Below are 47,061 nucleotides of genomic sequence, written 5' to 3'. Positions count from 1 at the left end.
ACTATCTCTAGCGAGGTAGTCTTTTCTGTGTTCCTTATAAGCTATAAATGGAAGCTGTTGGGGCTGGGTTCCACCCGTTCGATCCACACTGCAGGAGTATGCGTTACGGGACGCCGTGTGGCGAAAGGCTCCCTTCGCACGAAGTCTTTCTTTGGAGTATGGTGGCTCGGCGATACTAATCCTTCAGCGCAATAGTATGCGTGAAGGGTTTATGCGCTTTCGGCGATAGTGTCCACCGGACACTATCGTGCCTTTCGTATCGTCAGGTAAATAAGCAAAAAGACTATCTCTGATGAGGTAGTCTTTTCTATGGTCTTCGTTGCTGATCAACTTTCAATCAAGACCATAAACTGGGGAATGATGTCTCGCTAAAGAGTCAGGCTTTTCTAGTTGATATTATGAAAAAATTTAGATTTTAAATACAAGATAAATGTCATAATAATGGCATTTATTTTTGTTACATTTTAATTACCACATTATTCAATTTATTGACAAAGGAAAATGTAAAGGAAGATTTGTATGTCTGAGATTGAAAAATCAACTTACATCAGGGAGCATTTTAATACATCATTTAGACATTTCATTAACCTACGGATTGAGGATCATTGGTACACCCTTATTTTTAAAACGTGGATAAGCACGAAGGAGGAGTAATCATGCTTGAAATTCAGGGAGCATCTCTAGTATCAGAAGGAGATGAAAGGGTTGAAATTCTGAAAAACATAAATCTAAAATTCTATGATAAAAAAATTTATGTTGTCACAGGTCCAAATGGCGGGGGTAAATCCTCACTGGCCAAAATCATTATGGGTGTCTTTAACACTACCTCAGGTAAAATTCTGCTTGATGATCAAGACATTACAAAAATGAATATTACAGAAAGAGCTCGTCTGGGTATTGGGTATGCTTTTCAGAGTCCACCTCGCTTTAAAGGCATAAAAGTTAAGGAACTTCTAAAAATGGCTGCCTCATTTAATCCTGAAAAAGAAAACATTTGTAATCTACTATATAACGTCGGATTATGTGCTCAGGATTATCTGAACAGGGATGTGGATGCCAGTCTCTCAGGGGGAGAAATGAAAAGGATTGAAATTGCGACCGTACTTGCCCGAAATCTAAAGATTGCAGTTTTTGACGAGCCAGAAGCAGGAATTGATTTATGGAGTTTTCAAAAGCTCGCGGAAACATTTAAAACCATTCACATGAAATATGATACAACAATCATTATCATTTCCCACCAAGAGCGTATTATGGAACTCGCAGATGAAATAATTTTAATGTCTAATGGGATGATCAGTGCGCAATCTGAAAGGGATATAATTCTTGCCGGAATTTTGAATAACGGTTCTTGTATGTGTAGCACTAAATGTGAGAAAGGAGTTGGTCAAAATGCTGGATGCGCTGGATAAACTGATGCTCGAAAAAGTGGCTGATCTCCATGAAATACCTCAGGGGGCTTTTAATATCCGGAAAAACGGTGAAGGGGTACAGCGAAATACAACTGCTAATATCGATATCGTGACCAAAAAGGATAAGTCAGGGATTGATGTGATCGTCAAGCCCTATACTAAAGGAGAAAGTGTTCATATTCCTGTTATTGTAACTCAAGACAATATCACAGATGTTGTCTATAATACGTTTGAAATTGGTGAGTACTCGGACGTTTTGGTCGTTGCCGGATGCGGAATCCATAATTCAGGAAACCACACATCACAGCACGATGGAATACATAACTTTTTTGTTAGAAAAGGGGCGAAACTCAAGTACGTAGAAAAACACTATGGACAGGGTGAAGGACAAGGGCAGCGGGTTTTGAATCCAAAGACCATTATTGATGCCGAGGCAGGTTCCGTTGTCGAACTCGAACTTATTCAAATAAAGGGGATTGACCGCACAAAAAGGGATACTGAAATCAGACTTTTAGATAACGCAAAGCTTGTGGTCACTGAACGGCTCTTAACTTATATGGATCAAGAAGCGGAATCCAGTATTACTGTTGAATTATTAGGAGCAGATTCTTCAGCCCAAATTATTTCACGGTCTGTTGCTCAGGACAATTCCAAGCAAGAATTTTATTTTGATTTAGTTGGACGAAATAAAAGTCGTGGTCATATCCAATGCGATGCCATTATCATGCATAATGCCCAGGTTCATTCAACACCGAAAATTTCTGCCTATCATAGTGAAGCACAACTTGTGCACGAAGCGGCCATTGGCCGAATCGAATCCGAACAATTAATTAAATTAATGTCAATTGGGTTCTCGGAGAAGGAAGCAGAGGATACCATTCTCAATGGTTTTCTTAAATAATGCCGTTTCTCCATGCCAGCATTAAAGATCACCAACCCCAAATTTGCTTGAATTAGTATTCCATATTAAGGAGCAGGTTAAAGTTGGCGTAGTGCTCAAAAATATTATTAATTTATTACTGACATCGGTGTATAACATCTGGAAATAGACTTGGTTACTAATGGCGATGTAGTGAAGGTCTTAGTGGGGAAAACGAGTGAATATGGACCAATACTTAAGAGATTAGCAGAAAAACAAGTTGTAGGAATAATGATTATGGGGAGGGGTTTATGTTGAAAAAAATATTGGTGGCCACAGATGCTTCAGAGTATTCACGACGAGCGTTGAAAACTGCATTAGAGTTTGCTCATGAATTTAATGCTCAAGTTGAGCTTCTGTTCGTTATGCCCGGGCCGGTAGTGTATGACTCTAGTGTTTATGCTTATAGAGTTTCGTCGGAACAAATTGAACAACAAGGTGAGTTTGTATTAAAAGCTACACTTGAAGGAATCGATATTAGTGATGTCACCTTGATTAAGAAAAAACTACAGGGAAAACCAGCGAGCATTATCTTAAAAGAAGTTGAAAATGAGCATATTGACTTGGTCGTGATGGGGAGCCATGGCTATGGAGCGATTGCTGGTTCCTTATTAGGTAGTGTTAGTCAGCATGTCCTCCACAGAGCAAAATGTCCTGTGTTAATAGTAAAGTGAAAAGTGAACTCTGCTAGTCAATGTTGCATAATTTTAGAAAGGATGGGGTTATTATATGGCTAAGTGTGAAAATTGTGGAGTAGAGGTTTTAACAGAGGATTTGTATCAACCATGCAGTTCAGAAAAATAGTCCTCCATGGTGAGGCGCAAGCCCTTGGAGAAAGAGGTTATCACTAGGTAAACATGTAAGAGACTATCTCTAATGAGGTAGCCTCTTTGCGTTACGAAAGAAAGATGATATAAGTAAACGAAAATGCCCCATCGGTTTCCGCGTTTACTTTCCAATAGATAATTGGTTACAATCTTTGTTACGGTTATCGTTTATATTACAATTGGTAGCATAGAACTCAAGTTTATAATCAATTATTTTAAGGTTTTCTTTCAAATTATCCATCTGTTTAAGAACCTCTTTACGATGGTCAAGAAACATTTGCCGTCGGATTTCTATGGTATCATCCCCTTGCAGACACCATCCAATATATTGCTTGATTTGTTTAATCGGCATGCCCGTGTTTTTCAGACAACAAATAAGTTTCAGCCAATCTAGATCACTGTCTGAGAATTCTCTATTTCCTGTTTTGCTTCGATCTACAAATGGCAATAGACCTTCTTTGTCATAATATCGTATTGTGTGAGCTGTAAGATCAAATTTTTTAGCAACTTGGCTAATAGTATATCCCATATAAAAACTCCTCTATATTGGAAAATTTAAAATAAAAAAATGGCATACAAATTAGAATAAAAAAACTTTGTTCTAAAAAGAACTTGACTTAGAGCTAACTTTAAATGGTAACATAAGTATAAGCGTCTTAATTCTGAATTTCAAGTATTTAAATAAAATGGAAGGAACTATTGATTATGCTTTAGCTAATTGGTATTACCCAACATAGTTCAAGAAAAACAATGAGATAAATAGGTATAGAATAAATGTGAATTATTTTACTAATTATGGAGAAGGGGCTTGAGGATCAGATTGAAACAAATCAAAGTTCAAACTAACGATTTTAAATTAAGTAAATTTTTAGTCTTAGTAATGGCGGTAGCTAGTGGTGTCACTGTTGCTAATTTGTATTATATTCAGCCATTACTTGTAGATATAGCTGACACTTTTCATGTGACTCAAGTTAGTGTGGGCTTTGTAGCAATGCTTACGCAGATCGGATATGCTCTTGGAATGCTTTTTATATTGCCTTTGGCGGATATTAAGGAAAAAAGATTTTTGATTATCACGATGTTGATTTGTTCAGCATGTGCGCTAATGCTCGTATTTTTTTCTGGTAGTATAACAGTGATTTCAATCGCATCGTTTGTTGTAGGTTTCACTTCTGTGGTGCCTCAACTAATCGTTCCTTTCGCAGCGCAGCTGGCCAATCCAAAAGAGCGAGGGAAGATTATTGGGACTGTTATGAGTGGTTTGCTGATAGGCATATTGGTGTCACGTACTTTCAGTGGTTTTGTGGGTGAATATTGGGGATGGCGAATGGTGTATTTGATTGCAGCGGCTTTGATGATCGTATTGGCCATATTCTTAAGCAGAATACTGCCTTTATGCCCTCCCACGTCAAGTATAAAATACAAAGAATTGTTTAAATCTATGGTGAACTTAACAAAAAGCCTTCCTGTATTAAGAGAAGCATCCCTTAACGGAGCACTGATGTTTGCAGCATTCAGTGCATTTTGGACAACACTTGTATTTTTACTGGAGAGCTCGCACTATAACATGGGGTCAGATGCTGCTGGTTTGTTTGGATTGGTTGGTGTCACAGGAGCCACGGCTGCCCCTTTTGTCGGCAGGATAGCCGACGAACGCAGCCCAAGATTTACAATCGGAATAGCTATGATTTCGGTAATACTTTCTTATCTTTGTTTTTTTGTTTTCGGGTTTAAATTGTGGGGGTTGATTATCGGTGTTATTTTGCTTGATTTTGGTGTTCAGTCATGTCAGATTTCCAATCAGGCTAGAGTACACGCCCTAAACAATGAAGCACGTAATAGAATCAATACGGTCTACATGGTTTCGTATTTTATCGGAGGAGCTCTTGGCTCTTATCTGGGCTCATTCTCCTATGCCCATTTCAAATGGTATGGAGTTTGCGTTTTGGGACTCTTGACCCAATTGATAGCTGTTGTCATACATAGGAGTTATAAAGCAAAAACTTTGACATCTAAATAAACATATTCGACAAGTGTCCAGGAACCTGAGATTAGGTGTCTCATGTGAAAGTAAAGTTAAAGAAAAAAATAGGCTCAGCAGGCATAAACCAGCTAAGCCTATTTTTATTTTTTTGCTTAGTTGAATGATGATATTTATTAACACTTCAAATAGAATTCAAGGGAAATGAAGAAGATACCTCAATGCATAATTAACAAAACTGAGTGTGGGCGCATTAAATTGTAATCAACTCATATTCTTTGTTGCCCAGCCCCATCTTTACTGCATGGTCGATACACACTTTCCAGTCGGTATTGGGGCCGATATCGGTAAAGTGATCATGATGTGTACGAGCGCTTTTCTCAAGAAGACTGCCTGCCATGACTGGCTGACGGTTTACCGCATCTGCGCAGGCAACATCCAGGGCAACCGGATCAAAAGACGCAAACATACCGACGTTCGGAACAATGGGCACATCGTTTTCTGCATGACAGTCGCAGAAAGGAGATACATCAATTACCAAACTAATGTGGAAGTGAGGGCGTTCATGCAATACCGCCCAAGTGTATTCGGCCATTTTTTTATTTAAGATGTCATTAGACTCATCCCAGGCGGCCAAAGTAGCACTCGTTGGGCAAACGCCGATACAGCGTCCACAGCCGACACATTTACTGTGATCTATGGAAGCCTTGCTCGCAGTGATGGTAATGGCACTATGAGCACAGATTTTAGTGCACATGGCGCAACCGATACATTGTTCTTGAGAAACACGGGGTTTTCCACTGCTGTGCATCTCCATCTTACCTGCGCGTGAACCACAACCCATACCAATATTTTTTATTGCACCGCCAAAACCAGTTAGTTCATGCCCCTTGAAATGATTCAGAGAAATTAATACATCTGCATCCATAATCGCATGACCGATTTTTGCTTCCTTGACATATTCACCGCCCTCGACAGGAACTAAAACCTCATCAGTTCCCTTCAGACCATCGCCAATTAGAACATGACAACCGGTGGAAAAGGGAGAGTAGCCGTTGACATAAGCAGAATCAAGATGATCAAGTGCGTTTTTTCTGCCACCGACATATAACGTATTGCAATCTGTTAAAAACGGTTTGCCACCCAGTTCTTTCACAATATCCACCACTGTTTTGGCAAAATTGGGGCGTAAATAAGCCAAATTGCCTGGCTCGCCAAAGTGAACTTTTATTGAGGTGTATTTTTTGCCAAAATCAATTTGACCAATCCCTGCTGTTTTGATCAGACGGCTCAGCTTTTTCTGCAGATTTTCCTTCGTGGTCGTGTGCATGTCTGTAAAATATACCTTTGATTTTTCCATGCTTAAATAACCTCCAAAATTTTTGAATTCTAATACGGAGTTTGATCACCCAAATGTTAGTTTAATTAACTCTTTTTAATTAGCATAAACCCTAAAGCGCACTTTAAGTCAAGTGAAAAATTAATTTATAATTAAATAAATTCCAATTAGTATTAAAGAAGATATTTTGGGCATCTCCATTTCTTGTGACCAATGTCTCTAATGCAATTGAATAATCGGTATCACCATCATGCATACTAATACAGGTGAGATTACATAAAGGAGGGTAAATAATGCCTGTACCAAATCAGTCGCTTACACCGTATGAACTAGTAGAACTTCATGAACTTCTTAGCATGGAAGTAATGGAGATGAAAAAACTTAGATCAAGTAGCACGACACTCCCAGAAGGCAGTCAACTAGCCAGTTATATTGATGATGTCGTAAAGACTAAAGAACAACACATTGGCGAACTCAAACAATTTATTAGCAGTGGAGTGCTGCAATAGGAGGTGTATTTATGGGATGGTTAGAGGACCTATTTGGAACTGAAACCACTGATACCACAGAAATGACGGAGAAAGATGTAGCCTTGGATATGCTAAAAGATTCGAAGTTTGTACTGAACACTATAGCTATGGCAGTTACAGAAACGACCGATTCTAAACTTAGAGAAATTCTGAAGAAGCAACTTAATGAGGTTGTACAGAACCATTTTCGTTTAGTTGACCTTTCGGTGCAAAATAATTGGTACTTACCGCGTTTGTCTCCAATTGAACAGGTAAAAAGTGACTATGAAGAGGCCCAAACTTTGACTGAGTAGTTTTAACAAAGCATGCACTTGTGTAAGGAGGGATTCTGTTTTGGAAAACTCGAATGAACTAACTGATCATGAAAAGCTGAAATTGCATGAAATATTGTGTAATGAGACGCTCGGTGTGAAAAAGATCGAGTCGGTCACTAGTATGGTTAAGGACCAGGAACTTGCATCCTTTATCCAAAGTACTCTAGCGACTCGACGTCAGAAATTGCAGGAAATGCAACAAGTTAGCGGAAGTAGTACTCTTCAATAAAAGGAGGCTCTCTTATGCCAGAAACCACAAGTTCCTTAAACGATCAGGATATTGTTAATGACATGTTGAAGGACTCTAAGTTTTCTATCCATTCGATCACTGTTGCACTTGGCGAGAGCACGTCATCTCAATATAGAGAGAAGCTTGTTAGCTTAATGAATAGTTGCATCGATGAACATTTTAAGCTAAGCGACTTTGCCATTCAGAAAAATTGGTACCAGCCCAATCTTCCACTGGATCAGCAATTGCAACAGGTTTCAAATCCCACTCCAGTTTAATATGAAAGACTACTTGCATGTTCCACTTAATAGCCTCTCCATCACGGAGGGGCTTTCGATTTCTAAGAAGATTGTAGTTAGATGAAATTATGTTTTTGAAGTTGGTTGATCTGAACTGGTAACAGATAACTCAATTAGGACATATATTGTCATTAGGCATTAACAATATATTCCATCAAGATAGGAGCTCTCTAGCTAATAAATAGAAACGCTAGCCTATGGGCTGCTTAGGACTTGCATGGGGTCGGAAATATTCCCATAAACTGGAGCACAGCAGTTTATTCGGGAGAATCCGAGATTGTATCGCCACCAAATTCCCAATCTATTCTCGTTATCTTAATCTTACTTCTTGGATTTATGGCACCTGTAATTTTGAGGTGCCATTTTCTCAAGGCTTTTACAAGAAAAAGTAACATGACAGAGGTAAAGAGATTACCCTATCAAGGTAGTCTCTTTTGTTTATTTTAAGCGAGTTGGTTTTTTTGGCATTTCATTTTGTGTAGAATCAGACAAGGATTTTCCGGATTTGTGGCGAATCTATGTATGTTGAAACAAATGAAAAGAGTAATTGAGGAGTTTAACGATAAATGAAAAATATTCGCCTTATACATAGTAAAGTCATCGTCAGTATCATAGGAGTCTTGCTTTTTACTGCTTCAGCGGTCCCGGCACGCGCGGATAACCTGCAACAACAGTTACAACAATCACAACAAAAAGTCAATCAATTAAAAGGCACATTGAATGCCCAAAAGAACAAAGTGTCTACGGCAACGACTCAAGTATTGACACTAAAGCAATCCGTTCAGGCGTTGAATAATAGCATAGCGCGAGATCAAGTATTATTGACAGATGAACAACATCATCTTCAAGAGTTAGAAGATCAACAACAGAAGCTCGAGGTTAAGCGCCAGGAACATATTGAAGCCTTAGGGAAGTTTTTAAAAAGTAACTATGAGGATGGTGCGTCAACATATCTAGCCGTTTTGCTTGACGCTACAAGTTTACCTGATTTTATAGAACGAGCGGACAAAATTCAGATGATTGTAGGTACCTATGGTAAGCTTCAAAAGGAAATTATAGCCCTAAACGAAACCATGAACAGCCAAAAAGAAAGTATAAACCAAAAGAAGGCGACTATTCAAGTTGCGTTACAGGACAAAGAGCAAACTCAGCAAGCCGTTCAACAAGCTCTTGACAAACAAAAAACTGTTCTTGCGCAATTAAGCGCTAATGAAAAAGCAACCTTGAATGCTTCTTTGTCTGCCCAAGCAAACGTAAGCAGAATTCAGAAATTGATAGAACAGGAAGCGCTGGAAGCCGCTTATGCTAGAAATAGCTCTAATTCAGGGGATTCCAGTCAAGCTGGGTCTGGAGGGGGAGTAGCAGGTACTGTTAAAGTGTCAGGTGGAGCGAAACAAATTCTTAGTTTTGCGGCTAAGTTTCTCGGCACACCTTATGTTTGGGGAGGTACGAGCCCATCGCCTGGATTTGATTGTTCGGGATATGTCCAATATGTATATCGGCAGGCCGGTATATCGTTGAATCGAACATCAGAGCAACAGTTTAACAATGGAGTTTCCGTTTCAAGGTCGGAATTACGTCCAGGGGATTTAGTGTTTTTTCACACATACTCTTCAGGCGCTTCCCATGTTGGTATCTATGTGGGGAATAATACGATGATTAATTCGTCCAATGGCGGCGTATCATACGATGACATGACAAATTCCTATTGGAAGGCCAGGTATTTAGGAGCTCGGCGTGTTGTCGCTCCCTAACTAGTGAATCAAAAAGAAGGCGTCCTTCTAAAGATGAAGAACGCCTTCTTTTTGGTTACTCCGTAATGTTTTGGGGAATCTCTAAACATGCTCTAAAGTTGAATTAATTTTCTGCCGTTTTATGATATAATCAAATAATTAATTTTGATGAATTTCGACATTGATGCGGAGCATAGATGTTTTGTCTTGTCGATGAGGGGGATGGGCTTTGAAAGTACTTGCCATTAATCCGGGTTCAACGTCGACGAAAGTCGCGGCCTATGAGAATGAAACTTGTCTTTGGAAGCAAGGGATAGATCACCCAGCCAGTGAAATCAATGCCTTTGTTCGCGTGGGGGATCAATCTGAATATCGAATTGAACTGATTTTAAAAGTTTTGGAGGAAAAAGGGACTTTGCTTGACAACTTTGATGCTGTAGTTGGACGGGGTGGTATGCTCAAGCCATTAGTCGGAGGAACTTACGTGGTTGATGATGCTCTTGTTAAGGTCTTATATGATGCGCCAGGGGGGGAACATGCTTCCAACTTAGGAGGAATCATTGCGTTTCACTTGGGGCAGAGAATCAAAGTTCCTGTCTATATAGTGGACCCTGTTTCAGTTGATGAGATGGAGCCGGTAGCTTGGCTTTCCGGACTTCCTGAGCTACCTCGTTTAAGCTTCTCTCACGCCTTAAATATGAAGGCAGTTGCCCGTAAAGTGGCCCGTGAGATGGGAAAATCGTATCAGGATGTAAACTTGATTGTCGCCCACTTAGGCGGGGGGATTTCTGTGGCCCCTCACCGCAAAGGAAAAATGATTGATGTGAATAACGCGAATAATGAAGGCCCTTATTCGCTAGAACGGAGTGGCACATTACCAGCTTATCAACTTGTTAAACTTTGCTATTCTGGTAAGTATTCTGAGAAAGAACTACTCGCTAAAATCACTAAAGAAGGTGGACTGTTCGCTTATCTCGGATTAAAGGATGGACGAGTTGCTGAACAACGGATGAATGAAGGGGACCAGGACGCTAAGCTTGTCTTAGAGGGCTTGTGCTATCAAGTGGCCAAAGAAATTGGCGCGATGGCCACCGTGTTGGCGGGAGACGTAGATCGGATTATTTTAACAGGTGGTCTCGCTCACTCTGAATTTATAACCCGCGAGATCATTCAACGTGTTTCCTTTATTTCCTCAGTAGTGGTAGTCCCAGGAGAAGAAGAGATGGAGGCCTTGGCTCTGGGTGCGTTAAGGGTTCTGCAGGGCGAAGAAGTAGCGTTGAGGTACTAGGTTATAGCAGGGTTAAAAAATGGGGTGTAAAAAGAATAATGCGATTTAGCGGATTTGAGTCGTTACTTGACAGGGCAAAGAGCAAGGGCCGGGCAAAGGTTGCCGTGGCTGTGGCTGCAGATAAAGAAGTGTTGGAGGCCATTAAGATAGCAGAAAAGGAAGGGCTCATTACTCCTATTCTCGTCGGCGATGGTGAACAGATTAAGCGATTAGCTCATGAGATTGGGTTAAGTTTAAAAAAAGCTGAATTGATTGATGAATCCCTCCCTGAAGTAGCTGCTCATAAGGCTGTTGATGCTGTGGTTAATGGACAAGCCCATTTTTTAATGAAAGGTCAAATAAATAGCTCTGATTTTTTGAGAGCTGTATTGCGGCCCGTCCGAGGATTGCGGACAGGGCGCTTACTCAGTCACTTCGCTGCATTTCAAGTTCCCGGGTTTTCCCGTTTGCTCTTCGTGACCGATGGAGGGATGAATATTGCGCCGAACTTGGCGCAGAAAAAAGAAATTCTGGATAACGGTTTATTATACCTGAAGGGTATTGGGATGGATTTGGTGAATGTAATAGTTTTAGCCGCGAATGAAGTGGCGAACGCGAAAATGCCAGCGACGATGGATGCCCAGGCCTTAGCAGAGATGAGTCGAGCAGGTGAATTCCCGGGTGCAATCGTGGAGGGGCCGTTGGCTCTCGATGGAGCTGTGAGTGCGGCTGCGTTGAAGCACAAGGGGATCGCCAGTCAGATCAATGGGGATGTCGACCTATTACTAGTTCCCACTATTGAAGTCGGAAATGTATTGGGAAAATCTATGGTTTACTTTGCTGGAGCAACGATGGCAGGAATTGTGCTAGGGGCGCAGGTTCCAATTGTCATGACATCAAGAAATGATACCCCAAGGAGCAAATTCATGGCCTTAAGCATGGCTGCTCTGAGTCGAGGATCATGAGTATGCTGAGATCAACTTTGCTAGAGCGTCGAGTGCTGGTTTTGGTAGGAGGGTATGGCGCCGGAAAAACTCAATTATCCATTAGTTTGGCTTTAAAGTGGGCAAGGGACGGCCATCGTGTGGCGTTGGTGGATCTTGACCTCATTAATCCCTATTTCCGGTTGCGGGAAATAACAAAGCCTTTAGAAGACGAAGGGATTGAAGTGATTCGCCCAGAGGGTGATTTGGCCTTCGCAGAGAACCCATCCCTACCGCCACAAATTGACGGCGCTTTACGGGATACTACAAGGCGCGTGGTACTCGATGTTGGAGGAAATGAAACCGGCGCAACGATAGTAGGGAGATATCATACTCTACTTAAAGCGGCAGATGTAGCGGTTTTCCAAGTTGTGAATATTTTCCGTCCGTTCAGTAACACGATTGAAGAGATCGAGAGCCTAAGAATGGATATAGAAAGAAAATCTCACCTTAAAGTTCAGGGTTGGATCAATAATTCGAATCTAATCGATTGGACGACCCTTGAAGATTGGCAATCGGCAAAAAAATTAATGCAAACCCTTATTGAGCAGAGTAAAATACCTATAGTTGCTTGTGGCGTTAACCCGCTATGGGCTGAAAAAGTTGGACTTGCGTGGGAGCCGGATTGGATCCCAGTTGAGCGGTATCTAAACTTGGGTTGGAAGAGCTCGGTTAAAGGCCAGTGAACCAAGCATGAGGACAGTACTTCCACTTAGCTGAGTGGAGTCTCTTACGTGGATAGCAAAGAGGAGGGGAAAAGGAATGAAAAGTTATGTCAAGATTAACACGGAACGTTGCAAAAGCTGCGGGCTCTGTGTGCACGCTTGCCCGAAAAAGATCTTAAGTATCGGGGAAGTGGCAAATAGCAAAGGTTATTATGCTGCTGAAGTGAAAGACCAAAGTGAATGCATTGGATGTGCCTTTTGCGCTTTGATCTGTCCGGATTTGGCCTTAGAAGTATATCGTGAGGAGAAAGGAGAGTGAGTCTGGAATGGCACTGTTAATGAAGGGAAATGAAGCGATCGCTGAAGCAGCGATTCAAGCCGGATGTCGTTTGTTTTATGGATACCCGATTACTCCGTCAACGGAAATTCCGGAGTATATGGCCAAGAAGATGAAGGCGGTAGGCGGAACCTATCTCCAAGCGGAGAGCGAAGTCGCTGCCATTTATATGGTCTATGGGGCGGGAGCAGTGGGAGAAAGGGTCATGACAGGGACGTCCAGTCCAGGATTTAGTTTGATGCAAGAAGGATTATCGTTTCTTTTTGCTGCAGAGATTCCGTGTGTGATCATTGATGTTATGCGAGGTGGTCCGGGACTGGGAGGGTTAGGTCCTACGCAAGCAGACTATTTCCAATTGACGAAAGGTGGTGGCCATGGAGATTACCATGCCATAGTTCTCGCCCCATCCTCTGTTCAAGAAATGGTCGATTTAACCAAAGAGGCATTCGATTTAGCGGATTATTATCGTAATTTGGTTATTATTGCAGTGGACGGGATCTTGGGGCAAATGATGGAGCCTGTGGAGTTCCCACCGTATGAGGGACGGAAGCTAGAACCGAAAACCTGGGCAGCTAGTGGAGCAGAAGGCCGTTCTAAGAATAACGTAATTAGCTATTACCTTACTCCAGAGATTGGAGAAAAAGAAAATAGTCGTTGGGGCGCAAAGATGTTGCGAATCAAAGAATCCGAACAGCGCTTTGTGGAGTACAGAATGGATGATGCTGAATACGCCTTTGTCGCCTTCGGAACTTGTGCAAGGATTACGGAAACCGTTGTCGATATGCTCCGTGAAGAAGGTATAAACGTCGGGCTATATCGTCCCATAACGCTTTGGCCATTTCCCGAAAAAGGTTTATCAGCACGGATAAATCAGATAAAGGGCTGGATGAGTATCGAACTGAGTGCCGGACAAATGGTGGATGATGTTAAGCTTGTTGTCAACGGCAAAGCCCCTGTTGGCTTTTATGGCCGTCAAGGCGGGATGACGCCGGAGCCAGAAGAAGTGGTTGCTGCCTTTAAAGCGCAGTTGTTAGGAGGGGTGCAGGGATGAAATCAATTTTTACTAAAACGACAGGGCTAAGTGATCGTCCTTTTCATTATTGTCCAGGTTGTACACATGGGATTATTCATCGTTTGATCGGTGAACTTCTGGAAGAAATGAACTTAATTGAAAACACGATTGGGGTTGCGCCAGTGGGGTGTTCAGGGTTTTGTGAAAACTACTTTATGTGTGATATGATCGGTGCCGCACACGGGCGCGCAGTTGCAGTAGCGACTGGCGCGAAACGAGCACGGCCGGACCGTTTTGTTTTTACTTATCAGGGTGATGGGGACGGAGCCTCGATTGGCCTTGCGGAAACTATGTCGGCTGCGGCCCGCGGAGAAAGAATCACGTCAATCTTTGTCAATAACTGCATTTATGGTATGACTGGAGGTCAAATGGCACCAACCTCTCTTGTAGGGCAAAAGACTTCGACATCACCCTATGGCCGAGATGCTATGACAATGGGTTATCCACTGGATCTGCCTAAAGTCTTGACTCAAATTGAAGGCGCGGTCTATGTGGCCTCCGTTTCAGTCGATACTCCGCAAGCGATTAAGGAAGCCAAGAAAGCTCTTAGAAAAGCGTTCCAAGTCCAACGGGACGGCTTAGGCTATTCTTTTGTTAGCATCCTCTCGACTTGTCCGACGAATTGGGGAGTTACCCCGGTCGAAGCCTTGGAATGGTTGCAAACTAAGATGAAACCGAACTTTACTCTTGGAGAACTGAAAGTTCCGGCAACCGAAGGGGGGAGCGAAGCATGAATTCAGCGCTCACAAAGTATAAATTTGCTGGGTTTGGCGGCCAAGGCGTTTTGTTTATCGGGAAAGTGATGGCTCAAGCTGGGATGCTTAGCAAACAACAGGTGACCTGGTTCCCGGCCTATGGTCCAGAAATGCGGGGGGGAACGGCCAACTGTTCCGTGGTTATTTCGACAAAACGGATTGGTTCGCCCACAGTAGGAAAACCGGATATTGCCATCGTAATGAATGAGGCTTCTTATCACAAGTTTGTTGACAGTGTGGTTCCAGGCGGAACGCTGTATGTTAATTCTTCCATGGTTCCGGAACTGCGGAGTAGAGAGGATATCCGGTTTGTACGTGTTCCGGTTAACGAAATCGCCCATGAAATAGGTGAGGCCAAAGTGGCCAATATTGTCATGCTTGGTGCTATGCAGGCAATCACCCCGTCGGTAGCGGATGATATGCTGGAAAAAGCCCTTATGGAGTTGGCTGGTAAGAAGCCAGAACTCGCAGAATTAAATGCTAGAGCCCTTAATGCAGGTAAAGAATTCGCTAAGAATTTATGATAATCACCAAACGCCTCGTCACTCCTATCAGGAAAATGAGACGTTTTTTGTCGCTCACAGCGCCATAACTATGCCAAATCGCTATTTTGCTAATTCATAAATTCATTACCATTTTTCTCTTTTATAATTATACCTGAGTCAGGTGTCTCACCTGCAAAATCTATGTTTTCTCGAGTTTCAGTGGCGGAATTAAACCATTTAACTATGTTTATAAGCTCTTCTTGATTTGCATCACGACCACCATTTTCCAGCCCATAATGTCATGCTAGATATATCTTCAACTGATACCTTTTATTTAAGAAGAAAAAGCTCGTGAACTTCATGTAATGTGAAGTTCACGAGCTTTTAGATGCTGCCTACGTTTCAGCATCTTCTGAAGTTTCAGGGCTGACTCTGTCGTTTAAACGCCCTGCATGTCGGACCGCCTCCCGAAGTAAAAACTCAATGTGTGCATTTACACTGCGAAATTCATCGGCAGCCCAACGTTCTAAGGAAGCGTAAAGTTTGGGATCAAGCCGTAAGGGGTACTGCTTTTTTGCCATATATCCACATCCATTGTAGAGCTACTCTTGTGCTCAGACTAAAGTTAGATTTGAATAATTTATATTTTAATAGACTGTTCCAGTATTAACTACAGGTTGAATAGCACGTTCAGAAACAATAGATACTAGGAGATTATTAACCATAGCCGCTTTGCGCTCTTCATCAAGCGTAACGACACCATCTTTTTCGATTCGTTCGATTGCCATTTGAACCATGCCTACAGCACCTTCTACAATGATTTGGCGGGCAGAAAGGATGGCAGAAGCCTGTTGCCGTTGAAGCATGGCGCCTGCAATTTCGGTAGCATAGGCTAAATGGGTAAGACGGGCTTCGGTTACTTGGACACCAGCGAGAATGAGGCGTTGCTGAAGTTCGTTCATTAATTCAGAAGATACTTCTTCAGGATTACCTCGCAGGGAAAACCCATTTCCTTCGAAATTATCATAGGCGTAACGAGTTGCTACGTGTCGTAAAGCTGTTTCACTTTGAATTTCCACGAATTGCTCATATTTTTCGACATCGAAAATTGCCTTAGCGGTATCAACCACATGAAAAACGACAACAGCAGCTATCTCGACCGGGTTACCTTCAATGTCGTTGACCTTGAGAGTTTTACTGTTGAAATTTCGTACTCGTAAGGAAATTCCTTTACGAACTGCTAACGGGAAACATAGCCATAGTCCTGGTTCGCGGATCGTTCCAAGATAATTCCCGAAAAAGACCAGTGCATAGGCCTTATTCGGTTGAACCACTAAAATACCGGTTCCAAGGACAATAGCCAGAATAATTAGAGGGATACCTACCATATTTTCCTGTACAACTAAGGCTATTCCGCCAACAAAGAGAGCGAGCATCAGGATCAGGGCGAGGTAACCATTAACAGCCCAAGCTTTCTTTTCGATCATTTCGAAGCATCTCCTTTAGATTTATTTCTTTACTTCAATGTCTAGGCATTGATGTAAAGGTTATGGGAGTCCAATTAGCTTTGATATTAATATGATATCACTTTAGTATTAAGGTGTAAAGCGAATGACTAGAACTAGATGAGTACAAACGGGTGAAAAAGGTCATTTTAATATTGAACACTATCTAGATCAAAACATAGAAAGGAGTATGCGCTATGACTCAAGCAAAGAGTCCTCAACCTACTTTTCCTGCCCAGCATCAAGATCAACAACCGGGATTTGAATCCTTGATGAATCCAAAACCTATATCCGAAGATGCAGCCTATTCGGCAAGCGCTAAGTTGATAGGGAAAGTTGCTATTATTACTGGAGGAGACAGCGGAATCGGTCGGGCTGTATCGATTGCCTTTGCCAAAGAAGGGGCCGATGTTGTGATTGCCTATTTGAATGAACATAATGATGCTTTGGAAACAAAAGCACGTGTGGAGCAATTAGGGCACCGTTGTTTGGTTCTAGCAGGGGATGTTGGAGATGAAGCTTTCTGTCTGGATGTAGTGGGGCAGACACTTCAGAATTTCGGAAAAATTGATATTGTCGTTAACAACGCCGGCGAACAACACCCGCAGAATAGTTTGCTTGATGTGACGACTGCCCAGCTTGAAAGGACTTTTCGCACCAACATTTTTAGTTACTTCTTTTTAACTAAAGCTTCGTTACCGCATCTTAAGTCAGGGAGTGTAATTATCAATACAACATCGATCACGGCGTATGAGGGGCATGATCAACTGATTGATTATTCAGCAACTAAAGGTGCTGTCGTTTCCTTTACTCGTTCATTGTCTGAATCTCTATGCAAATTGGGGATTCGTGTCAATGGAGTTGCTCCGGGCCCAATTTGGACACCCTTAATACCGGCATCTTTTCAAGCGGATCAAGTGGCAACCTTCGGTAGTACGACACCTATGAAACGAGCGGGTCAACCCAAAGAGTTAGCGCCAACTTATGTGTTTTTAGCTTCCGAAGATTCCTCTTATATGTCGGGACAGATCCTTCATGTCAACGGGGGAACTATTGTTAATGGGTAGGGTACGAGATGAAGTGCTCTTTTCCTCTGGCGGGGACGTTTTGAGAGGGTAATAAGTACAACGTTGAAGGCAGGGCAGAATCAACCTACAATTGTCCTGCCTCTTTTGAGGTTTAGTTTATGAATTAGTTAAGTTGCAAATATTTTGGGAAATTTTTCACATAGTAACTTATACTAAACTATGGTATATTCTAACAGTCTATTTTACTGTTTATTGTGATTCATCTCACATTACATTAATAAGCTATTCTTTATAATTGAGAAGACGGGGTACTAAAAGTTAGATTGAGAAGTTGAAAAGAGGGATAACTATGTTTGCAAGACTGAGAAAGCATGCTTCAATAAGACATGTTGTTCAAATTCTCTTCGCTATCGCAGTTGCTTATATCGGAATAACATTTGTTCTTTTCGTCGACCAGGTTTTGAATAACTCACTGCCAAGTTTAAGCCGACCTGCAGGCGTAGAGGCCTTTTTGCCGATCAGTGCCCTAGTCGGGCTGAAAGCTTGGATAGCGACTGGTGTATTCGACCCGATCCATCCCGCCGGCTTAATGATTTTCCTAGCAGCAATCGCGGTTTCCTTGTTGTTTAAAAGGGCTTTCTGTTCTTGGATTTGCCCGATCGGGACGCTGTCCGAAGGTTTGGCTATGATTGGAAGGATGATATTTGGGCGAAATTTTAGGGTTCCTAAAGTGTTGGATTATTTCCTCCGCTCACTGAAATATATTATTTTATTCTTTTTCGTGATGGTAATCTTCTTTGGGATGAGTGGAGCTGAAGCTACGGCTTTCTTGCAAACGCCTTACAATATGGTTTCAGATGTTAAAATGCTTAAATTTGTTCAACACATAGGCACATTTGGGATGACTGTCATTGGTCTGCTTGTAATGCTTTCGATAATCTACGAGAATTTTTGGTGCCGCTACCTGTGTCCTTATGGTGGGCTTCTGGGGCTCTTCAGCATCCTTAGCCCGTTTAAGGTCACTCGTAACCTAACTACTTGTATTGGGTGTGGAAAATGCACGAAGAGTTGCCCGAACCACATCCAAGTAGAACAGGCGGATCGTGTCTGGTCTCCAGAGTGCACGGGTTGTTTAAATTGTATTCAGCAATGTCCAGTTAAAGAAACGTTGGAGTTTAAGGCAGCGAAGGGAAAGCGATCACTTTCTCCCAAAATCCTCGCCTGCTGTCTGCTTGTAATGTGGGCAGTGTGGATAATTATAGCGAAATCCACAGGACATTGGGAGACACATATGACGATGGAGATGTACAGGGGACTAATTCCTATGGTAGATCAAATTGGGCAATAGGAGGAGGAAATGTCTTCGCATCCTGCGCCGGCAGGTTCCCTTTAGGGATCACGGCTTCGGCGATACTCTTCACTGGAGACTATCGTACTGGAGACTATCGTGTTCGCACACACTGCATTGCTATTCGCTTGACGCAATTCCGTTAATGTGCTCTCTTAGCAAAGAAACTTCCTCTAGCATGATAAGATGACGCTTGGTGATGAAAAAAGATACACCTCATAGGAACGTTTTTCGTTTCTGTGGTGGGTGTATCTTTCTTTGAGTTATTCTGCTACTGGAAGGCTGCGGTAAGTGGCTCTTTCTCCAAATCTTCACCTATAAAGCTAATGATTCCTGTCGTGACACCTGAAGATTCAATTATAGAATAATGTCCATCGACATAATGGAATTCAAGATAGCCACTATCCGATTTAACAAATCCTTTGCCTCTTAATATAGTGCCATAATCTCCATTTTTACACTTTTGGAGGATGCTTTCCAAGTGCTCTATACTGAGGATTCTGGAGGTTCGTAGTCCTATTGACTCAAAATCGTGACTCAGCGAGTGGGCAATGTCATTGCTTGTTATTACTGTTTTTTTGTCTATCAGACCTAAAAGTTCCTGATTAGACAGCTCAGTCCAGTTCTTGGTTAGGATTGTTGCCGTTTCATTTAACACGTGCAACTCTAATTCAATTTGGGAAATTTCTTCAGCCAAGAGAAACTGCGTTTTACTAACAACTAAGGATGATGCGTTACAAATCTGACTTTTAAAGAAGGCAGAGTAACTATGAAGGTGGCTGGAAAAATTCTGGGCATCAACAACTGTCGTCACGGAGTTAACATAACACTCAGAGGAAATTTCAGGATCCTTAAAGAGATCGAATATCTCACCTATTACAAATATGCCAGACGGTTCAAAGATTATTCTGTCGATCTTTTGCTTGAGAATTTCTTTTAAGGTGAAGATAAAATCTCCTTTAAGTTTACAACAAACACATCCGTTAGAGATTTCATAAATCTCAAAGCCTTCAATTTCTAAGACTTCACGATCGACACTGACATCGCCAAATTCGTTTTCTATTAACACGACTTTTTCACGACTATCGAGAGAATTGAGGATCTTCCGAATTAATGTTGTTTTGCCTGATCCTAAAAAGCCAGAAATTATATCGAATTTTACCATAAGATCTACCTCCTATGATTAGCGGGAGAAATTTGTCCCTTAAATTAGCTTATCATAACTGGTCGGCTTAACCATGGATTATTCTGTAGTAATTTGGATTTTTCTTATCCCTGTTTGCTTAATTAACCCTAACAATGAGGTTTGTCATGTAATCAGATCACTATTCAGTATGCCAGAAAATCAGGCTTCTGAGCTAAATCTTGCATGGTATCGATTACTCTTTGTTGAACAACTAGGTAGGATTTATCAATTTAAAACAAGATCGTCCATAGCAAAGAAAGGTGCCAAGGAACTAGAATAAAGACAACAGAAAAAACAAAGTATTTCGAACATTTGCGAAATTGGTGAAAGCTAATGAGCCAAGGAAAGGATGTGAGGCAGCCTTTCAATTGTATTCGTACCGATGAGAGTTTTACAGGATGTCTAGATTATATGATGCAAAACATGTCAATAGCTAACAATTTCAATTAAAAATAAAACAAATTAGGAGGCAACAAAATGTTTGATTTTTCAGGATTAAGTAATGCTGTTATCGCAGGAGACGAAGAGGTTGTTCTTGATTTAGCGCAAAAAGCTCTAGATGCAAAAGTTGATCCTCTTTCAGTTATTAATGATGGACTTATTGCAGGGATGAATGTCGTGGGTGCTCGTTTTAAAGTTAACGACATGTATGTGCCGGAAGTTTTGATGTCCGCTGCGGCCATGAAAGCTGGCGTGGCTCTCGTAAAGCCGTTGTTAACCAGTGGTGAGACAGCAAATAAGGGAACCGTTATCATTGGAACGGTTACTGGCGATTTACATGATATTGGGAAAAGCTTAGTTGGAATGATGTTAGAATGCTCTGGTTATGCAGTAGTTGACTTGGGCGTGGATGTTTCAGGGGATGATTTTGTAGCTGCAGTTAAGGCCAATAAGGCAGGAATAGTAGCTCTTTCCTGCATGTTGACGACAACTATGTTGCAAATGAAAACAACAATTGAAACATTAGTTGCTCAAGGCGTACGTAATGATGTTAAAGTCATTATTGGTGGCGCTCCAATAACTCAAGAGTTCTCGGACAACATTGGTTCCGATGGTTATGCGACAGATGCTGCCGGTGCAGTTGATCTGGTTACGAAGTTATTAAACTAAATATTAAGAAACATTAGGAGGGAATATTGTGGCTGTAAAGTATACTGAGTTAGCTTACACTAATGTCGATGAATTCGTTTACGGGAGTGCCAAGAAACCTGTCGTATGTGCTAATGGGATGGTTATCGGTGGAGGAACAGTCTATCCGGAACTGAACTGCACTCTGCCAATGATGTTAATCACTGAAGAAACTATGCCAAAGGTATTGGCACAGTATGAAGAAATGCTTCACGGCGTCTGCTCTATGGGAGTTGAATTAAAAGTTCCTGGAATGTTAGTTGAAATTGAACTTTTGCCTCCTTGTACCTTTAATCCTCAATGGGGCATTGATGTTACAAAAGTTGTTAAAGGTGTAATGAAGGAATATGAGCAAAAATTTGGCTTAAAGAGCTTGTTAAGAATGACACCTGTCGATGTCCGTGAAGGTAAGACTCTTAAACATATGTACAAAGGCGCAGAGTGGGACCAAGTTATCGATACGATGAAGGGTTGCGCTGCTAACGGAGCAGACTTCTTATCGATCGAGTCCATTGGAGGAAAACACCTGCACGATGAATCAGTCATGAATATTGACCTGCCTAAGGCTGTGTTCTCTTTAGGGATCGTTGGCTGCCGTGACATGAAAATTCTGTGGGATGAAATTGTAAAAATTGCCGCTGATAATAATATTTTACCTGCTGGAGATACTGCTTGCGGTTTTGCTAATACATCGATGGTCATGGGTCATAAGAACTTTATCCCTAAAGTGTTTGCTGCTATTGACAGAGTTATGTGTGCCGTCAGAACTATGGTAGCGGTCGAATCTGGTGCTGTTGGACCAGATAAAGATTGCGGTTATGAGGGAGTTTATCTCAAAGCTATTACAGGAACACCAATTTCCATGGAAGGAAGAGTTGCTGCTTGTGCTCATTCCAGTGCGGTAGGTAACGTATCCTTAGCCTTGGCAGATTGCTGGAGTAATGAATCCGTAGAAAATGTAAGGCTGTTAGGTAATATGGCTCCTACGGTATCCATGGAGCAGCTTGCCTATGACTGCCGTCAAATGAACGTTGCTACGGAAAAAGGCTTTGCCCTTCAAATGAGAGATATCCTGGTAGAATCCGATAATAAATATGATCCTACAGCCTATATCATGACCCCTGCCGTTGTCCTGAAAATTGCTGGTGAAATTGTTAAAGGTAAAACTCACTTTGAACGGACAAAAATTGCCGCGGGCGCTACGATTACTGAATTGCGAGCTGCAGCTCAAGCTGGTCTCTTAGAGCTTGGTCCTAAAGAAATTAAATATCTTGACATTTTCGAAAAGCAACTTAAAGGTATTCCAGATGATGAAGCTAAGTTTACAGCTGATATGATTAAAGCGAATCCAAAACATGATCTTGGAATGTACGATATTTCATAGATTTCTGAAAGCAGATTACTTTTTTCAATAAAATCTTAGGGCGCTCAAATTTCCTGTGGGGTAGACACTATTGGTACCTGGCGGGGATTTGAGTGCTTTATTGCATTATTTTTTATCATTATTATTTTTACATAATTCTAAATTTTTCGACTTGAAACTGCAATTAACAGCTTCATTATGTTATAATGTATATATAACTCCTTTGTAAAGGCCTAGTGCATCACAAGGGATTATTGTATTAAATTGAAGTGATTTGTGAGATTGCGACTTATTTACAAGATGCCATTACTTGAATTTATATATACAGAGGTGTCAAGAGGTTTACTTTCTTTGGTATTATAAAAGTGTGAAGCTGACTTCGGAGGTGGGAATGTGAATCAGGCAAACATCACTCCTGAAAAGGAATCACAATGGTTAGAGAAACTAGTAGGGCGGAATCTTCTGGAAAAAATGCTATGTTCTTTTTCAAAATCTACTGGATTAAAGGCGATACTTGTTGATACTCAGGGAAATACGCTTGTTTCTACGGACCATGAGATTAAGGACTGCAGTTTCTGTCGCAAGATCAGGGCTGATAGTTCTGGAATACGAAAATGTCAGAGGTCATACGCTCGAGCGTGTACTGAAGCAGCTAAATATGGTGAGCCTTATATTTTCAGGTGCCATGCAGGCTTGATAATGTGGGCAGCACCGATTGTTTTAAATGAATATGTATTTTCTATTATCTGTGGACAAGTTCTTATGTGGGAGCCGGAAGATTATTTTTTGGAAGAAATTGAGGAAATGGTCAAGGGGCTTGATGTAGATGTTTCTGCAGTTAAGTGGGCAGCTGCCCAATTAGAGGTAATGTCAAGTGATAAGGTGCAGGCAGCGGCAGATCTTTTGTTTATCGTTGCGAATCAAATTATGAAAAGCGGTATGACAGTCTTGGAGCAAAGACGGAACATCACCGCTCAACAGGCGAGGCTGGCAGAGGAAATACAGGCTCGTAAGCGTTCCGAAGTTGCCATGCGTACAATTGAGTCTAGAGCAGTTAGTATTAATTCCTTAGACAAAGAACATGAACTAAAGACGATGGTGCGTAATGGTGAAAAGCGAGCAGCCCAACAACTACTCGAAAATTTGTTAGTGGATATTATAGAAATTAATCTGGAACATTTAGATACCGTCAAAACAAGAGTCGTTGAACTTGTTGTAATTATTTCGAGAGCAGCCGTGGATGGAGGCGCTGATTTAAATGCTATCCTCCAGCAAAATTCGTTATTTTATCTGGAGTTGCTTAAGATAACGAAGACTGAAGAAATCTGCCTCTGGGCCAGAGATATGTTAGAAACATTTATGAATCAAATAGATCTCAACAAAGATCAAAAAAATCTTCAAGCCATTCAGAAAGCGGCAGAATATATTAGAAAGAATTATCGAAATAAGATAACTATTGAAGATATAGCACAGGTAGTTTATCTCAGTCCATGTTATGTAAGCAGAATTTTTAAACAGGGTCTTGGCTGCACTTTGATGGAATACTTGACTCAAGTAAGGGTAGAAGAAGCTAAAACAATGTTAAAAAACCCAAAATATAATGTTATGCAAGTTGCTGAAGAGAGTGGTTTTGAGGATCCCGCCTACTTCACAAGAGTTTTTAAGAAACTTGAAGGAATTACTCCAAGTAGATATAAGCAATATGCTTTATAAACTATGCAGTTGCCGAGGGAGTGAACTTTGTTGATAACTTCAGAATTAGAATTAATAACAAAAGCATTAATAAAAGGACAAGCTAATCGGGTCAAAACTCTTACCATACTGGCTATTGAGAACGGGATAGAACCTCGAACTATCCTTGAAAATGCTTTAATGCCAGGTATGCAGGAAATTGGAGGACAATTTAGAGATAACATCATTTACATTTCCGATGTCTTAATTGCCTCTCGAGCCATGCATGCGGGTTTGCACGTATTGAAGCCGTTTTTATCGAATCCCCAGCAATCTTCATTAGGTAAGGTAGTTATTGGCACTGTAGCCGGAGATTTACATGATATTGGGAAAAATTTAATTACAATGATGTTTCGGGGTGCTGGATTTGAAGTAATTGATCTTGGAATTGATGTCCAACCTGAGGACTTTGCGCAAGCAATTTTAGACCACGAGCCCGACATCCTGGCTATGTCGGCCATGCTTACGACCACTTTAGGTATGATGTCCGAAACAATAAGAGAACTTAATCGTCGAGATCTCCGTCACAAAGTTAAGATAATTATCGGTGGAAGCCCAGCAACCCAAGAGTTTGCACGTGCTATCAAAGCCGATGGTTTTGCTGTCGATGTAATGAAAGCGGTTGATTTAGCAATTGAACTTATTAGCTAAAGTAACAATAAGGTGTAAAATCTCACAAAACAACCATACTGCATCATTAAATAATAACAAAATGATATAAAGAAAGGGAGAGAGGAGCAATATTTTATTGCTCCTCTCTCCCTAATTTGAGTCTTGCTTAATGGAAAATAGTCTAACTCTGGTCGGCAGAGCCAAGAATATAAGTTAAGATAGATCAAGATAAAACAAGAATATCCATGTCAAAATCAACTATATAAGACTAAAATAATAATATCAAATTATCTAGATTATTCACTCTAGATAATAAATTCAGTATTTTTAGACGATTAGATTAAATGGAATTATGAACAAAGCTCAGATTTAGGTAAAACAAGGTAGTTTGAGGGTCATAAGTGAGTGGGGAAGGTTAGAAATGTTATTTAATTTTAAGGAGGAAAAGTAATGTTAATTGTAGGGGAACTTATTAATGCAAGCCGTAAAGCCATTGGAGCAGCTATTACAGAAAAAAATGTTGAATTCATCCAAAAGGTGGCCAAGGATCAGTTTGAGGCTGGGTCACATTATATTGATGTTAACGCCGGGATCTATCTTGATAAAGAACCGGAATATCTTTCTTGGCTCGTGAAAACTGTTCAGGAAGTTGTAGATTGCCCTTGCTGTTTAGATAGTCCTTCCCCAGCAGCCATTACAGCAGCACTTTCTGTGCACAAAGGCACGCCTATGATCAACTCTATCTCTTTGGAAAAAGATCGCTATGAGGCGTTGCTTCCCGTGCTTTCAGGAACAGACCTAAAAGTTGTGGCGCTTTGCATGAGCGATGATGGAATGCCTGAAACAATGGCAGATCGGTTGAAAATTGCGGATAAACTCATTAATGGGCTTGTTCAAGCCAATGTGCCGATTGGTAACATTTATGTAGATCCTTTGGTACAGCCAGTCTCTGTAAACAACACATTTGCTATGGAATTTATTAATTCAGTTGAGGCCATTATGACTCAGTTTAAAGGGGTTCATACAATGTGTGGACTATCTAACATATCTTATGGTTTACCGGAACGGAAATTTATGAATCGTGGCTTCGCGGTTATGGCCATTGCCAAAGGGTTGGATGGCATGATCGTTGACCCGTTGGATAAAATGATGATGGCTAATATAGTCTCGGCTGAGGCACTAGCTGGACGAGATGCATACTGTGCCAAATATCTCAAGGCTTATCGGAACAAGCAATTCGAATTTTAGATATAATGTGGTTTTAGATCCCCTTCTCCAACAATAGAAGGGGATGCTCTTTTTAATTTTTGGACTCCAGGTTATAAATGAAATATGACCATAAATGAGTGAATAATGGAGAATGGGTCAATGTACAAAAAGATGTCATTGGCCTATTTGAAGATAATGTTTACGAATTATGGTGCTAAACTAGTATATTGCTTAAGTCGATACTGATGGTGAGAAAATAAGATGAATTGAAGGAAATCAAAAGAATGTGGAGAATGTTTAGGTAATGAGTTCTGATGGAAAAAGACTTTGCTGGTTGGGGAATGAAGGAAAATTGGACTGAATACAGTTGGAGTGAGGGGATCGCCATAAAGATTAAACTCATTGGTTGTGATTCCACCATGAACGAAGTATATTCGCTGGGAATTCCAGAAACTATGGATTGTGAGTTCTTAGATTTTAATTACCATGGCAAACCAGATTTGCTTCATGTGCGACTTCAGGAAATTATTAACCAAAGTCAGGATTATGATTTGATTATTACTACCTATAGTAGATGTTCAAACGTTGTCGTCGGTTTGCTGTCCCAACGAGTACCTATGCTTTTACCACGAACTCACGATTGTATTTCTCTTCTCCTTGGTTCGAATGAAAGGCAACTTAAATTGCTTAAGAAAAATCCAGGAACCTACTATTTCAGTCGAGGGTGGCTGGACTATGGGCGGACTCCCTATGCTGAGTATTTAGAATACGTGGATCGTTTTGGGCCGGAAAAGGCTACTGATCTTATTAAAATGTTATATGGTAGTTACAATAACGCGGTCTTAATCGTTACACTGGGAACGAAAGACATCGAGAAATACAGAGAAAAGGTTCGTCAGATTGCTGACTTTTTTGGATGGAATGTAGGCGAAGAAGAAGGGGATCTTCAACTTTTAACTACCGTATTAAATGGGAACACTGGGGCAGACACGGTTTATGTTGCACCAGGACAGACGATTACAGTAGATATGTTGGCAGGAGGTTAATTATGCAAATAACAATACTCCCGAATAGGGTTATGTCAACGATGGAAAATGAAACTTTAATGGAAGCTCTGATTCGTCATCATCTTCCTGTACAAAATATATGTAACGGCAAAGGAACTTGTGGTAAATGCAAAGTTCGAATGACAGGACACGTCACTCCACCAAGTGAACGTGATTTAGAGCATCTCAATGACACAGAGATCAAGGCCGGAATTCGACTTGCCTGTGCAGTGAAGCCAGAAGAGGGAATGCTCATTGAACTTAATTTTGTAGAAAGTCAGGACCGGAAAGAAAGTGTCCTCCTTGGCTTAAAGGCAACTACCTTAAATCCCGGCATTGAAAAGGTTTTTGTGAAGTCCAGTATACCGTCGCTAGCGGATGAGCGGGGAGACTGGGATCGATTTGTAGATGAACTAAGCTTTGTCACAGGCAAAAGCTATGATAAAGCAAGTCTTTATGTATTAAGTAAAGTTCCTGCTGTCTTACGCGCGGGTGAATTCGCCCTAACGGCTACAGTTTATGGGGACGAGATTTTGGATGTTGAAGCAGGTGACACAACAAAACGTTTTTATGGTGTTGCAATCGATATCGGCACAACCAGCGTAGCGGCGGCTTTAGTCGATCTGAATCAGGGAAATATTGTAAAGGTTGTTTCTGCAGAAAATGAACAAACCGCATATGGCGCAGATGTGATTTCTCGTATAACCTATGCCCGAGAGAGCCAAGAAAATGCCTTAACACTGCGTGCTTCCGTTAGAAGGACAATTAATCATTTGTTGGAAGAACTTGCCTCCCAAACTAATGTAAGTAAGAATGAGATGTACAAGATGACGCTTGTTGGCAATACTACCATGCATCATCTCTTCATTGGACTAGAGATATCGCATTTGGCAGTCTCACCTTTCGTCTCCGTTTGCAATAGACCACTGGAATTCACGGCCGATGAATTGGGGATGGAAATTAATCCAAGAGGAAAAATTCTATTCTTACCAAACATCGGAAGTTTTGTTGGAGCGGATACGGTAGGGGCAATAAAGGGGGCTCCTGCAGTCTTAGAACCAGGTAATCATTTGCTGATTGACTTAGGAACCAACTGTGAACTATTTTTGAAAACAGAAGACACAATGATAGCTTGTTCTACGGCTGCTGGGCCGGCATTTGAGGGTGCTGGTATAGCTCATGGAATGAGGGCGAAAATAGGCGCCATTGAAGGGGTGTCCCTTACAACTGAAGGGCAAGTAATCTGTCAAGTGATCGGAGAGCAGGAACCTATTGGGATTTGCGGCTCAGGTCTTATTGAAGGGATTGACGAGCTAAGGAAAGTTGGGGTTGTTAACAAACAGGGCAAGATTGTTGATCCGGAAAAGTCTCCAACGCTTTCCCCAGAGCTAGGCAAACGAATTCGCATGGGTGAAAAAGGGCGTGAATTTGTCTTAACTTATGGAACTGACCAAGGATTTGATGTAACCTTAAGTCAAAAAGACATTGGGGAATTGCAGTTAGCTAAAGGGGCAGTATGCGCAGGGATAAAGACGTTGGTAGAAATGGCCAAAATCACTATAGCAGACCTTGATTCGGTGACTTTATCGGGGACCTTCGCTACCTACCTTAAAGCGATCAATATTTTAAATATTGGTCTTGTTCCGGATATCGCCCCAGAGAAAATTAAGACAGTGGGCAATGCTGCCCATGTGGGGGCGCTTATGGCCCTGATTGATCAGCAAGAGTTTACTAAGGCAGGCGAGTTATATCATAGAATTAGCCATGTCGAACTTGGTGGAAGTCCTAAATTTTCCAATTATTTCATGACCAGCATGTACCTAGAAAGGAACAGTTAAAATTTTTTTAACAATGAAAACTAAAAATTTGAAAATTTCTATAAATTATGCTTAAGAAGAGTTATAATGGTACAAAGAGAGAGTTTTGTCCAGATGTCCAGAAGTAATAGACGAAAAAGGAGAGGAACTGAGAAATGGAAAACAAGTTCAAAGAGTCAATACTTGACAAGAACGTGCTATCCGTGACGTGGGAGCTCGTGCCCGGGAGGGGCGCAAATGAAAAGGCCCAGCAAAGTGCTATCGCTTCTTCAGAACAAGCTGCTAAAGGTGGCAGGGTCCATGCACTAACCATCACTGATAACCCTGGTGGTAATCCGGCGATGCTCGCGGATTATCTGGGAGTGGAAATTCTTGGTATGGGTATTGAGCCGTTAGTACATTTTACCTGTAAAGATAAGAATCGAAACCAAATGGAAAGTCAATTATATGCTCTAGACCGTGCGAAAGTTCGTAACCTCTTAGTTATGACAGGAGACTATACGTATACGGGATTTGAAGGACGCCCTAAACCAGTCTTTGACCTGGATCCCTGCAATGCCCTAAAATTAATTAGTGAAATGAATAAGGGATTAGAAATTCCCGGCATGAAGGGACCAACTTATCACGCGCCTAGTGACTTTTTCGCAGGAGCAGCCTTTTCTCCATTCAAGGCCACAGAGGCTGAACTAATGGTCCAATACTACAAGTTGAAGAAGAAAATTGAAGGCGGCGCTAAATTCATCGTTTGTCAGCTCGGTTACGATGCTCGGAAGTTCCATGAAGTCATTCAGTTCTTGAAGGTTAATAAATTAGATATTCCAGTTGTGGGAAATATTTATGTTCTCCCATATGGAGCAGCAAATGTCATGAATCAAAATAAGTTGCCTGGCTGCGTTGTCACTGACAAACTTTTGGCAGAACTTAACACGGAAAAAACTGCTGCTGATAAAGGCGTTGGTACGCGTATGTTAAGGGCAGCCAAATTGTATGCCATTCTAAAAGGCATTGGCTGTGCTGGGGTTCATATCGGAGGTCACAACCTTAAACACGAACAAGTGGAATACATCATCGACGAAGGAGAAAAGCTATTCCCGAAATGGCAAGAGCTGGTCAAGGAATTTGATTATCCTCAACCCAACGGATTCTATTACTTTGAAAAAGATGAAAAAACTGGTCTTAATACTGACCGACCCACAAATCGCGCAAAACTCCCATTAGATGCTCCAGTCGGTATGGGCTATTCGTTCATGCGGAAAATGCATGCTCTTGCGTTCACACCTAACAAAAAACTATTCGGTATGATGCGCGGGATTTATATTTCTGCTGAGGGTAAGAAACGCATGAAGAAATTACATTTCTTTGAGCATATGGCAAAAGTTGCAATGCTTGATTGTAAGGATTGTGGAGACTGTGCTATGCTGGATCTGGCCTATCTCTGCCCTATGTCTCAATGCCCTAAAAATCAACGCAATGGAGCTTGTGGGGGAAGCTTTAATGGTTGGTGTGAGATATATCCCAATGAGAAGAAATGTTTCTGGGTCAGAGTTTATGCTAGACTTAAGAGTCATGGAGAAGAAAGATCATTAGATGTGCCTATGGTTCCACCGCCTAATTGGGATTTCTATCAGACATCTTCTTGGGCTAATTTCTATTTGGGGAAAGACCATTCGGCGCCAATCCTAGGTATTAAACGTCCGCCGAGTAAGGTTCCAGCCAGTAAATAGTAATTCTGGCCAGCCTGTAACTTTTATACACGCTATAATTATCTATTTGTATTGTCACAAGAACTTAACATTATTTTAATTTTTGGAGGGCATTAAGATGGCAACAGGGGTTATACACAGTGGTGTCTGCGGTTTTACCATTAACGTCAAAGCTGTTTGCGAAGATCGCCATAAGGTGAAATTGGAGATAACAAGCGATTGTCCCAATTACCAAAAAATTGCTCAAGAACTAACAGAAGTTGATGCCTTCAAAGAAATTTTTCAAAAACTTCATATGGGGACAGTCTATCAAACGTTTGCAAAATATAGTCCGCATCCAAGTTGTCCTGGTGTATCAGGAATTATGAAAACTATCGAAGTGGCAGCAGGTTTGGCGTTGCCACAAAATGCCAGCATTCAGATAACGAAGGAATAACGTTAAAGATAATCATAAAAGAGACCCAGTAATGATTTAGCAGGATCGTTACTGGGTCTCTTTATAGAATGTGCTCGGTTTAAGAACGTAAAATAGAGTAGATAGTGGTTAACTATCTACTCTATTGAATTTGTTCAGGTTCCAAATCTACAACTGCATATGCTCGCTATTAAAGCATAAATAACATTTGAGCATATGTGGGAAGCGGCCAAATTTCAGCGTCAATCATGGTTTCAAGTTGATCTCCATCGACTCGGAGGTCTTGCATTGCTGTGAACACGACATCACGATAACAAACGGCTTGCTTGTAGGCATCTGTTATGTCGGTCGCTTCTTGAACACCTTTTTCAAGAGTGGCTAATTTTGCTTTGAAAGAAACAAGGGTTGAGCAAACATCGTTTAGAAGTTCTGCTTGAGCAGAGACATCTACTGCATCGGATGCAGATTTAATAGCATTGATCGATGTCGCCAGTTGGGTAGAATATTTGACTGCTGCGGGCATAATCATATTTTTAGCCATATTGATCATGGTTAGAGCCTCAATATTAATTTGTTTGGTATACTGCTCTAAATTGATTTCATAACGGGATTCCACCTCGGTACGGTTTAATACTTTATGCTTTTCATATAAGTCTACAGTAGCCTCACGAGTTAGAATTAGATTGGCATCAACAGTTGATTTAATATTGGGGAGTCCGCGTTTTGCGGCTTCTTCAACCCATTCTTCTGAATAACCGTTGCCGTCAAAGAGGATCCGTTTGTGGTTTGTGGCGGTTTCCTTAAGGAGCTCTTGAAGGGCTTTATCAAAGTCTGGCGCTTGTTCCAGACGATCAGCGAATTGCGAAAGTATTTCAGCTACAATCAGGTTAAGGACTACGTTAGGTCCGGCAATAGATTGCGAGGAAGCAACCATCCGAAATTCAAATTTGTTCCCAGTAAACGCGAAGGGAGAAGTGCGATTGCGATCGGTCGAATCTTTTTGGAATGCTGGCAAGGTCTTTACGCCGCTGGCCAATTTTTCTCCTTGGAGGGAGCGATTAATTGTTCCATTTTGTAATTGTTCGATAATATCGGAGAGCTGATCTCCGAGGAATATGGAGATAATAGCTGGTGGTGCTTCGTTTGCACCGAGACGGTGGTCATTACCGGGGTTTGCTGCTGAAAGTCGGAGTAACTCCGCATAATCATCAACTGCTTTGATTACAGCACAAATCATCGTCAGGAATTGGAAATTTTCGTGGGGGGTTTGGCCGGGTTCGAGGAGGTTGTGACCATCATCTGTGGACATAGACCAGTTGTTATGTTTACCGGAACCATTGATTCCAGCGTAAGGTTTTTCATGAAGCAAGCAGACCATGTCATGTTTAAGGGCCACTTTTTTCAGGCTGTCCATGACAAGTTGGTTATGGTCGGTGGCGATATTCGTGGTCCCAAATATTGGTGCGAGTTCAAACTGAGCGGGAGCCACCTCATTATGTTGGGTTTTGGCAAGAACACCTAGTTTCCACAATTCAACGTTTAGTTCATGCATAAAAGCGGCTATGCGTGTCTTAAGACTTCCGAAGTAATGGTCTTCTAACTCTTGGCCCTTGGGAGCCATAGCCCCAAATAATGTGCGGCCAGTTAACATGAGGTCCATCCGTTTTTCGAAGAATTTTTTGTCCACGAGGAAATACTCTTGCTCTGGTCCAACGGTACTAATGACTCGCTTAGTTGTTGTATTGCCAAAGAGTTTTAATATGCGCATAGCTTGTATAGAGAGCGCCTCCATGGAGCGTAAGAGAGGAGTTTTTCTGTCGAGGGCTTCTCCAGTGTAAGAACAGAAGGCGGTGGGTATGCATAAGGTTAAGGTGCCACCATCTTCTTTAAGGAAAGCAGGGGAGGTGCAGTCCCATGCTGTATAGCCTCTTGCTTCAAACGTGGCGCGAATTCCGCCACTGGGGAAAGAGGATGCATCGGGCTCGCCTTGAATTAGTTCCTTACCGGAAAATTCCATATTAACGAGGCCATGGTTTGCTGGGGAGATAAAGGAGTCATGTTTTTCAGCAGTGATTCCAGTTAAGGGTTGGAACCAGTGAGTAAAATGCGTTGCCCCTTTTTCGATTGCCCAATCCTTCATGGCATTGGCAACGATTTCAGCGACAGCGGGATCAAGCGGAAGTCTACCTTCGATCGTTTTACGCAGGGATTTGTATGTTGCTTTCGGTAAACGCTCTCTCATTACAGCGTCATTAAAGACATTTTCTCCAAAAATTTTCATTATGCTTTTTACCCCTTTCAAGACTTGGAATATTTTGTAAGCTGTAAAGAAACAAAAAGATCCCCCTCAAAGATTGTTTTTCAAATCTTTAAGAAGCATCATTGCTCCAACCGAATATACTATAAATTTATCACTTTATTAGATAACTGACAAGAAAAATTTTAGAAGTATACAGTATTTGTGTCATTAATAGAAGTCTTAATGTAACTTAGATAAGATTAAGTCTTTTGAATTCAAATTTGAGGGAGAGACGTTAACTTTATCAAAGACCATTGAGCCTACTTAGGGCCTTTGTCCACTAAGTTGTTTGCATTTTCTGAGCTGAAGAATTTGCTAAATATTCAAAGGCATGGTAACATTGTGACTCTATTTTGCAGACCAACGCTGAAAAGATAAGTTGAGTTATAGTAGTGAAGATGGCACTATAATGGTATAGTTATGGGATGAGAATGAATTTTTTCAGCATGGGCAACCCTATAATTAAAAATAGTGGAAAGAGGATTTTAACATGATAGAGATCGGGAAAATCCAAAAACTAAAAATTTCAAATTTCACATCTTTTGGCGCCTACTTAGATGCAGGAACGGGTGTTCGGCACGATAATATCCTACTACCAATAAAACAATTACCGGAGGATTCTAAAGAGGGAGACGAATTAGAGGTATTTATTTATAGAGATTCAGAGGAACGGCTTATTGCCACCCGGAAAAAGCCTTTGGCTCAATTAGGAGAATTAGCTTATCTAAAAGTCTCTGCAAAGACTAAGATTGGTGCCTTTTTAGATATAGGTTTAGAAAGAGGTTTGTTCTTACCATTTCATGAGCAGAAATTCCCGATACAGGTAGGCAAGGGCTATTTAGTGAAGGTATACTTAGATAAAAGTAAGAGATTGAGCGCTACGACAGAAATTTATGAGTACCTAGAGGCAGAATCTCCCTATCAGAAGAACGATAAAGTAGTGGGAACGGTTTACTCTATAAAACCAGATATTGGAATCTTTGTAGCCGTAGATAATAAGTACATGGGACTTATTCCTGTCAGTGAGTTTTTTAGTGATTTGCGAGAGGGCGATCTTGTTGAGGCCCGGGTTATCAGGGTAAGGGAAGACGGCAAGCTTGACTTATCGCCAAGAGAACTTTCCTATATACAAATGGATAATGACGCATTGAAAATACTCCAAGGGATAAAGAATCATGGAGGATTTCTTTCGCTGAATGATAAAAGTAGCCCCGTTGAAATCCAAAGTCGCTTACAAATGAGTAAAGCCGCATTTAAGAGAGCAGTTGGGAAACTCCTCAAGGAAAATAAAGTTCAGCAGACTGACGGTGGACTAAAGGAAATTCTTTAACAACTATGTCACAACCATGTAATTTAAGATACTGCCGACAAAGTAACCGGGTTACCGGCATCAGGACCTCCTAGTCAGAATTTCGCAATACGATCGTATAATACACTTAAGCCGTAAAATAGATTGAACTTCACTAAAAGCGAAGAAACACAAAAGATGCTAAAGGTAATTGCTCAGGAGGAACTTATCGTTGAGATGAGGGTATAGAAATGAAAATTATTGTGGATGCTGACGCTTGTCCGAGGAATGTTTTGCAAATTTGCCTAACAATGGCACGCGAGCATGCATTACCTGTTTGGACAGTTGCCAGTTTCAATCACAACATTGAGTCTGACCATCACGTGGTTGTAGGAAACGCTTCGCAAGAGGCTGATATCAGGGTAATGAATCTGGCTCATGCAGGTGATGTGGCAGTTACCCAAGATTGGGGTCTGGCGGCAATGTTGTTGGGAAAAGGAGTCAAATGTTTAAATCCTGGTGGGAAAGAGTTTAGTACTAATAATATTGAATTTTTATTGGAGGAACGCGAGCTTAAAGCCAAGTTCCGACGGAGTGGTGGCAGAACTAAAGGACCAAAAAAGAGAGTCGTAGAAGATGATCAGCAATTTGAAGCTTGTCTGCGGAATATACTTACACAGTTCTAGTGCAAAAGATTTTGACTTTTGGACAAAGTTGATTAAACTAAGGGGTGTAGGGTTCTTCGGGACGGCATCCAACACTTACATTGAAAAAACAACGGAGGTAAATAATGAGTACAGTAGTAGAAACAAAGGAATTTCAAACGGAAATTCGGCAATTGTTAGACATTGTAATTCACTCGCTCTATACCGAACGCGAAATTTTCTTAAGAGAGCTCATTTCCAACGCAGCAGATGCAATGGAGAAACTGCGCTACACGCAGCTTACAGGCCCAGAGGTTAAAGACAAGGATTTGGAATTAGAAATCCATATTGATACGGATGATAACGCTCATACGTTAACCATAACCGATACCGGCATAGGGATGACAAAGGAAGAATTGGTAGAGAACTTAGGGACAATAGCTCACTCAGGCTCCAAAGAATTCATTAAACACCTGTCAACTAAAGGGGATCAAAAAGATCTTAACCTTATTGGTCAATTCGGAGTTGGGTTTTACTCCGCTTTTATGGTCGCTGATAAGGTGACGCTATATACCCGTTCCTATCAAATGGACGGTGAAAGCTTAATTTGGGAATCAGACGGTGTGGGGAGTTATACAATTACAGAAGGCGAAGACATAAGCCGAGGCACGAAAATGGTTCTTCATTTAAAAGAAGACGCCCATGATTTTGCTAAAGAAGAAACGATCCAACGTGTGATCAAACAATATTCCAGCTTTGTGCCATATCCTATTAGTGTCAATGACCAGAAAGTGAACACAGTTGACGCACTTTGGACTAAAAATAAAAATGAGATTACAGATGATGAGTACAACGAGTTTTATAAGTTCATTGGAAATGCTTATGATGAACCGCTTTTCCGCTTGCATTTCTCATCAGATGCGCCGTTGAATATTAATACGCTATTATTTGTTCCCAAAGAGAATTTTGAACAGTTTGGTTTCGGTCGAACGGAGCCAGGGGTAAGTCTTTATTGCAAGAAAGTTCTTATCCAGGAAAAATCCCAGGCTGTTTTGCCAGAGTGGCTGCGCTTTTTAAAAGGAGTCATCGACAGTGAAGAGCTGCCGCTTAATATCTCCAGGGAAACCATGCAGGATAGTGCTTTAGTTGGTAAGCTTAACAAAGTGGTGACAAGTCGTTTCTTGAAATTTCTTGAGAATCAAGCGGCCAATGAGCCTGAAAAGTATAAAGAGTTCTGGGAAAAGTTTAACTTCTTTATTAAAGAGGGAGCGGCAAATGACTTCACGCATCGCAAAGAACTCCTCAAACTTTTAAAGTTCGAATCGTCAAACACGCAGGCTGGGGAGCTGATTTCGTTAGCTGATTACGTCAGTCGGATGAAAGAAGATCAAACGGCCATATATTATGTCAATGGCCCATCACGCGAGGTCATCGAGTCCGGTCCTTATCTGGAAATATTCAGGGACAAAGGCCTAGAAGTGATCTACACTTATGCGGCAATTGATGACTATATCTTTGGTTCAGTGGGGGAATATGAAGGGAAAAAACTCACTTCTGCAGACCAAGCTGATTTGGATTTAAGCGATAGCGAGCAGAAGGCCAGAAGCGAACACGCTCTTGCTGAAGAGGATGTTCAGGCCTTGACCAGTTGGTTAAAAGAGGTGTTGGGTAGCAAAGTAACCGAGGTCCGAGAATCTAAGCGCCTAGTGGACAGCCCAGCCGTTGTTCTAAGCCCATATGGGACGAACAGCATGCAGCGTATGATGCAACTTGTGAATAAAGATTTGAATAACGTAGGACCCAGCGTGTTAGAGATTAACGCTGCTCATCAGATGATCAAACGATTAGATTCCGCTCGGAAAAACGGGGACACGTTTGCTAAAATTGCAGCGGAGCAAATATTTGAGAATGCCCAAATTGCTGCTGGGCTTATTGTTGACCCTAGAGGAATGGTAAACCGACTCAATGAGATTCTAGAACGTGCATTAGGATAAGATGAGAGACTATAAAATAATAGTTAATTAGGAGAGAAAGAAAAGGATTGCTGAGATTTAATCGCAGTTCTTTTCTTTCACTTATATGGTGGATAGATTGTCCACCAATTAGGAATTCGAGCGGAATTGAAGGTAGTGCATCGCCAATATAAGTGCATAATATTTAGAAAAATCAGCCTTTATAGGCAAATTTCCAAAGTTAGTCATTGACTAATTCCCTGCGAATGTGATATTTTTAACAGGTAGAAGCTAGTTCGTATTTGCACAAGTTTGTTGATGTTGTTAAGGCGAAAGGTGTTGCTACAATATGATTATCTAATTGATCAATAAGGAATAAGAATTTTACAAGCTAATGAAAATTCCTTAGACTGATAGTGATAATAAGGACAAATACAAGTCTGAACTGCTGATTTTACATCACACCACGCATATCGTCTACATGGTACGGTTGGCGTGCCTAATTAATCTAAAAACGTTCTGATGGAAAGGTCGGTGTTGGATGGGGGGGATTGGCGCCATTCAGCATCGACTGAATTGTCTTGCACAAAAAATTAATATGGTGACTGAACGATCCCCGTAGGATTAACAAAGGTTTTTTTGCTTATTAAACTACAAGGAGTGGTTGGAAATGGATATCAAGCTGAAAGACCTTATTGAAGGAAAGAGATCCGTCATTTTAGAAAGGTGGTTTGATGCAATAATAGAGACCTATCCGACTGATGCTACGGGCTTTTTGAAAAAGAAGCAAGATAGGTTTGCTAATCCAGTGGGTCATGCGATATCGAAGGGAACAGAAGGTATCTTAGAAGTACTTGTCGGTGAGAAAGAACTCACTGAGGATTTACCTTTTCTCAACGATATTATAAAAGTAAGAGCGATTCAAGATTTTACTCCTTCGAAGGCAATATCCTTTGTTTTTCTTCTTAAAACGGTGGTTAGAGAAACGCTGGAAAAGGAAATTAGGCAGAACCAGATCTATGATGCATTGTTAAGGTTCGAATCAAAAATAGATGATCTGGCTCTTTTTGCCTTTAATATATATGTAAAATGTCGAGAACAGATTTACGAACTAAAGACAGATGAACTAAAAAGGATGACTTACACACTACTAAAAAAAGCAAATTTGATGTACGAGATCCCAGTCCCAGAATTCGAAATCAAAGACCCAAATTGTAATACATAAAGGAAGGAGGTCGTAGAGTGAAAGCATTGTTGTCTTTCCTCGCAGTAATTGTACTCATTCTGATCGCTACCCTAGGAGTGGATGTGGCAAATTTACATTTTCTATTTGGTATTATCATACCTTATCTGGCCTTTGTCATGTTTGTAGGTGGATTTGTCTATCGTGTCCTAAAATGGGGTCGCTCACCGGTGCCCTTTCGTATACCCACAACCTGTGGACAGCAAAAATCTCTCCCATGGATCAAGCAAGCTAAGATCGAAAACCCAACAACCAACCTTGGTGTTGTGGTTAGAATGGCTTCAGAAATATTCTTTTTCCGTTCTTTATTCAGAAACACGAAAACAGAATTAAGAGTAGGTGCAGACGGCCCGAAATTATCCTATGGTTCAGCGAAGTGGCTTTGGGTTGGTAGCTTAGTTTTTCACTGGTCGTTCCTCATAATTATCGTCAGACATCTTAGATTCTTTTTGGAGCCAGTACCGTATTTCGTACAAATAGCTGACAGTATTGATGGTATGTTGCAAATTGGTTTACCACCGATCTATTTGACGGATCTTTTCTTTTTGCTCGCTGTTACATTCTTGTTCCTCAGAAGAATTGTTATTCCACAAGTTAAGTATATCTCTCTAGCCGCTGATTATTTCCCTCTGTTTATGATAATGAGCATAGCGATTTCAGGAATGCTTATGAGGTACTACTATAGAATTGATATTGTCGCAGTCAAAGAATTAGCACTTGGATTAGTTCAATTGCACCCCGTTATTCCTGTAGGAATTGGAGCTATCTTTTATATTCACCTGTTTCTTATCTGTATATTGTTTGCCTACTTCCCTACGAGTAAGTTAATGCATATGGGTGGTATATTCCTTAGTCCTACACGGAATATGAAAAATAACAATCGTATGGTAAGACACATCAATCCATGGAATCCTGAACTAGAATATCATACCTATGAGCATTACGAAGACGAATTCCGAGAAAAAATGAAAAAAGCTGGTATACCGGTGGAAAAGGAGTGATCGAGGATGGCAAAAGTTGAAAAAGTTAAGACTCCTAAACCAGAAGAACTATCAAATATTAGTTATCATCCTCCTGCAACGGATTGGATGGATACACCAACCGAATTCAAACCGGGTACCTACTGTTGGGGTGCAAAGGAAAAAGATCTTATAACTCTGGGGTTACCTAATCCGCGACAATGGTCCCCAGCCGACGAAGACTGGAAAGTGCCTGAGGGTTGGGAAACAACCATATTAGACGGAATCGCCGAGAGATTAAGCAAATATCGCTCGTTTAAGGTTTTCATGGATATTTGTGTTAGATGTGGTGCCTGTGCCGATAAATGTCACTTCTATATAGCTACTGGTGACCCGAAAAATATGCCTGTTCTTAGAGCAGAACTGCTGAGATCAGTCTATAAAAAGTATTTTACCAAATCGGGTAAATTCCTGGGGCGCTTAGCTGGCGCGAGAGAACTTGATATGGATGTGCTCAAAGAATGGTGGTCCTACTTTTTTCAATGTACCGAGTGTCGTCGCTGTTCTGTTTTCTGTCCATATGGTATCGACCAAGCTGAGGTAACAATAATCGGTAGAGAACTTCTTAACTTAGTGGGCTTGAACATTGACTGGATCTCGGGACCAGCAGCGGCTTGTTATATGAAGGGAAATCACCTCGGTCTTGAGCCTCATGCAATTACGGGGAATATTGAAACCATGTGTGATGATATCGAGGAGATTACCGGTATTAGAGTGAATCCCACCTTTAATAGGAAAGGTGCCGAGATATTATTTGTCACACCATCAGGAGACTTTTTAGGAGAGCCGGGCATTTATACCTGTATGGGTTATTTAATGCTATTCCATGAACTCGGTCTTGATTACACTTGGAGTACCTATGCTTCTGAGGGTGGGAACTTCGGATTTTTCACCTCGAATGATACAGCTAAGAGACTCAACTACAAGATTTATGCGGAAGCAAAACGATTAGGGGTAAAATATATTATTGGTGGAGAATGTGGCCACATGTGGAGAGTTCTTAATCAATATATGGATACCTGGCATGGCCCTGCAGATTTCTTGGAGGTTCCAGTATCGCCAATAACTGGAACGAGGTTTGAAAATGCTAAGTCTACTAAGATGATTCATATCTCCGAATTTACGGCTGATTTAATTAAGCACAATAAACTTAAACTTGACCCAAGTCGGAATGATCATCTCAAAGTAACTTATCATGACTCTTGTAATCCTTCGAGAGGTATGGGTCTACTTGAAGAGCCCCGCTATATCATCAAGTCTGTTTGCAATAATTTCTACGAGATGCCTGAAAACACAATCAGAGAAAAAACTTTCTGTTGCGGAAGTGGTTCAGGATTAAATGCCTCAGAAAATATGGAACAGCGTATGAGGGGCGGTTTTCCTCGCGCCAATGCAGTTAGATACGTTCAAGAGAAACACGGAGTTAATATGCTGGCTAATATTTGCGCAGTGGATCGTGCTGCATTCCCGGCTCTCATGGACTACTGGTGTCCAGGGGTAGGGGTTACAGGTACGACTGAGCTGTTGGCAAATGCTTTAGTGATGAAGGGCGAGATTAGGAGAACACTCGACATACGTCTTCAGGATCTTCCTGGAAAGGGAGGTAATGAGTAATGTACAAAGGTGGAAAAATTATTGTTGGGCTTGTTATCTTTTTAGCTTTCCTGACATTTCCTTTCTTCTATAATATGGGTAAAGCAAACGCAGGGCCCGAAAATCTTGATGCGAACCTTAAACAAGCTGCGGATTCCCAATGTGTTGAACCTGCAGATTATATGAGGAACAATCATATGCAACTGCTCAATCAATGGAGACAGGCTTACGTTCGTGATGGACTGACAGAATATACGAACAGTCAAGGAAAGACATTCGAAATTAATATTGATACGTGCACAAAATGTCATTCAACTGGGGCGGCATCGAACACATCAGGAGTGAGTAATCCAGCAGTAAATGAAGTAGGAGTTAGTAACCCGGCAGTGAATACGTCTGATCAGTTCTGTGTTTCCTGCCATGATTATGCATCTGTTAAGCCGACCTGTTGGAGTTGCCACTCTGAGCCAGGGGGGGCAACAAAATGAGCATTAATAGAAGACAATTTCTGAGAAGAGCTGGTATTGTTACCGCATTAGGACTTGGTGGTTCGTTTGCTATTACAGGTCTGCGCGGAAAAGTGGTAGAGGCGGCTGGTGAAGCTGGTTATAAGACGTCAGAAAATGCTTTAGAAGCGAAACACTGGGCTATGGTAGTGGATATGAGTAAATTTAAATCAGAAGATGACTTCAAAAGAGTTACCGAATCGTGCGTAAGCATTCACAATATTCCTGACTTTGGTAATCCAAAAGATGAGATAAAGTGGATATGGGAAGACGATTACGAGCATACTTTTTCCGGCGGGGATAACGAATATTTGACTGAAAGTTTTAAAGAACTACCTTTTACTGTAATGTGTAACCACTGTGAAAATCCTCCCTGTGTCAAGGCATGTCCTACAGGAGCGACCTTCAAAAGACCTGATGGAATCGTCGACATGGACTATCACCGTTGTATTGGCTGTAGGTTTTGCATGGGAGCTTGTCCTTTTGGAGCACGGAGTTTTAATTACAGGGATCCTAGACCTTTTATTAAAAAGACTAACCCTGATTTTCCGACGAGAACACCTGGGGTTGTTGAAAAATGCACTTTTTGTGTAGAACGATTGGCTAAAGGTCAAATGCCAGCTTGTGTAGAAGCTTCGAATGGTGGACTAATATTTGGCGATTTGGATGATCCTAACTCGGAGGTTCGAAAAATAGTCAGTAGCAAATTTACTATTCGTCGTAAAACAGATTTGGGGACCCAGCCAAGTGTTTACTACCTTGTAGGAGGTGAAGATCATGCTTGAAAAAGCTCTGACCGGTAGTAAGAAGTACTGGGCATGGATTATCTTCCTGCTTGCTGTGATCGCGGTTGGTTTTATGGCTTACCTTAAACAGTTTAGTTATGGTCTTGGTCTAACTGGTATGAGTAGAGATGTTTCATGGGGCTTGTACATTGCCCAGTTCACTTTCCTTGTGGGTGTTGCCGCATCGGCCGTTATGCTTGTAACTCCTTATTATCTCCATGATTTTAAGAAGTTTGGTAAAATGGTCATCTTCGGTGAATTCTTAGCAGTTTCCGCTGTGATCATGTGTATCTTGTTTATCTTTGTAGATGTCGGTCAACCAATGCGGATTTTGAATGTTCTCTTATATCCTCAATTACATTCAGTCATGTTTTATGATATGTGTGTTTTATGTGGTTATCTGGCCATCAATATTATTGTAGGATGGACGTCTCTAGGCGCTGAGCGAAAAGGCATTCATCCACCAAAGTGGGTTAAATTTCTCGTTTATCTATCGGTACCCTGGGCGTTCAGTATTCATACTGTTACAGCTTTCTTATACGCTGGTCTTCCTGGACGACACTTTTGGTTAACAGCAATTATGGCCGCTCGTTTTCTAGCATCCGCTTTTGCTGCTGGCCCATCACTACTTATTCTTTTGTTGTTGATTGTTCGAAAGGTAAGTAAATTTGATCCGGATCCTCCGGGTGTTGGAGCAATCCAGTCATTGGTGAAAATCATTCGATATGCCATGATTGCTAATGTTTTCTTCTATATTTGTGAGGTTTTCACAGCCTTCTATAGCAGTATACCAGGCGAAATGCATGCCTTTAAGTATGTGTTCGTTGGACTCGACGGACATGCAAGCTTAGTTCCCTTTATGTGGACAGCAACATTTCTTGCCTTTCTGGGGATTCTTTTGTTGGTTTTCCCAACACGTAAGAATAAAGTACTTCTGCCAATAGCTCTGTTAGCAATATTCTTTGCAAACTGGATTGACAAAGGGGTAGTTCTTATCATTGCTGGATTTGTACCGAATTCTTTTGAACGTGTAACGGAGTATTTTCCAACGAGTAATGAGATATCCATTGTTCTTGGTGTGTATGCAATTGGATTCCTGATTCTTACAATCCTTTATAAGGTTGCTATCTCAGTTAGAGAAGAAAAAGCACAATAGATTTTGTTGGTCTTTTTGATATTTGTTTGGGTGGTGAAAGGATTACAATTCAACTGTTCTTTTAAGAACTTGCGGGATTGGTATTGCCGTTCCATTGAAAATGCAGGGTATCTTAGTAGCCATACTCAAACACTTATCAATTTTAATAAACTCAAAGGAGGAAAATTAAAATGGCTCAACTTGTTGTAGGTGATTTATCAGTAGAATTGGATGAAGATGGTTTTCTCGAGGATTCTGCAGCTTGGAATGAAAGTGTTGCACTAGCTCTTGCTGCCACTGAGGATGTGGAGGAGCTTACTGAAGAACATTGGAAACTGATCAACTACCTTAGAGACTATTATGCACAATATGGTGTTGCACCAATGGTTCGGAAAATGTGTAAAGACACAGGTTTTGATCAAAAGAAGATTTATGTACTGTTTCCAGGTGGTCCAGGAAAGGGCGCCTGTAAAGTTGCAGGTCTTCCTAAACCAACCGGTTGCGTCTAATTTCTAGGGAGGGTGGCCTCCCTTTTTTTGTGCCATCGGGACCAATAATCTATTGGTATAAGGTCCCTTCTCGCCATCACGGCACCATGCCATCCATGGCGGTGCTCTAACCACGAACGTCCTGTTCGAGTCAGGCTACAGGGACACTCGGGGCCATCCGTCCCTTCTCGCCGTCACGGCACCATGCCATCCATGGCGGTGCTCTAACCCACGAACGTCCTGTTCGAGTCATGGCTAACGGGGACTCTTGCCTTTTACAGGCAGCGAGTAAGCGCAACTGAGGCGGGTCTGGACTTGTGGTCTGTCGTAAAGCCAAGTATTCATAATCATAAAAGTTAATTGAGCTAATTAAACCTAGGCGAAAATTTGCCTAGGTTTAGCTTTTTATCAAAGATCATAAACCCTTGTACTAAGAACCAGAATCTACCATAAAAGTATGTTTGCTAATTTCTTGAAAAATTACTATGATGGTAGTTGAAATAACAAAAAGTGAGGTCTATCTTGTTACTTGTGACTTGAAGTGGGAAGGTGAAAACTTAATGGATAATCTACTGGCGACCCGTGAAAAAGTGGTGGAAAAAGGAATCGAAATGTTGGCGACTAACCTTACGGTAGGAACTTGGGGTAATATCAGTTGTCGGATTCCTGGTGAAGACTATTTTGCTATTACGCCAACCGGAATGAGCTACGACATGTTAGTGCCTGAGGATATTGTTGTATTGGACTTAAGAGGAAATATTATTAATGGAGCTCGAAAGCCTTCCATTGAAGTGCCATTGCATTTGACGATTTATAATGCTCGTCAAGATATACAGGCTATTGTACATACACATAGTCCCTACGCGACAGCAATGGCCGTAGCACGAAAAGAAATTCCAGGAGTGATCGAAGATTTGGTGCAGATTGCAGGCGGATGCGTGCGAGTAAACGAATATGCGCTGCCAGGCACAGAACAACTCGGAATTAATACCGTTAAAGCTATGAACGGACGTAATGCAGTTTTGCTTGCCAACCACGGTATGTTAGGCGCAGGTCGAGATTTAGTTGAGGCCTTTAGGGTTTGTCAAGTCGTCGAGAAGTCTGCACAAATTGTAATTCTCGCCCAGCTTATGGGTGGTGCAGTGGAATTAACGCAGGATGATATTGAAGGTATGCGAAATTTTTATCTTAATACGTATGGTCAGAGATAAAGAAAGCGAATCAGTTTTTCTCAGTGTATGTATAAGAAATAATAAGCGTTTTAGAGTATAATAAGTACAGAGACATATATTAAAGTAATCTTAGTACGCTCCAGGAAGGACTTATTTGATCTGAGGATACTTAATCCTTGAGATGAGCGAGGTATTTCACAAAGTAGTTTTGTTAATATTTTCATCAAAATATTAAGAAAAGAAAGAAGGTAAATAAATACATGAAATTTACTATTCGTGACTTAGGATTAGCACCTCTTGGGCAACGTAAAATTGATTGGGTAACACCACGGATGCAAGTGCTTAATATGGTACGGAAGGAATTTGAGGAACAACTCCCCTTTGCTGGTAAGAAAGTAGTTATTTGTTTGCATTTAGAAGCTAAAACAGCTTACTTAGCGCATGTGATAAGAGCCGGTGGTGCTGAAGTGACTGTGGTCGCAAGCAATCCGCTTTCCACTCAGGATGATGTAGTAGCTGCTCTCGTTCAACAAGGAATTGGAGCACATGCTTGGTATAATGCGACGGATGAAGAATTTAATCATCATCTTCAATTGGCTCTCGATACGGAACCAGACTTTATCATTGATGACGGAGGAGATCTTGTATCAACGATACATACAACTCGCCCTGAACTTCTCCAGAAAGTCAAGGGAGGAGCTGAAGAGACGACAACGGGTGTTCTGCGTTTGCATTCTATGGAGAGTGATGGGGTTCTGAAGTTTCCGATGATTGCTGTCAATGATGCTCAATGTAAGTACTTATTTGATAACAGGTATGGTACTGGTCAATCTGTTTGGGACGGGATTATGCGAACGACTAATTTGGTAGTTGCCGGTACAACAGCTGTCATCGCTGGATATGGCTGGTGCGGTAAAGGGGTTGCTCTTCGTGCAAAGGGGTTAGGAGCACGAGTTATCATTTGTGAAATTAACCCTATAAAAGCGAATGAGGCTCTGATGGATGGATTTGAAGTAATGCCAATGGTCGAGGCAGCAAAGTGCGGTGATTTCTTTATAACGGTGACGGGCAACACCGATATTATTAATAAAGAACATTTTGTTTTAATGAAATCGGGTGCTGTCATGTGTAATGCTGGACACTTCGATGTGGAGGTTAATGTAGCGCAACTGAAAGAAATAGCAATCTCCGAGAAAACTGCTAGGACTAATATAACTGAATATACTCTTCCTAGTGGGCAACAAGTATACCTTTTGGCAGAGGGACGCTTAGTTAATCTAGCTGCTGGGGATGGGCATCCAGCGGAAGTCATGGACATGACGTTTGCTTTACAGGCGCTATCACTACAATACGTTGCAATAAATCACGACAAACTTTCGGCAAAAGTCTATCAAGTGAATACAGAGATTGATGAGAAAGTTGCAACACTTAAACTCCAATCCTTAGGTTTATCAATTGACACATTGACCAAGGAGCAAGAACGTTACCTCGCTTCTTGGAGTTCTGAAGAGGCCTAAAACTTTATCAGCAATGTGATTAAATTTAATATATTCATTATTAATAAAAATCAATGGTAATTATGCAGACAGTATAATTACCATTGATTTTTATTATTTTTAGACAGAATTGTCCTATGCGAATAAACAAAAATAGAAATTGCTTCGTTTTTAAGAAACTTACTACACATGGACTTAATAAATTT

47 protein-coding genes are annotated in these 47,061 nt (G+C 41.2%); 40 read left to right on the top strand and 7 right to left on the bottom strand.

What is annotated here, in order from left to right; all coding sequences use genetic code 11:
- From DOT_RS31400 to DOT_RS10365, 4 genes are all read left to right on the top strand, one after another.
- The coding region (locus DOT_RS31400; RefSeq protein WP_207637040.1) for a hypothetical protein at window positions 1-195 on the top strand (195 nt) is incomplete at its 5' end.
- 461 nt (window positions 196-656) lie between these two features.
- The gene (locus DOT_RS10375; RefSeq protein WP_009617999.1) at window positions 657-1,409 is read left to right on the top strand and encodes an ATP-binding cassette domain-containing protein; all 753 of its coding nucleotides are present in this window, start codon (window positions 657-659) and stop codon (window positions 1,407-1,409) included.
- Window positions 1,390-2,310: a SufD family Fe-S cluster assembly protein gene (locus DOT_RS10370; RefSeq protein ID WP_009617997.1), complete on the top strand. Its 921-nt coding sequence runs from the start codon at window positions 1,390-1,392 to the stop codon at window positions 2,308-2,310. Before DOT_RS10375 ends, DOT_RS10370 begins: the two co-directional genes overlap by 20 nt.
- Window positions 2,311-2,579: 269 nt before the next feature.
- Complete coding sequence (locus DOT_RS10365; protein WP_009617993.1) at window positions 2,580-3,002, top strand: universal stress protein; 423 nt, start codon at window positions 2,580-2,582, stop codon at window positions 3,000-3,002.
- 274 nt (window positions 3,003-3,276) lie between these two features.
- On the opposite strand, the gene DOT_RS10360 is transcribed toward DOT_RS10365, so the two are convergent.
- Entirely contained in the window at window positions 3,277-3,684 is a 408-nt protein-coding gene (locus tag DOT_RS10360; RefSeq protein WP_009617992.1) for a MerR family transcriptional regulator, read from the bottom strand.
- Window positions 3,685-4,035: 351 nt separating this feature from the next.
- Between DOT_RS10360 and DOT_RS10355 the strand changes: the two genes are divergently transcribed.
- Window positions 4,036-5,175 carry an MFS transporter gene (locus DOT_RS10355; protein WP_083824062.1) on the top strand — a complete coding sequence of 380 codons (1,140 nt, stop codon included), beginning with the start codon at window positions 4,036-4,038 and terminating at the stop codon, window positions 5,173-5,175.
- Between the two features lie 214 nt (window positions 5,176-5,389).
- Here the strand turns inward: DOT_RS10355 and DOT_RS10350 are convergent, their stop codons facing one another.
- Window positions 5,390-6,496 carry a DUF362 domain-containing protein gene (locus DOT_RS10350; RefSeq protein ID WP_040411822.1) on the bottom strand — a complete coding sequence of 369 codons (1,107 nt, stop codon included), beginning with the start codon at window positions 6,494-6,496 and terminating at the stop codon, window positions 5,390-5,392.
- A gap of 272 nt (window positions 6,497-6,768) precedes the next feature.
- Here DOT_RS10350 and DOT_RS10345 point away from each other — a divergent pair, with 272 nt between their 5' ends.
- The 12 genes from DOT_RS10345 (at window position 6,769) to DOT_RS10290 (ending at window position 15,183) form a co-directional block, all read left to right on the top strand.
- Complete coding sequence (locus tag DOT_RS10345; RefSeq protein ID WP_009617985.1) at window positions 6,769-6,984, top strand: hypothetical protein; 216 nt, start codon at window positions 6,769-6,771, stop codon at window positions 6,982-6,984.
- An 11-nt stretch (window positions 6,985-6,995) separates the two neighbouring features.
- Window positions 6,996-7,298, top strand: a complete 303-nt coding sequence (locus DOT_RS10340; protein WP_009617983.1) for a spore coat protein — start codon at window positions 6,996-6,998, stop codon at window positions 7,296-7,298.
- 40 nt (window positions 7,299-7,338) lie between these two features.
- Window positions 7,339-7,548 carry a hypothetical protein gene (locus DOT_RS10335; protein ID WP_009617979.1) on the top strand — a complete coding sequence of 70 codons (210 nt, stop codon included), beginning with the start codon at window positions 7,339-7,341 and terminating at the stop codon, window positions 7,546-7,548.
- A gap of 14 nt (window positions 7,549-7,562) precedes the next feature.
- Window positions 7,563-7,826, top strand: coding sequence for a spore coat protein (locus DOT_RS10330; RefSeq protein WP_009617977.1), 264 nt, complete (start codon window positions 7,563-7,565; stop codon window positions 7,824-7,826).
- Window positions 7,827-8,413: 587 nt separating this feature from the next.
- Window positions 8,414-9,601, top strand: a complete 1,188-nt coding sequence (locus tag DOT_RS10325; RefSeq protein WP_009617974.1) for an NlpC/P60 family protein — start codon at window positions 8,414-8,416, stop codon at window positions 9,599-9,601.
- A gap of 208 nt (window positions 9,602-9,809) precedes the next feature.
- Window positions 9,810-10,868 carry a butyrate kinase gene (gene buk, locus DOT_RS10320; RefSeq protein ID WP_009617973.1) on the top strand — a complete coding sequence of 353 codons (1,059 nt, stop codon included), beginning with the start codon at window positions 9,810-9,812 and terminating at the stop codon, window positions 10,866-10,868.
- A gap of 38 nt (window positions 10,869-10,906) precedes the next feature.
- The gene (locus DOT_RS10315) at window positions 10,907-11,812 is read left to right on the top strand and encodes a bifunctional enoyl-CoA hydratase/phosphate acetyltransferase (protein WP_009617972.1); all 906 of its coding nucleotides are present in this window, start codon (window positions 10,907-10,909) and stop codon (window positions 11,810-11,812) included.
- A gap of 2 nt (window positions 11,813-11,814) precedes the next feature.
- Window positions 11,815-12,516 (top strand): hypothetical protein, encoded by a 702-nt coding sequence (locus DOT_RS10310; protein ID WP_050809860.1) that lies wholly within the window; start codon window positions 11,815-11,817, stop codon window positions 12,514-12,516.
- Window positions 12,517-12,592: 76 nt separating this feature from the next.
- Window positions 12,593-12,814 carry a ferredoxin family protein gene (locus DOT_RS10305; protein WP_009617967.1) on the top strand — a complete coding sequence of 74 codons (222 nt, stop codon included), beginning with the start codon at window positions 12,593-12,595 and terminating at the stop codon, window positions 12,812-12,814.
- Between the two features lie 7 nt (window positions 12,815-12,821).
- Entirely contained in the window at window positions 12,822-13,883 is a 1,062-nt protein-coding gene (vorB, locus tag DOT_RS10300; RefSeq protein ID WP_009617965.1) for a 3-methyl-2-oxobutanoate dehydrogenase subunit VorB, read from the top strand.
- Window positions 13,880-14,638 carry a thiamine pyrophosphate-dependent enzyme gene (locus tag DOT_RS10295; RefSeq protein WP_009617963.1) on the top strand — a complete coding sequence of 253 codons (759 nt, stop codon included), beginning with the start codon at window positions 13,880-13,882 and terminating at the stop codon, window positions 14,636-14,638. Before vorB ends, DOT_RS10295 begins: the two co-directional genes overlap by 4 nt.
- The gene (locus tag DOT_RS10290; RefSeq protein WP_009617961.1) at window positions 14,635-15,183 is read left to right on the top strand and encodes a 2-oxoacid:acceptor oxidoreductase family protein; all 549 of its coding nucleotides are present in this window, start codon (window positions 14,635-14,637) and stop codon (window positions 15,181-15,183) included. The genes DOT_RS10295 and DOT_RS10290 overlap by 4 nt, the downstream gene beginning before the upstream one ends.
- Window positions 15,184-15,539: 356 nt before the next feature.
- Here DOT_RS10290 and DOT_RS10285 read toward each other — a convergent pair whose 3' ends face one another.
- Together DOT_RS10285 and DOT_RS10280 are read right to left on the bottom strand one after the other, a co-directional pair.
- Window positions 15,540-15,725, bottom strand: coding sequence for a hypothetical protein (locus tag DOT_RS10285; protein ID WP_009617959.1), 186 nt, complete (start codon window positions 15,723-15,725; stop codon window positions 15,540-15,542).
- Between the two features lie 66 nt (window positions 15,726-15,791).
- Window positions 15,792-16,631: an SPFH domain-containing protein gene (locus tag DOT_RS10280; RefSeq protein WP_009617958.1), complete on the bottom strand. Its 840-nt coding sequence runs from the start codon at window positions 16,629-16,631 to the stop codon at window positions 15,792-15,794.
- Between the two features lie 215 nt (window positions 16,632-16,846).
- Between DOT_RS10280 and DOT_RS10275 the strand changes: the two genes are divergently transcribed.
- Both DOT_RS10275 and DOT_RS10270 read left to right on the top strand, forming a co-directional pair.
- Window positions 16,847-17,716, top strand: coding sequence for an SDR family oxidoreductase (locus DOT_RS10275; protein ID WP_009617957.1), 870 nt, complete (start codon window positions 16,847-16,849; stop codon window positions 17,714-17,716).
- Between the two features lie 310 nt (window positions 17,717-18,026).
- Window positions 18,027-19,025: a 4Fe-4S binding protein gene (locus tag DOT_RS10270; RefSeq protein WP_009617956.1), complete on the top strand. Its 999-nt coding sequence runs from the start codon at window positions 18,027-18,029 to the stop codon at window positions 19,023-19,025.
- Window positions 19,026-19,296: 271 nt separating this feature from the next.
- On the opposite strand, the gene DOT_RS10265 is transcribed toward DOT_RS10270, so the two are convergent.
- Complete coding sequence (locus tag DOT_RS10265; RefSeq protein WP_009617954.1) at window positions 19,297-20,190, bottom strand: GTP-binding protein; 894 nt, start codon at window positions 20,188-20,190, stop codon at window positions 19,297-19,299.
- Between the two features lie 498 nt (window positions 20,191-20,688).
- Here DOT_RS10265 and DOT_RS10260 point away from each other — a divergent pair, with 498 nt between their 5' ends.
- From DOT_RS10260 to DOT_RS10220, 9 genes are all read left to right on the top strand, one after another.
- Window positions 20,689-21,321 carry a corrinoid protein gene (locus DOT_RS10260; protein WP_009617949.1) on the top strand — a complete coding sequence of 211 codons (633 nt, stop codon included), beginning with the start codon at window positions 20,689-20,691 and terminating at the stop codon, window positions 21,319-21,321.
- Between the two features lie 28 nt (window positions 21,322-21,349).
- Window positions 21,350-22,723 carry a methyltransferase MtaB domain-containing protein gene (locus DOT_RS10255; RefSeq protein ID WP_009617947.1) on the top strand — a complete coding sequence of 458 codons (1,374 nt, stop codon included), beginning with the start codon at window positions 21,350-21,352 and terminating at the stop codon, window positions 22,721-22,723.
- Between the two features lie 372 nt (window positions 22,724-23,095).
- Window positions 23,096-24,415, top strand: a complete 1,320-nt coding sequence (locus tag DOT_RS10250; RefSeq protein WP_009617945.1) for a PocR ligand-binding domain-containing protein — start codon at window positions 23,096-23,098, stop codon at window positions 24,413-24,415.
- Window positions 24,416-24,445: 30 nt separating this feature from the next.
- The gene (locus DOT_RS10245; protein WP_009617943.1) at window positions 24,446-25,084 is read left to right on the top strand and encodes a corrinoid protein; all 639 of its coding nucleotides are present in this window, start codon (window positions 24,446-24,448) and stop codon (window positions 25,082-25,084) included.
- A gap of 411 nt (window positions 25,085-25,495) precedes the next feature.
- Entirely contained in the window at window positions 25,496-26,293 is a 798-nt protein-coding gene (locus tag DOT_RS10240) for a methyltetrahydrofolate cobalamin methyltransferase (RefSeq protein ID WP_009617941.1), read from the top strand.
- 275 nt (window positions 26,294-26,568) lie between these two features.
- Window positions 26,569-27,300: a DUF1638 domain-containing protein gene (locus DOT_RS10235; RefSeq protein WP_009617940.1), complete on the top strand. Its 732-nt coding sequence runs from the start codon at window positions 26,569-26,571 to the stop codon at window positions 27,298-27,300.
- 2 nt (window positions 27,301-27,302) lie between these two features.
- A complete protein-coding gene (locus DOT_RS10230; protein ID WP_009617939.1) occupies window positions 27,303-29,138 on the top strand; it encodes an ASKHA domain-containing protein in 1,836 nt (611 codons plus the stop codon).
- A 134-nt stretch (window positions 29,139-29,272) separates the two neighbouring features.
- Window positions 29,273-30,841, top strand: a complete 1,569-nt coding sequence (locus DOT_RS10225; RefSeq protein ID WP_009617938.1) for a methylenetetrahydrofolate reductase C-terminal domain-containing protein — start codon at window positions 29,273-29,275, stop codon at window positions 30,839-30,841.
- Window positions 30,842-30,938: 97 nt separating this feature from the next.
- Window positions 30,939-31,256 carry a hypothetical protein gene (locus DOT_RS10220; RefSeq protein WP_009617937.1) on the top strand — a complete coding sequence of 106 codons (318 nt, stop codon included), beginning with the start codon at window positions 30,939-30,941 and terminating at the stop codon, window positions 31,254-31,256.
- A 169-nt stretch (window positions 31,257-31,425) separates the two neighbouring features.
- Here the strand turns inward: DOT_RS10220 and DOT_RS10215 are convergent, their stop codons facing one another.
- A complete protein-coding gene (locus DOT_RS10215) occupies window positions 31,426-33,516 on the bottom strand; it encodes a glutamine synthetase III (RefSeq protein WP_009617935.1) in 2,091 nt (696 codons plus the stop codon).
- A 508-nt stretch (window positions 33,517-34,024) separates the two neighbouring features.
- Between DOT_RS10215 and DOT_RS10210 the strand changes: the two genes are divergently transcribed.
- The 10 genes from DOT_RS10210 (at window position 34,025) to DOT_RS10165 (ending at window position 44,208) form a co-directional block, all read left to right on the top strand.
- The gene (locus DOT_RS10210; protein ID WP_009617933.1) at window positions 34,025-34,864 is read left to right on the top strand and encodes a S1-like domain-containing RNA-binding protein; all 840 of its coding nucleotides are present in this window, start codon (window positions 34,025-34,027) and stop codon (window positions 34,862-34,864) included.
- 209 nt (window positions 34,865-35,073) lie between these two features.
- On the top strand, window positions 35,074-35,508 hold the full coding sequence (locus DOT_RS10205) for a DUF188 domain-containing protein (protein ID WP_009617930.1): 435 nt from the start codon (window positions 35,074-35,076) through the stop codon (window positions 35,506-35,508).
- Window positions 35,509-35,612: 104 nt separating this feature from the next.
- Window positions 35,613-37,460 (top strand): molecular chaperone HtpG, encoded by a 1,848-nt coding sequence (htpG, locus tag DOT_RS10200; protein ID WP_009617928.1) that lies wholly within the window; start codon window positions 35,613-35,615, stop codon window positions 37,458-37,460.
- 628 nt (window positions 37,461-38,088) lie between these two features.
- Entirely contained in the window at window positions 38,089-38,643 is a 555-nt protein-coding gene (locus tag DOT_RS10195; RefSeq protein ID WP_009617926.1) for an RsbRD N-terminal domain-containing protein, read from the top strand.
- A 17-nt stretch (window positions 38,644-38,660) separates the two neighbouring features.
- Window positions 38,661-39,662, top strand: coding sequence for a sulfate reduction electron transfer complex DsrMKJOP subunit DsrM (gene dsrM / locus DOT_RS10190; protein ID WP_009617924.1), 1,002 nt, complete (start codon window positions 38,661-38,663; stop codon window positions 39,660-39,662).
- A 6-nt stretch (window positions 39,663-39,668) separates the two neighbouring features.
- On the top strand, window positions 39,669-41,294 hold the full coding sequence (dsrK, locus tag DOT_RS10185) for a sulfate reduction electron transfer complex DsrMKJOP subunit DsrK (RefSeq protein WP_009617922.1): 1,626 nt from the start codon (window positions 39,669-39,671) through the stop codon (window positions 41,292-41,294).
- The gene (gene dsrJ / locus DOT_RS10180; protein ID WP_009617920.1) at window positions 41,294-41,761 is read left to right on the top strand and encodes a sulfate reduction electron transfer complex DsrMKJOP subunit DsrJ; all 468 of its coding nucleotides are present in this window, start codon (window positions 41,294-41,296) and stop codon (window positions 41,759-41,761) included. The genes dsrK and dsrJ overlap by 1 nt, the downstream gene beginning before the upstream one ends.
- Complete coding sequence (dsrO, locus tag DOT_RS10175; RefSeq protein WP_009617918.1) at window positions 41,758-42,564, top strand: sulfate reduction electron transfer complex DsrMKJOP subunit DsrO; 807 nt, start codon at window positions 41,758-41,760, stop codon at window positions 42,562-42,564. The genes dsrJ and dsrO overlap by 4 nt, the downstream gene beginning before the upstream one ends.
- Window positions 42,557-43,720, top strand: coding sequence for a sulfate reduction electron transfer complex DsrMKJOP subunit DsrP (dsrP, locus tag DOT_RS10170; protein ID WP_009617916.1), 1,164 nt, complete (start codon window positions 42,557-42,559; stop codon window positions 43,718-43,720). Before dsrO ends, dsrP begins: the two co-directional genes overlap by 8 nt.
- 170 nt (window positions 43,721-43,890) lie before the next feature.
- The gene (locus DOT_RS10165) at window positions 43,891-44,208 is read left to right on the top strand and encodes a TusE/DsrC/DsvC family sulfur relay protein (RefSeq protein ID WP_009617914.1); all 318 of its coding nucleotides are present in this window, start codon (window positions 43,891-43,893) and stop codon (window positions 44,206-44,208) included.
- Between the two features lie 130 nt (window positions 44,209-44,338).
- Here DOT_RS10165 and DOT_RS30385 read toward each other — a convergent pair whose 3' ends face one another.
- Window positions 44,339-44,524: a hypothetical protein gene (locus DOT_RS30385; RefSeq protein WP_157998441.1), complete on the bottom strand. Its 186-nt coding sequence runs from the start codon at window positions 44,522-44,524 to the stop codon at window positions 44,339-44,341.
- A gap of 223 nt (window positions 44,525-44,747) precedes the next feature.
- Between DOT_RS30385 and DOT_RS10160 the strand changes: the two genes are divergently transcribed.
- A complete protein-coding gene (locus DOT_RS10160) occupies window positions 44,748-45,398 on the top strand; it encodes a class II aldolase/adducin family protein (protein ID WP_009617912.1) in 651 nt (216 codons plus the stop codon).
- A 221-nt stretch (window positions 45,399-45,619) separates the two neighbouring features.
- On the top strand, window positions 45,620-46,876 hold the full coding sequence (locus DOT_RS10155; RefSeq protein ID WP_009617907.1) for an adenosylhomocysteinase: 1,257 nt from the start codon (window positions 45,620-45,622) through the stop codon (window positions 46,874-46,876).
- The last annotated feature ends 185 nt before the right edge of the window (window positions 46,877-47,061 follow it).

The organism is Desulfosporosinus sp. OT (genome assembly GCF_000224515.1).
Classification (GTDB): Bacteria; Bacillota; Desulfitobacteriia; order Desulfitobacteriales; family Desulfitobacteriaceae; genus Desulfosporosinus.
This window is presented reverse-complemented; position numbering and strand designations above follow the sequence as displayed.

Bases quoted from the DNA above. Each gene is read 5' to 3' on its own strand.
- DOT_RS10270 (WP_009617956.1), top strand. From the start codon at position 18,027: ATGTTTGCAAGACTGAGAAAGCATGCTTCAATAAGACATGTTGTTCAA.
- dsrJ (WP_009617920.1), top strand. From the start codon at position 41,294: ATGTACAAAGGTGGAAAAATTATTGTTGGGCTTGTTATCTTTTTAGCT.
- DOT_RS10160 (WP_009617912.1), top strand. From the start codon at position 44,748: ATGGATAATCTACTGGCGACCCGTGAAAAAGTGGTGGAAAAAGGAATC.
- DOT_RS10350 (WP_040411822.1), bottom strand. From the start codon at position 6,496: ATGGAAAAATCAAAGGTATATTTTACAGACATGCACACGACCACGAAG.
- DOT_RS10165 (WP_009617914.1), top strand. From the start codon at position 43,891: ATGGCTCAACTTGTTGTAGGTGATTTATCAGTAGAATTGGATGAAGAT.
- DOT_RS10275 (WP_009617957.1), top strand. From the start codon at position 16,847: ATGACTCAAGCAAAGAGTCCTCAACCTACTTTTCCTGCCCAGCATCAA.
- DOT_RS10210 (WP_009617933.1), top strand. From the start codon at position 34,025: ATGATAGAGATCGGGAAAATCCAAAAACTAAAAATTTCAAATTTCACA.
- DOT_RS10375 (WP_009617999.1), top strand. From the start codon at position 657: ATGCTTGAAATTCAGGGAGCATCTCTAGTATCAGAAGGAGATGAAAGG.
- DOT_RS10355 (WP_083824062.1), top strand. From the start codon at position 4,036: ATGGCGGTAGCTAGTGGTGTCACTGTTGCTAATTTGTATTATATTCAG.
- DOT_RS10310 (WP_050809860.1), top strand. From the start codon at position 11,815: ATGCTGAGATCAACTTTGCTAGAGCGTCGAGTGCTGGTTTTGGTAGGA.
- htpG (WP_009617928.1), top strand. From the start codon at position 35,613: ATGAGTACAGTAGTAGAAACAAAGGAATTTCAAACGGAAATTCGGCAA.
- DOT_RS10325 (WP_009617974.1), top strand. From the start codon at position 8,414: ATGAAAAATATTCGCCTTATACATAGTAAAGTCATCGTCAGTATCATA.
- DOT_RS10290 (WP_009617961.1), top strand. From the start codon at position 14,635: ATGAATTCAGCGCTCACAAAGTATAAATTTGCTGGGTTTGGCGGCCAA.
- DOT_RS10280 (WP_009617958.1), bottom strand. From the start codon at position 16,631: ATGATCGAAAAGAAAGCTTGGGCTGTTAATGGTTACCTCGCCCTGATC.
- DOT_RS10315 (WP_009617972.1), top strand. From the start codon at position 10,907: ATGCGATTTAGCGGATTTGAGTCGTTACTTGACAGGGCAAAGAGCAAG.
- DOT_RS10220 (WP_009617937.1), top strand. From the start codon at position 30,939: ATGGCAACAGGGGTTATACACAGTGGTGTCTGCGGTTTTACCATTAAC.
- DOT_RS10215 (WP_009617935.1), bottom strand. From the start codon at position 33,516: ATGAAAATTTTTGGAGAAAATGTCTTTAATGACGCTGTAATGAGAGAG.
- DOT_RS10370 (WP_009617997.1), top strand. From the start codon at position 1,390: ATGCTGGATGCGCTGGATAAACTGATGCTCGAAAAAGTGGCTGATCTC.
- DOT_RS10345 (WP_009617985.1), top strand. From the start codon at position 6,769: ATGCCTGTACCAAATCAGTCGCTTACACCGTATGAACTAGTAGAACTT.
- DOT_RS10360 (WP_009617992.1), bottom strand. From the start codon at position 3,684: ATGGGATATACTATTAGCCAAGTTGCTAAAAAATTTGATCTTACAGCT.
- vorB (WP_009617965.1), top strand. From the start codon at position 12,822: ATGGCACTGTTAATGAAGGGAAATGAAGCGATCGCTGAAGCAGCGATT.
- DOT_RS10295 (WP_009617963.1), top strand. From the start codon at position 13,880: ATGAAATCAATTTTTACTAAAACGACAGGGCTAAGTGATCGTCCTTTT.
- DOT_RS10225 (WP_009617938.1), top strand. From the start codon at position 29,273: ATGGAAAACAAGTTCAAAGAGTCAATACTTGACAAGAACGTGCTATCC.
- DOT_RS10260 (WP_009617949.1), top strand. From the start codon at position 20,689: ATGTTTGATTTTTCAGGATTAAGTAATGCTGTTATCGCAGGAGACGAA.
- DOT_RS10235 (WP_009617940.1), top strand. From the start codon at position 26,569: ATGGAAAAAGACTTTGCTGGTTGGGGAATGAAGGAAAATTGGACTGAA.
- DOT_RS10330 (WP_009617977.1), top strand. From the start codon at position 7,563: ATGCCAGAAACCACAAGTTCCTTAAACGATCAGGATATTGTTAATGAC.
- DOT_RS10305 (WP_009617967.1), top strand. From the start codon at position 12,593: ATGAAAAGTTATGTCAAGATTAACACGGAACGTTGCAAAAGCTGCGGG.
- dsrP (WP_009617916.1), top strand. From the start codon at position 42,557: ATGCTTGAAAAAGCTCTGACCGGTAGTAAGAAGTACTGGGCATGGATT.
- DOT_RS10155 (WP_009617907.1), top strand. From the start codon at position 45,620: ATGAAATTTACTATTCGTGACTTAGGATTAGCACCTCTTGGGCAACGT.
- DOT_RS10230 (WP_009617939.1), top strand. From the start codon at position 27,303: ATGCAAATAACAATACTCCCGAATAGGGTTATGTCAACGATGGAAAAT.
- DOT_RS10265 (WP_009617954.1), bottom strand. From the start codon at position 20,190: ATGGTAAAATTCGATATAATTTCTGGCTTTTTAGGATCAGGCAAAACA.
- DOT_RS10365 (WP_009617993.1), top strand. From the start codon at position 2,580: ATGTTGAAAAAAATATTGGTGGCCACAGATGCTTCAGAGTATTCACGA.
- DOT_RS10195 (WP_009617926.1), top strand. From the start codon at position 38,089: ATGGATATCAAGCTGAAAGACCTTATTGAAGGAAAGAGATCCGTCATT.
- DOT_RS10285 (WP_009617959.1), bottom strand. From the start codon at position 15,725: ATGGCAAAAAAGCAGTACCCCTTACGGCTTGATCCCAAACTTTACGCT.
- dsrK (WP_009617922.1), top strand. From the start codon at position 39,669: ATGGCAAAAGTTGAAAAAGTTAAGACTCCTAAACCAGAAGAACTATCA.
- DOT_RS10240 (WP_009617941.1), top strand. From the start codon at position 25,496: ATGTTAATTGTAGGGGAACTTATTAATGCAAGCCGTAAAGCCATTGGA.
- DOT_RS10340 (WP_009617983.1), top strand. From the start codon at position 6,996: ATGGGATGGTTAGAGGACCTATTTGGAACTGAAACCACTGATACCACA.
- dsrO (WP_009617918.1), top strand. From the start codon at position 41,758: ATGAGCATTAATAGAAGACAATTTCTGAGAAGAGCTGGTATTGTTACC.
- DOT_RS10205 (WP_009617930.1), top strand. From the start codon at position 35,074: ATGAAAATTATTGTGGATGCTGACGCTTGTCCGAGGAATGTTTTGCAA.